This window comes from Streptomyces sp. NPDC037389, from assembly GCF_040636475.1.
In the GTDB taxonomy this organism is placed as follows: Bacteria; Actinomycetota; Actinomycetes; order Streptomycetales; family Streptomycetaceae; genus Streptomyces; species Streptomyces hesseae.
This window is the reverse complement of sequence record NZ_JBEZUS010000002.1, coordinates 573,053-630,723: the sequence shown is the minus strand read 5'-3', so window position 1 is coordinate 630,723 and position 57,671 is coordinate 573,053. Positions and strand designations below refer to the sequence as shown.

At 72.3% G+C, this 57,671-nt stretch carries 46 protein-coding genes and 1 pseudogene (1 of these 47 cut by a window edge); 35 read left to right on the top strand and 12 right to left on the bottom strand.

Annotated elements, in window-relative coordinates:
• A protein-coding gene (locus AB0E98_RS06385) for a TAXI family TRAP transporter solute-binding subunit (protein ID WP_361699156.1) crosses the window boundary here: on the bottom strand, positions 1–593 show its 5' portion. It extends 406 nt beyond the left edge of the window; 593 of the gene's 999 nt are visible here — the first part of the coding sequence; it begins with the start codon at positions 591–593; the stop codon falls past the left edge of the window.
• 142 nt (positions 594–735) lie between these two features.
• Between AB0E98_RS06385 and miaB the strand changes: the two genes are divergently transcribed.
• The 3 genes from miaB to AB0E98_RS06370 are packed head-to-tail and all read left to right on the top strand — an operon-like array spanning position 736 to position 3,471.
• Positions 736–2,232, top strand: a complete 1,497-nt coding sequence (miaB, locus tag AB0E98_RS06380) for a tRNA (N6-isopentenyl adenosine(37)-C2)-methylthiotransferase MiaB (protein WP_361699154.1) — start codon at positions 736–738, stop codon at positions 2,230–2,232.
• A 22-nt stretch (positions 2,233–2,254) separates the two neighbouring features.
• Positions 2,255–2,737 (top strand): hypothetical protein, encoded by a 483-nt coding sequence (locus AB0E98_RS06375; RefSeq protein WP_361699152.1) that lies wholly within the window; start codon positions 2,255–2,257, stop codon positions 2,735–2,737.
• A 23-nt stretch (positions 2,738–2,760) separates the two neighbouring features.
• A complete protein-coding gene (locus tag AB0E98_RS06370) occupies positions 2,761–3,471 on the top strand; it encodes a class III extradiol dioxygenase subunit B-like domain-containing protein (RefSeq protein ID WP_361699150.1) in 711 nt (236 codons plus the stop codon).
• Positions 3,472–3,674: 203 nt separating this feature from the next.
• On the opposite strand, the gene AB0E98_RS06365 is transcribed toward AB0E98_RS06370, so the two are convergent.
• Both AB0E98_RS06365 and AB0E98_RS06360 read right to left on the bottom strand, forming a co-directional pair.
• Positions 3,675–3,932, bottom strand: a complete 258-nt coding sequence (locus AB0E98_RS06365) for an antitoxin (RefSeq protein ID WP_361699148.1) — start codon at positions 3,930–3,932, stop codon at positions 3,675–3,677.
• 31 nt (positions 3,933–3,963) lie between these two features.
• Positions 3,964–4,215 (bottom strand): hypothetical protein, encoded by a 252-nt coding sequence (locus tag AB0E98_RS06360; RefSeq protein ID WP_311611003.1) that lies wholly within the window; start codon positions 4,213–4,215, stop codon positions 3,964–3,966.
• A 183-nt stretch (positions 4,216–4,398) separates the two neighbouring features.
• Between AB0E98_RS06360 and miaA the strand changes: the two genes are divergently transcribed.
• The 6 genes from miaA to hflX all read left to right on the top strand — a co-directional run bounded on the left by miaA (position 4,399) and on the right by hflX (position 12,485).
• Positions 4,399–5,337, top strand: coding sequence for a tRNA (adenosine(37)-N6)-dimethylallyltransferase MiaA (gene miaA, locus AB0E98_RS06355; protein ID WP_361699146.1), 939 nt, complete (start codon positions 4,399–4,401; stop codon positions 5,335–5,337).
• Positions 5,338–5,414: 77 nt separating this feature from the next.
• A complete protein-coding gene (locus tag AB0E98_RS06350) occupies positions 5,415–5,921 on the top strand; it encodes a hypothetical protein (RefSeq protein ID WP_361699144.1) in 507 nt (168 codons plus the stop codon).
• Between the two features lie 53 nt (positions 5,922–5,974).
• A complete protein-coding gene (gene dapF, locus AB0E98_RS06345; protein WP_361699142.1) occupies positions 5,975–6,862 on the top strand; it encodes a diaminopimelate epimerase in 888 nt (295 codons plus the stop codon).
• A 200-nt stretch (positions 6,863–7,062) separates the two neighbouring features.
• On the top strand, positions 7,063–9,201 hold the full coding sequence (locus AB0E98_RS06340) for an HD domain-containing protein (protein WP_361699140.1): 2,139 nt from the start codon (positions 7,063–7,065) through the stop codon (positions 9,199–9,201).
• Positions 9,202–9,359: 158 nt separating this feature from the next.
• A complete protein-coding gene (locus AB0E98_RS06335; protein WP_361699138.1) occupies positions 9,360–10,844 on the top strand; it encodes a M1 family metallopeptidase in 1,485 nt (494 codons plus the stop codon).
• Between the two features lie 147 nt (positions 10,845–10,991).
• The gene (gene hflX, locus AB0E98_RS06330; RefSeq protein ID WP_361699136.1) at positions 10,992–12,485 is read left to right on the top strand and encodes a GTPase HflX; all 1,494 of its coding nucleotides are present in this window, start codon (positions 10,992–10,994) and stop codon (positions 12,483–12,485) included.
• A 106-nt stretch (positions 12,486–12,591) separates the two neighbouring features.
• Here the strand turns inward: hflX and AB0E98_RS06325 are convergent, their stop codons facing one another.
• A complete protein-coding gene (locus AB0E98_RS06325; RefSeq protein WP_361699134.1) occupies positions 12,592–13,794 on the bottom strand; it encodes a hypothetical protein in 1,203 nt (400 codons plus the stop codon).
• Between the two features lie 262 nt (positions 13,795–14,056).
• Here AB0E98_RS06325 and AB0E98_RS06320 point away from each other — a divergent pair, with 262 nt between their 5' ends.
• From AB0E98_RS06320 to AB0E98_RS06305, 4 genes are all read left to right on the top strand, one after another.
• Positions 14,057–15,532 (top strand): aminotransferase class III-fold pyridoxal phosphate-dependent enzyme, encoded by a 1,476-nt coding sequence (locus tag AB0E98_RS06320; RefSeq protein ID WP_361699132.1) that lies wholly within the window; start codon positions 14,057–14,059, stop codon positions 15,530–15,532.
• A 77-nt stretch (positions 15,533–15,609) separates the two neighbouring features.
• A complete protein-coding gene (locus AB0E98_RS06315; protein WP_361699130.1) occupies positions 15,610–17,568 on the top strand; it encodes an IucA/IucC family protein in 1,959 nt (652 codons plus the stop codon).
• 7 nt (positions 17,569–17,575) lie between these two features.
• Positions 17,576–18,313 (top strand): GNAT family N-acetyltransferase, encoded by a 738-nt coding sequence (locus AB0E98_RS06310; RefSeq protein WP_361699128.1) that lies wholly within the window; start codon positions 17,576–17,578, stop codon positions 18,311–18,313.
• Positions 18,314–18,430: 117 nt separating this feature from the next.
• A complete protein-coding gene (locus tag AB0E98_RS06305; protein ID WP_361699126.1) occupies positions 18,431–20,410 on the top strand; it encodes an ATP-dependent DNA helicase in 1,980 nt (659 codons plus the stop codon).
• 208 nt (positions 20,411–20,618) lie between these two features.
• On the opposite strand, the gene lexA is transcribed toward AB0E98_RS06305, so the two are convergent.
• Positions 20,619–21,404 (bottom strand): transcriptional repressor LexA, encoded by a 786-nt coding sequence (gene lexA / locus AB0E98_RS06300; protein WP_361699124.1) that lies wholly within the window; start codon positions 21,402–21,404, stop codon positions 20,619–20,621.
• 579 nt (positions 21,405–21,983) lie between these two features.
• Between lexA and nrdR the strand changes: the two are divergent.
• The 4 genes and pseudogenes from nrdR to AB0E98_RS06280 all read left to right on the top strand — a co-directional run.
• Positions 21,984–22,421 (top strand): annotated as a pseudogene (nrdR, locus tag AB0E98_RS06295) (transcriptional regulator NrdR); the annotation flags it as partial.
• A 213-nt stretch (positions 22,422–22,634) separates the two neighbouring features.
• On the top strand, positions 22,635–25,511 hold the full coding sequence (locus AB0E98_RS06290) for a vitamin B12-dependent ribonucleotide reductase (protein WP_361699122.1): 2,877 nt from the start codon (positions 22,635–22,637) through the stop codon (positions 25,509–25,511).
• Positions 25,512–25,638: 127 nt separating this feature from the next.
• Complete coding sequence (locus tag AB0E98_RS06285) at positions 25,639–26,469, top strand: arylamine N-acetyltransferase (protein ID WP_361699120.1); 831 nt, start codon at positions 25,639–25,641, stop codon at positions 26,467–26,469.
• Between the two features lie 33 nt (positions 26,470–26,502).
• Positions 26,503–27,108, top strand: coding sequence for a YdbC family protein (locus tag AB0E98_RS06280; RefSeq protein WP_361699118.1), 606 nt, complete (start codon positions 26,503–26,505; stop codon positions 27,106–27,108).
• 42 nt (positions 27,109–27,150) lie between these two features.
• Here AB0E98_RS06280 and AB0E98_RS06275 read toward each other — a convergent pair whose 3' ends face one another.
• Positions 27,151–27,777, bottom strand: a complete 627-nt coding sequence (locus AB0E98_RS06275; protein ID WP_361699116.1) for a TetR/AcrR family transcriptional regulator — start codon at positions 27,775–27,777, stop codon at positions 27,151–27,153.
• Positions 27,778–27,917: 140 nt separating this feature from the next.
• Here AB0E98_RS06275 and AB0E98_RS06270 point away from each other — a divergent pair, with 140 nt between their 5' ends.
• The 4 genes from AB0E98_RS06270 (at position 27,918) to AB0E98_RS06255 (ending at position 30,908) form a co-directional block, all read left to right on the top strand.
• Entirely contained in the window at positions 27,918–28,577 is a 660-nt protein-coding gene (locus AB0E98_RS06270) for a histidine phosphatase family protein (protein ID WP_361699114.1), read from the top strand.
• A gap of 11 nt (positions 28,578–28,588) precedes the next feature.
• A complete protein-coding gene (locus tag AB0E98_RS06265) occupies positions 28,589–29,482 on the top strand; it encodes an ADP-ribosylglycohydrolase family protein (RefSeq protein ID WP_361699112.1) in 894 nt (297 codons plus the stop codon).
• A gap of 65 nt (positions 29,483–29,547) precedes the next feature.
• Complete coding sequence (locus AB0E98_RS06260) at positions 29,548–30,249, top strand: ribonuclease HII (RefSeq protein WP_361699110.1); 702 nt, start codon at positions 29,548–29,550, stop codon at positions 30,247–30,249.
• Between the two features lie 65 nt (positions 30,250–30,314).
• Complete coding sequence (locus AB0E98_RS06255; protein ID WP_361699108.1) at positions 30,315–30,908, top strand: hypothetical protein; 594 nt, start codon at positions 30,315–30,317, stop codon at positions 30,906–30,908.
• Positions 30,909–30,968: 60 nt separating this feature from the next.
• Here AB0E98_RS06255 and AB0E98_RS06250 read toward each other — a convergent pair whose 3' ends face one another.
• Both AB0E98_RS06250 and AB0E98_RS06245 read right to left on the bottom strand, forming a co-directional pair.
• The gene (locus AB0E98_RS06250) at positions 30,969–31,556 is read right to left on the bottom strand and encodes a hypothetical protein (RefSeq protein ID WP_361699106.1); all 588 of its coding nucleotides are present in this window, start codon (positions 31,554–31,556) and stop codon (positions 30,969–30,971) included.
• A gap of 230 nt (positions 31,557–31,786) precedes the next feature.
• Positions 31,787–33,949, bottom strand: a complete 2,163-nt coding sequence (locus AB0E98_RS06245) for a RecQ family ATP-dependent DNA helicase (RefSeq protein WP_361699104.1) — start codon at positions 33,947–33,949, stop codon at positions 31,787–31,789.
• 158 nt (positions 33,950–34,107) lie between these two features.
• On the opposite strand from AB0E98_RS06245, the gene AB0E98_RS06240 reads away from it, so the two are divergent.
• The 7 genes from AB0E98_RS06240 (at position 34,108) to AB0E98_RS06210 (ending at position 44,968) form a co-directional block, all read left to right on the top strand.
• Positions 34,108–35,805 carry a DUF4192 domain-containing protein gene (locus AB0E98_RS06240; protein WP_361699102.1) on the top strand — a complete coding sequence of 566 codons (1,698 nt, stop codon included), beginning with the start codon at positions 34,108–34,110 and terminating at the stop codon, positions 35,803–35,805.
• Positions 35,806–36,005: 200 nt separating this feature from the next.
• Positions 36,006–38,018: a glycogen debranching N-terminal domain-containing protein gene (locus tag AB0E98_RS06235; RefSeq protein WP_361699100.1), complete on the top strand. Its 2,013-nt coding sequence runs from the start codon at positions 36,006–36,008 to the stop codon at positions 38,016–38,018.
• Between the two features lie 88 nt (positions 38,019–38,106).
• Positions 38,107–38,865 carry an NUDIX hydrolase gene (locus AB0E98_RS06230; RefSeq protein WP_361699098.1) on the top strand — a complete coding sequence of 253 codons (759 nt, stop codon included), beginning with the start codon at positions 38,107–38,109 and terminating at the stop codon, positions 38,863–38,865.
• A gap of 153 nt (positions 38,866–39,018) precedes the next feature.
• On the top strand, positions 39,019–40,803 hold the full coding sequence (locus tag AB0E98_RS06225) for an ATP-binding cassette domain-containing protein (protein ID WP_361699096.1): 1,785 nt from the start codon (positions 39,019–39,021) through the stop codon (positions 40,801–40,803).
• A 175-nt stretch (positions 40,804–40,978) separates the two neighbouring features.
• On the top strand, positions 40,979–41,917 hold the full coding sequence (locus AB0E98_RS06220; protein WP_361699094.1) for an FCD domain-containing protein: 939 nt from the start codon (positions 40,979–40,981) through the stop codon (positions 41,915–41,917).
• Between the two features lie 379 nt (positions 41,918–42,296).
• Complete coding sequence (locus tag AB0E98_RS06215) at positions 42,297–43,844, top strand: RNA polymerase sigma factor (RefSeq protein ID WP_361699092.1); 1,548 nt, start codon at positions 42,297–42,299, stop codon at positions 43,842–43,844.
• 143 nt (positions 43,845–43,987) lie between these two features.
• A complete protein-coding gene (locus AB0E98_RS06210; RefSeq protein WP_361699090.1) occupies positions 43,988–44,968 on the top strand; it encodes a serine protease in 981 nt (326 codons plus the stop codon).
• Positions 44,969–45,119: 151 nt separating this feature from the next.
• On the opposite strand, the gene AB0E98_RS06205 is transcribed toward AB0E98_RS06210, so the two are convergent.
• A complete protein-coding gene (locus AB0E98_RS06205) occupies positions 45,120–45,350 on the bottom strand; it encodes a hypothetical protein (RefSeq protein ID WP_361699088.1) in 231 nt (76 codons plus the stop codon).
• A 430-nt stretch (positions 45,351–45,780) separates the two neighbouring features.
• On the opposite strand from AB0E98_RS06205, the gene AB0E98_RS06200 reads away from it, so the two are divergent.
• From AB0E98_RS06200 to AB0E98_RS06190, 3 genes are all read left to right on the top strand, one after another.
• Positions 45,781–47,901, top strand: a complete 2,121-nt coding sequence (locus AB0E98_RS06200) for a DNA topoisomerase IV subunit B (protein ID WP_361699086.1) — start codon at positions 45,781–45,783, stop codon at positions 47,899–47,901.
• 139 nt (positions 47,902–48,040) lie between these two features.
• Complete coding sequence (locus tag AB0E98_RS06195) at positions 48,041–49,204, top strand: histidine kinase (protein WP_361699084.1); 1,164 nt, start codon at positions 48,041–48,043, stop codon at positions 49,202–49,204.
• Entirely contained in the window at positions 49,204–49,956 is a 753-nt protein-coding gene (locus AB0E98_RS06190) for a response regulator transcription factor (RefSeq protein ID WP_361699082.1), read from the top strand. Before AB0E98_RS06195 ends, AB0E98_RS06190 begins: the two co-directional genes overlap by 1 nt.
• Positions 49,957–49,989: 33 nt before the next feature.
• On the opposite strand, the gene AB0E98_RS06185 is transcribed toward AB0E98_RS06190, so the two are convergent.
• Both AB0E98_RS06185 and AB0E98_RS06180 read right to left on the bottom strand, forming a co-directional pair.
• Positions 49,990–50,667, bottom strand: coding sequence for a response regulator (locus AB0E98_RS06185; RefSeq protein WP_361699081.1), 678 nt, complete (start codon positions 50,665–50,667; stop codon positions 49,990–49,992).
• Positions 50,664–52,289, bottom strand: coding sequence for a sensor histidine kinase (locus tag AB0E98_RS06180; RefSeq protein ID WP_361699079.1), 1,626 nt, complete (start codon positions 52,287–52,289; stop codon positions 50,664–50,666). Before AB0E98_RS06180 ends, AB0E98_RS06185 begins: the two co-directional genes overlap by 4 nt.
• Positions 52,290–52,532: 243 nt before the next feature.
• On the opposite strand from AB0E98_RS06180, the gene AB0E98_RS06175 reads away from it, so the two are divergent.
• Genes AB0E98_RS06175 through AB0E98_RS06165 form a run of 3 tightly spaced genes read left to right on the top strand, consistent with a single transcriptional unit; the run spans position 52,533 to position 55,358 of the window.
• Positions 52,533–53,402, top strand: coding sequence for an ABC transporter ATP-binding protein (locus AB0E98_RS06175; RefSeq protein ID WP_361699077.1), 870 nt, complete (start codon positions 52,533–52,535; stop codon positions 53,400–53,402).
• Entirely contained in the window at positions 53,392–54,258 is an 867-nt protein-coding gene (locus AB0E98_RS06170) for an ABC transporter permease (RefSeq protein WP_361699075.1), read from the top strand. Before AB0E98_RS06175 ends, AB0E98_RS06170 begins: the two co-directional genes overlap by 11 nt.
• Positions 54,259–54,314: 56 nt before the next feature.
• Positions 54,315–55,358 carry an ABC transporter substrate-binding protein gene (locus AB0E98_RS06165; protein ID WP_361699073.1) on the top strand — a complete coding sequence of 348 codons (1,044 nt, stop codon included), beginning with the start codon at positions 54,315–54,317 and terminating at the stop codon, positions 55,356–55,358.
• On the opposite strand, the gene AB0E98_RS06160 is transcribed toward AB0E98_RS06165, so the two are convergent.
• Positions 55,342–56,280, bottom strand: coding sequence for a sucrase ferredoxin (locus tag AB0E98_RS06160; RefSeq protein WP_361699071.1), 939 nt, complete (start codon positions 56,278–56,280; stop codon positions 55,342–55,344). The genes AB0E98_RS06165 and AB0E98_RS06160 overlap by 17 nt on opposite strands.
• A 162-nt stretch (positions 56,281–56,442) precedes the next feature.
• On the opposite strand from AB0E98_RS06160, the gene AB0E98_RS06155 reads away from it, so the two are divergent.
• Positions 56,443–57,528 carry a GTP-binding protein gene (locus AB0E98_RS06155; protein ID WP_361699069.1) on the top strand — a complete coding sequence of 362 codons (1,086 nt, stop codon included), beginning with the start codon at positions 56,443–56,445 and terminating at the stop codon, positions 57,526–57,528.
• Positions 57,529–57,671 lie beyond the last annotated feature (143 nt).

Sequence of the window (57,671 nt, the reverse complement as noted above, 5' to 3'; positions counted from 1 at the left end):
AGCTCGCCGTTCTCCAGCAGCCCCGGCATCTGGTCGATGCCCACCCGCCGCGGTGTGATGTCCTTCTCGAAGTCGAGTCGGGCGGCCTGGAGCAGCCGCCGGGTGATCAGCTGCACCCCCGACCCGTCCGCGCCCACCCCCACCCGCAGCCCCGCCAGATCCCGGGTGGACTGCACCGGGGAGTCCTTGCGCACCACCAGCTGCATGTAGTCGTCGTAGAGCCGCGCGCACGCCCGCAGCCGTCCGGCGCCCGGCTGTTTGCGGTCCCGGTAGGTGGCCACCGCGTCGGCCGTGGCGAAGGTGAAGTCGGCCTCGCCGCTCGTGAGCTGCCGCAGATTGTCGAGGGAGCCCTGACTGGGCCGCAGCCGTACCCTCAGGGCCGGCACCTCCCGGGCAAGGTTCTCCTTGAGGACCTTGCCGTACCTCTCGTACACCCCGGTCGCCACCCCCGTCGCGACCCTGATCTCCCCGGTCGGCGCCGGGCCGCGGTCGGGCGGCCACAACGACCACAGCAGCAGGGCGAGCACGGCGGTCGCCACCGCGCCCGCCCGCGCGGCGCGGCGCCCGCCCGGGCGCGCGAATCGGGGAAGCACGGTCGGATCCTGCCAGTCCGCCGCCCCGCCGACCAGGCCTCGGCGAGAGGCGTCGCGGGGCGGTGATCACGGCGCGGGAGACGGGTGCCGGGGAATCGCGGGGGCGGGCTGTCCGAGCGACCACGTACCCTGGTCGATTGAGATGAGTGCGAAGACATACGAGGTGCGCACCTACGGGTGCCAGATGAACGTCCATGACTCCGAGCGGCTGTCCGGCCTGCTGGAGGACGCGGGCTATGTCCGCGCGCCCGAAGGCACCGCCGAGGGCGATGCCGACGTCGTCGTCTTCAACACCTGCGCGGTGCGGGAGAACGCCGACAACAAGCTGTACGGCAATCTCGGCCGCCTGGCCCCGATGAAGACGAAGCGGCCCGGCATGCAGATCGCCGTCGGCGGCTGCCTCGCCCAGAAGGACCGCGACACTATCGTCAAGCGGGCCCCCTGGGTCGATGTCGTCTTCGGCACCCACAACATCGGCAAGCTGCCGGTGCTGCTGGAGCGCGCCCGCGTCCAGGAGGAGGCGCAGGTCGAGATCGCCGAGTCGCTGGAGGCGTTCCCCTCCACGCTGCCGACGCGCCGCGAGAGCGCCTACGCGGCCTGGGTCTCCATCTCCGTCGGCTGCAACAACACCTGCACCTTCTGCATCGTCCCCGCGCTGCGCGGCAAGGAGAAGGACCGCCGCCCGGGCGACATCCTCGCCGAGGTCGAGGCGCTCGTCGCCGAGGGCGTCAGCGAGATCACCCTCCTCGGCCAGAACGTCAACGCCTACGGCTCCGACATGGGCGACCGCGAGGCGTTCTCCAAGCTGCTGCGCGCGTGCGGCCAGATCGAGGGCCTGGAGCGCGTCCGCTTCACCTCGCCCCACCCGCGCGACTTCACCGACGACGTGATCGCCGCTATGGCCGAGACGCCGAACGTGATGCACCAGCTGCACATGCCGCTCCAGTCCGGCTCGGACACGGTCCTCAAGGCGATGCGCCGCTCGTACCGCCAGGATCGCTTCCTGGGCATCATCGAGAAGGTGCGCGCCGCCATGCCGGACGCCGCCATCTCCACCGACATCATCGTGGGCTTCCCCGGCGAGACCGAGGAGGACTTCGAGCAGACCATGCACGTGGTCCGCGAGGCCCGCTTCGCGAACGCCTTCACCTTCCAGTACTCCAAGCGCCCCGGCACCCCGGCGGCGACCATGGACGGGCAGATCCCCAAGGAGGTCGTGCAGGCGCGCTACGAGCGTCTGGTCGCCCTCCAGGAGGAGATCTCCTGGGAGGAGAACAAGAAGCAGGTCGGCCGGGTCCTGGAGGTCATGGTCGCCGAGGGCGAGGGCCGCAAGGACGACGCCACCCGGCGCCTCTCCGGCCGCGCCCCCGACAACCGCCTGGTGCACTTCACCAAGCCGGACGAGGACGTGCGCCCGGGCGACGTGGTCACCGTCGAGATCACCTACGCCGCCCCGCACCACCTGCTGGCCGAGGGCCCGTCGAAGGCCGTCCGCCGCACGCGCGCGGGCGACGCCTGGGAGAAGCGCAACGCCGCTCCGGCGGAGAAGCCCAAGGGCGTGATGCTGGGCCTCCCGCGCATCGGCGCTCCCACGCCGACTCCGGCGCCCGCGGCGGGGCCGGGCTGCGGCTGCGACTGAGCGGCCACAGGGGGGGGGCGATATGACGACCTGGGGGCTCGTCATCGAGACGACGACGGGGTCGGCGGAGCGCAAGCACTGGACGGCCGCCGTCGTCGCCCACGTCGAGGGCACGCGCGAGGAGGCTCTGCGAGAGCTCGAGGCGCGTGCCCGGCGCTATGTGCCGCAGCATCCCTTCAGCCCCAGGCGCACCCGCCTGCTGCGGACCGCGGACGGGTTCGCGCAGGTGGTGGACGGGGTGTGGGACACCTTCATCACCCGCTTCAGCGTGGCGGAGCTGCTGTACGACAGCGATCCGCGACCGCCCGAGCCGGACGATCCGGAACCCCCGCTGAACGCCTATGGGGACAGGCGGCCGGAGGACCGGCACGCCGAGCCGTTCCCGCCGCCGGAGCCCAAGCCCCCGCGGCCCGTGCCCGAGCCGGTGCCCGAGCCCTGGGACCCGGCGGAGAAATGGCTGCGCGACGGTTCGGGAAACGGGCCCGGGAAGCCTGACAACCACTGATCGCGAATTGCTAGGGTGCGGCCATGCTCGTCGCCGCCGCAGTATGCCCCTGCCCGCCCCTGCTGGTCCCCGACGTGGCCGCCGGGGCCGCGCCCGAGCTGGACGGCCTGCGGGCCGCCTGCCTGGACGCGGTGGCCGTGCTGGCGGCCGCCCGGCCCGACCGGCTCGTCGTCGTGGGCCCCGCCCCGCACGACGGTGACGGCACCTACCCACAGGGTTCCCCCGGGTCCTTCCACGGCCTGGGCGTGGACCTCGACGTACGGCTCGGCGCGGCGGATCCCGCCGGTGAGCGCCGGCTCCCGCAGTCCCTGGCCGTCGCGGCGTGGCTGCTGGAGCGTACGAAGTGGGCCGCAGCGCCGGTCGAGGGCCTGGGCGTCGGAGCTGGGCTGGAGAGCGGGCGGTGCCTGGAGGCCGGCCGGGAACTGGCAGCCGCGGCGGAGCGGACCGCGCTCCTGGTGATGGGCGACGGCAGCGCCTGCCGCACGGTGAAGGCGCCGGGCTATCTGGACGAGCGGGCCGAGCCCTTCGACGCGGAGGCGGCACGGGCCCTGGGAGCCGCCGACACGGCCGCCCTGGCCGCCCTGGACCCCGGGCTGGCCCGCGAGCTCCAGGCGGCCGGACGCGCCCCCTGGCAAGTCCTGGCGGGCGCGGGGGAGGGCGCGGCGCTGAACGGCGCGCTGCTGTACGACGAGGCGCCGTACGGAGTGGGCTACTTCGTGGCCGCCTGGTCGTAATCCCTCCGGTCGGGGCGGCGCCGGCCGCCCAGCCGGGGGCCGCGAGGTCGCGGCGCGCATACGGCGACGGGCGGGGGGCGCGGGGCCCCGGCGGGGGCGCCTGTGGTGGGTGAGTGGGTGTGGGGGGGGCGGGGGGGGCCGCCCTCGGGCTGGGGCGGGGCGCGCGCCCCCCCGGCCGTCGCCGACTGAGGTGATGACGAGGGTCAGGAGGCCTCGGAGCCCTTGCCGCCGGCCGGGCCCCCGGGCTTGCCGTCCTGCTCGGCCAGGCGGCCGAGGGCGTCCTTGGCCTTGCCCGTACCGGTCCGGATCTGGCTGCTGTACTTGCCCTTGGTCTTCTCGTCGACCACCTTGGCGGCCTTCTCGAGCCCCTGCTCGATCTTGCCCCCGTGCTGCTGCGCGAGATCGCCGGCCTTGTCCTTCAGTGGACCGAGCTTGGCCTTGAGATTGTCCATCAGGCCCATGGTGACCGCCCCTCGTCTTTCCTTGCCGAACCTACTTGCGGGCGCCTTCACCGGCCTCGCTGTCGGCTGCCTTCTCCGCCGACTGCTGCTTCGGGATCTCCACTCCCTCGGCCGTCTCGTCCGCGGTCTCCTCGGCCTTGGCCTCGGCCGCCTCCTCCGGCTGCGCCTCGGCCGTCCCGTCGGCGTCCGTGGATTCCGCCGTCGGAGTGGCAGCCGCGGCCTCTTCCGTTGACGCCGAGGACTTCGACGACGACCTGCCGAGAAGCCTTGCAAACACGCCCATATCTACTCCATTACCTTACTGGTGTGAGCGAAATCCCGCGTCGTCAGGGGCGTCCCATGGCGCCGCTCACGCACGCCGGTCCGCGAACCGGCTCTCGGAACCTCGCAACAGGCAACGAACCCGTCTGCGTCGCGTCACGTCGCTCGTTCGTGGGGTGCTCCGGAGGTTTGGGAGACTGAAGCGGTGAGAAACGCAGCTCCCGCACCCCGGGTCATCGCCGTCGTCGGTCCCACGGCGGCAGGCAAGTCCGATCTCGGCGTCGCCCTCGCCCAGCACCTGGGCGGCGAGGTCGTCAACGCCGACTCCATGCAGCTCTACCGCGACATGGACATCGGCACGGCCAAACTGACCATGGAGGAGCGGCAGGGCGTGCCGCACCACCTGCTCGACATCTGGGATGTCAAGGTGGCCGCGAGCGTCGCCGAGTACCAGCGGCTGGCCCGGGCCGAGATCGACCGGCTGCTCGCCGAGGGCCGCACACCGATCCTCGTCGGGGGCTCCGGGCTCTACGTCAAGGGCACCATCGACGCCATGGACTTCCCCGGCACCGACCCGGCCGTACGGGCCCGGCTGGAGGCCGAGCTCGAGGAGCTCGGCCCGGGCGCGCTCCACTCCCGGCTGGCCGCCGCCGACCCGGCCGCCGCCCGCGCGATCCTGCCCGGCAACGGCCGCCGCATCGTGCGCGCCCTGGAGGTCATCGAGCTCACCGGCCGTCCCTTCACGGCGAACCTGCCCGGCGAGGAGCCCGTCTACGACGCCGTGCAGATCGGCGTGGACGTCGAGCGCCCCGAACTGGACGAGCGGATCACCGTCCGGGTGGACCGGATGTGGGAGGCCGGGCTCGTCGACGAGGTGCGCGCCCTGGAGCGCGAGGGACTGCGCGAGGGGCGCACGGCCTCACGCGCACTCGGCTATCAGCAGGTGCTCGCCTTCCTGGCGGGGGAGTGCACCGAGGAGGAGGCCCGCGCCGAGACCGTCCGGGCCACCAAGCGCTTCGCGCGCCGGCAGGACTCGTGGTTCCGGCGGGATTCCCGTGTCCACTGGCTGAGCGGTGCCGCCGACCGGCGGGCGGAACTTCCCGAGCGAGCGCTGGCGTTGGTCGAACGGGCTATTACAGCCTGATCACGTGATGGCATCGGGACGCTCCGCACGCCATGGGGAGCGTGTCCGACGTGCCATCATCAAGCTTCGATCGAGCCGTGGAGTCCGAGTTGGGAGGGCGCGTGGCGATGGAGGCCGGCCCTCGTGACAGACCGCATCAGCCGCAGTCCTGGGAGGACCTCCCGGCGGCGGCCGGGGGAGAGCCGGACGTGCTGACCCCGGACGGCCCCGAGGAGACCGAGGGGACGACGGCGGACGCGACGGCGCCCGCTTCCTTCCGCGAGCTGCGCCCGCCGCGCAGGCTCCGGCTGTGGCAGATCGCGCCCATCGTCGTGCTGGCGGCCGTCGGCTCGCTGATGTTCGCCTTCCCGCTCGCCTTCGAGTTCGGCGACGGCGGGCCCCTCGTCGCCGTCCTCGGCCTGCTCATCAGTTGTTGCGCCGCCGGCTGGGGCGTGATGGCGGCCCGTCGCGTGGGCTACACCTGGCCGGGCCTGCCGCCGCGCGGCTCCGGGCGGCGCCCGGACTGGCGGTACGTGGCCGGGTACACGGCCGTCGTCGCCGTGGTGGTCCTCCTCGCCGTCCTGCGCGTGGCGCGACTGCGCTGACCCGCGCCGGGACCGGCGGAAGGCGCCCGGGCGGGGACCCGTACCATCGAAGCGTGAGCACCGCGCAGATCGCCTTCCTCAAGGGTCACGGCACCGAGAACGACTTCGTGATCATCCCCGACCACGGCGGGCGCCTGGAGCTGTCCCCGGCCGCTGTCGCGCTCCTGTGCGACCGGCGTGCGGGCATAGGCGCGGACGGCGTGCTCCGGGTCGTGCGCTCCGCCGCGCACCCCGAGGCGCGGGCGATGGCCGACGAGGCCGAGTGGTTCATGGACTACCGCAACAGCGACGGCAGCGTCGCCGAGATGTGCGGCAACGGCGTCCGGGTGTTCGCGCGCTACCTCCAGGCGGCGGGCCTCGCCGAGGAGGGCGACCTCGCGATCGCCACCCGCGCCGGCGTCCGTCACGCCCACATCGCCAAGCCGGGCCCCGAGGGCGAGCCCGGCGGGATCACCGTCGCCATGGGCCGGGCCGAGCTCCCCGAGGGCGAGGTCACCGTCACCGTCGGTGAGCGCGACTGGCCCGCGCGCAACGTCAACATGGGCAACCCGCACGCGGTCTCCTTCATCGACGACCTCGCCGACGCCGGGAACCTGTACACCGCCCCCGCCGTCGCCCCCGCCGCCACCTACCCGGACGGCGTCAACGTGGAGTTCGTCGTCGACCGCGGCCCCCGCCACGTCGCCATGCGGGTCCACGAGCGGGGCTCGGGCGAGACGCGCTCGTGCGGCACGGGCGCCTGCGCCGTGATGGTCGCGACGGCCCGCCGCGACGGCGCCGACCCGGCCGTCCTGGGCCACCCCGTCACGTACACCGTGGACGTCCCCGGCGGACGCCTGGTGATCAGCGAGACCCCGGACGGCACCGTCGAGATGACCGGGCCCGCCGTGATCGTCGCGGAGGGCGTCTTCGACGCCTCCCGCTTCGCTGTCACGGTCTGACGCCCGCAGCCACCGTTCTGACGCCCGCAGAGGCGCGCCACCGTTTGCCGCTCGGCCCGTGTCATGCCTCGGCTCCCTCGAATGGGTGATCCGTTTCACTCTGGGCGAGAGCGGGTGAGCGGTGCGTGATGGGCTCGGTAGCATCAAGCACCGGCCTGGAGGCGTGAGCCGACCGCCGGTCGACGCTGCCGGAGGTGCCCATGGGCGCAGAGGTCACGAACACCGGTGCTCCCGGCCGCAGGCGCGGCCGCCGCATCGACCTGAGACGACTGGGGCGCGCAGCGCTCAGCGGCTCCGGCGCCCGCGGCCGCCTCCCCGATGCCATCGACCACGTCGCGAAGGTCCACCGCGCCCACCACCCCGGGGCCGACCTGGACATCCTCCACCGGGCCTATGTCCTCGCCGAGTCCTCCCACCGCGGCCAGACGCGCAAGAGCGGCGAGCCCTACATCACCCACCCCCTCGCCGTCACCCTGATCCTGGCCGAACTGGGCGCCGAGACCACCACCTTGACCGCGTCCCTCCTCCACGACACGGTCGAGGACACCGAGGTGACCCTCGATCAGGTGGGGGAGGCCTTCGGCGAGGAGGTGCGCTTCCTGGTCGACGGCGTCACCAAGCTGGAGAAGGTCGACTACGGCGCCGCCGCCGAGCCCGAGACCTTCCGCAAGATGCTCGTGGCCACCGGGAACGACGTCCGGGTCATGTCCATCAAGCTCGCCGACCGCCTGCACAACATGCGCACCCTCGGCGTCATGCGCCCCGAAAAGCAGGCGCGCATCGCCAAGGTCACCCGCGACGTACTGATCCCCCTCGCCGAGCGGCTGGGCGTCCAGGCCCTCAAGACCGAGCTGGAGGACCTGGTCTTCGCCATCCTCCACCCCGACGAGTACGCCCGCACCCGTGACCTCGTCCTCGCCCACGCCGATCGCCCCGACCCCCTGGAGGCCACCGCGACGCGGGTGCGCGCCGTCCTGCGCGAGGCGGGCATCGCCGCGGAAGTCCACGTCCGCCGCCGCCATTTCGTCTCCGTGCACCGGGTGCGGATCAAGCGCGGCGAGCTCACCGGCTCCGACCTGGGCCGGCTGCTCGTCCTGGTCGCCGAGGACGCGGACTGCTACGCGGTCCTCGGCGAGCTGCACACCTGCTTCACACCGTTCATCTCGGAGTTCAAGGACTTCATCGCCGTCCCCAAGTTCAACCTCTACCAGTCGCTGCACACGGCCGTCGCCGGCGAGGACGGTCAGGCGGCCGAAGTCCTCATCCGCACCCACCGGATGCACCGGGTCGCCGAGGCCGGCGTCGTCGCCCTCGGCAACCCCTACGCGGCCCCCGAAGCCCCCGACGCGCCGGACGGCGAGCGCGTCGACCCCACCCGCCCCGGCTGGCTCTCCCGCCTCCTGGAATGGCAGCGCGCCACCCCCGACCCCGACACCTTCTGGACCTCCCTGCGCGACGAGCTCGCCCAGGACCGCGAGGTCACGGTTTTCCGGGCCGACGGCGGCACCATCGGCCTCCCGGCGGGCTCCAGCTGTGTCGACGCGGCCTACGTCCAGTACGGCGACGGGGCCCACCACTGCATCGGCGCCCGGGTCAACGGCCGGCTGGCCACCCTCGGCACGGTGCTGCGCGACGGCGACACCCTCCATCTGCTGATGTCCCCCGACAGCGCCTCCGGCCCCTCGCCCGAGTGGCGCGAGCACGCGCGTACGCCGGCGGCCCGGATCGCCATCGACCGGTGGCTGGCCGCCCACCCGGCCCCCGACCCAGCCGCCGACGGCCCCCCGGCGGCGCCGCCCGCCCCCGGCCCGCCCCGGACCGCCCCCCGGGCCGCCTCCGCCGCGCGCGACCCCGTCGCCGTCGTCACCGGAGCGGCGGGCGAGGGCGGGCGGGCGGCCGTGAGCGTCCGGCTGGCGGGTTGTTGCACCCCCGTACCGCCCGACGAGGTCACCGGTTTCGCGGTGCGCGGCGGCACCGTCACGGTCCACCGTGCCCCGTGCCCCGTCGTGGACCGGATGGTCACCTCGGGACGGCAGCCGGTGGAGGTGCGCTGGCGCAGCCCGGACGGAACGGGCGGCGGGGACTACCGCGTGACCCTGCGGGCGGAGTCGTTCAGCAGACCGCATCTCCTCGCCGACCTGACCGAGGCCATCGCGGCCGAAGGGGTCGCCGTCATCTCCGCCGCCGTCGAGCCGCCGTACGAGCAGCGCGTACGGCACACCTACACGCTCCAGCTGGCCGACGCGGCCCAGCTGCCGGAGCTGATGCGGGCGATGCGCCGGGTCCCGGGGGTCTACGACGTCGAGCGGGCGGGCCGGTCGTTGGCGGCCCCGCTGTAGCCCCCGCTCCCGTCGGCTGTGGCCCCGCTCCCGCCTGCCGGGGAGCGGGCCCGTCGATCGTCCGATACGACACTCGTACCAGCATCCAAGACGCTCGTAAGGGTGGGTCGACGCCGCGCCGCCACCGGCGTGCGGGCACGCGCTGGTAGCGGTGGAGCATGTCGCACTCACCCGCCCCCGGGGAGCGTTCCCCGCAGCGCCGGCGCTTCCCGCGTCGCCGGGCCACCCTCCTCGCGGCCGCGGCGGTCCTGGTCATGGGTGCCGCCGCGCCGCCGACCCCCGAGGCCCGGGGGATCGGCGACCGGCTCTTCCCCCATCTTGGCAACCCCGGCTACGACATCGCGGCCTACGACATCTCGCTCGTCTACCACGCCAACGACCAGCCGCTGGACGCCGTGACCCGGTTCGTCGCCCGGTCCAGTGCGCAGCTGGACGGCTTCAACATGGACTTCACCCACGGCACGATCGCCTCGGTCGAGGTCAACGGCGCACCCGCCCAGTTCGCCCCCGCCGGGGAGGACGTGGTCGTCACCCCGACGGAGCCGGTGCCCTCCGGCAGCTCGTTCACCGTCACCGTCCACCACACCAGCGACCCGCGCGGTGAGGGCGAGGGCGGCTGGGTGCCCACCGCCGACGGCCTCGTCATGGCCAATCAGGCCGACGCCGGCCACCGGGTCTTCCCCGGCAACGACCATCCCTCCGACAAGGCGCTGTTCACCTTCCGGGTGACCGCCCCCAAGGAGCTGACCGTGGTCGCCAACGGGCTGCCCGCCGGGCGCACCACCGAGGGGGCGAACACCACCTGGACCTATCGCACCCTCCACCCCATGGCCACCGAGCTCGCCCAGGTCGCCATCGGCCGCTCCACCGTGCCCCAGCGCGGCGGCCCGCGCGGGCTGAAGCTGCGGGACGTGGTGCCCACCGCCGACCAGAAGGCCCTGGAGAGCTGGATCGCCAAGACGCCCGACCAGATCGCGTGGATGGAGAAGCGGGTCGGGAACTACCCCTTCGAGACCTACGGCGTGCTCATCGCCGATGCCTCGACCGGCTTCGAGCTGGAGACGCAGACCCTCTCCCTCTTCGAGCGCGACGTCTTCACCAAGGCCGGTTTCCCCGACTGGTACGTAGAGTCGATCATGGTTCACGAGCTCGCCCACCAGTGGTTCGGCGACAGCGTGAGCCCCCGCGTCTGGTCCGACCTGTGGCTCAACGAGGGCCATGCCACCTGGTACGAATCGCTGTACGCGGAGGAGCGCAAGGGCCGCAAGCTGGTGGACCGGATGCGCGTCGCCTATCAGCTCTCCGACCAGATGCGGGCCGACGGAGGCCCCCCGGCGGCGATCAAGGCACCCGTGCCGGGCAAGAAGATCAGCATCTTCCGGCCGGTCTGCTACGACGGCAGCGCCCTGGTGCTCTACGCCCTCCGCCAGCGGATCGGGGCGGCGGCCTTCGACCGCTTGGAGCGCGAGTGGGTGCGCCGCTACCACGACTCCACCGCCACCACCGCCGACTTCGTCGCCCTCGCCTCCGAGGTCTCCGGCCAGGACCAGGCCCGCTTCCTCCGTCCCTGGCTGTACGAGCGGACGACCCCGCCCATGCCCGGGCATCCCGACTGGAAGACGACCCCGCCGAAACCCGCGTGACGACCCGGCGGCGGCATGGGAACATCGACGGGTCGGCGAGGCGGCCGCCCCCGGGAATCTCCGGAGCGCGCCGGACGTTGTCGATGCCGTGAGCGCCCGCCGTGAGGGCGGGCACCGCGCACAGTCGTCAATCAAGCAAAGGATCAAATGACCTCCTCTTCTTCCCTTCCCCAGGACCGGCAGAGCCTCCCGGAGAGCCTTCGGGCCGACGCCCTGATGGAAGAGGACGTCGCCTGGAGCCACGAGATCGACGGGGAGCGTGACGGCGAGCAGTACGACCGTTCCGAGCGCGCGGCCCTGCGGCGCGTCGCGGGGCTCTCCACCGAGCTCGAGGACGTCACCGAGGTCGAGTACCGGCAGCTGCGCCTGGAGCGCGTGGTGCTGGTCGGCGTCTGGACGTCCGGCACGGTCCAGGACGCCGACAACTCCCTCGCGGAGCTCGCCGCCCTCGCCGAGACCGCCGGCGCGCAGGTGCTCGACGGCGTGACCCAGCGCCGCGACAAGCCGGACCCGGCGACCTACATCGGCTCGGGCAAGGCCCAGGAGCTGCGGGACATCGTCCTGGAGAGCGGCGCCGACACCGTCGTCTGCGACGGTGAACTCAGCCCCGGCCAGCTCATTCACCTCGAGGACGTCGTCAAGGTCAAGGTCGTCGACCGCACCGCCCTGATCCTCGACATCTTCGCCCAGCACGCCAAGTCCCGCGAGGGCAAGGCCCAGGTCTCCCTGGCCCAGATGCAGTACATGCTGCCGAGGCTGCGCGGCTGGGGCCAGTCGCTGTCCCGGCAGATGGGTGGTGGTGGCTCCGGTTCCTCCGGCGGCGGTATGGCCACCCGTGGTCCCGGTGAGACCAAGATCGAGACGGACCGGCGGCGGATCCGCGAGAAGATGGCGAAGATGCGCCGGGAGATCGCGGAGATGAAGACCGGCCGCGACATCAAGCGCCAGGAGCGCCGACGGAACAAGATCCCGTCGGTGGCCATCGCGGGCTACACCAACGCCGGCAAGTCCTCGCTGCTCAACCGCCTCACCGGTGCGGGCGTCCTGGTGGAGAACGCCCTGTTCGCCACCCTGGACCCGACCGTCCGCCGGGCCGAGACGCCATCGGGCCGGATCTACACCCTCGCCGACACCGTCGGATTCGTCCGGCACCTGCCGCACCACCTCGTCGAGGCGTTCCGCTCCACCATGGAGGAGGTCGGCGACTCCGACCTGATCCTCCACGTGGTGGACGGCTCGCACCCGGCGCCGGAGGAGCAGCTGGCCGCCGTGCGCGAGGTGATCCGGGACGTCGGCGCGGTCGACGTGCCCGAGATCGTGGTGATCAACAAGGCGGACGCGGCCGATCCGCTGATTCTCCAGCGGCTGCTGCGCATAGAGAAGCACTCGATCGCTGTGTCGGCGCGGACCGGCGAGGGCATCGAGGAGCTGCTGGCCCTGATCGACGCCGAGCTGCCGCGCCCCGCCGTGGAGATCGAGGCGCTCGTGCCGTACACCCATGGCTCGCTGATCGCCCGGGTGCACAAGGACGGCGAGGTGATCTCCGAGGAGCACACCCCGGAGGGCACGCTGATCAAGGCCCGGGTCCATGAGGAGCTCGCCGCCGAGCTCCAGCGGTTCGTACCGGCCGCCCGGCCCTGACCCCGGCATGGCGAAGGCCCGCCCCGACCACTAGAACTCAAGTCGGTCGGGGCGGGCCTTCGTCCTGTGCGCGGCGCCGCTTCGCGCTGTGCGGCGCCGCTTCGGGCTACTGCTTGCTCGCGAACTTCTGGCTCAGCGCGTCGTAGACGCCCTTGGCCTCCGGACCCAGGCGCGGACCCGCCAGCCAGGTGCTGTTGGCCGGGCCGATCGAGGTGTTGGAGACCAGCACCGGCTTGCCGTCCGGACCGTTGGCGAACCAGCCACCGCCGGACGAACCGCCCGTCATGGTGCAGCCGATGCGGTACATCGTGGGCTGCGACGACTCGATGGTCAGACGGCCCGGCTTGTCCACGCAGTCGTACATCTTCTGCCCGTCGAAGGGCGGCGCGGCGGGGTAGCCCCAGGCCCCCATGCTGCTGATGGACTTCACCTGCGGGGTGCTGAAGTCGACGGTGAGGGCGTTGCCGACCGTCTCCTCCAGGGACTTCCCGTTGCCGTTCTCGGACTTCACATGGAGCACGGAGAAGTCGTACGGGGCACCCGCGCCACCGGTCTCGGCGCCCTGCGTGATCCACTGCGACGACGTCTGCGCCCAGTCCGCCCACCACAGGCCGTACGGGGCGACGTCCTGCACCGGAGCGCTGTTGACCTGCGCCCCCGGGAGACCGTTGTCGTTGTAGGACGGCACGAAGGCGATGTTCCGGTACCAGCCGCCCTTCTGGCCGGCGTGGACGCAGTGGCCGGCGGTCCACACCAGGTTGGACTTGCCGGGGTGTGCCGGGTCCTTGACGACCGTGCCCGAGCAGACCATGTGGCCCTCGGGGCTGTCGAAGAAGACCTTGCCCACCGGGGCGGCGTTGTTGTGGTACGGCAGACCGACGGCCTTGGCGGTAACCGGACGCGGCTCCGGGTCGGTGACGCCCTGGTCGCTCGCCCCGCTGCCCGGCACGGTGCCGGGGGCGCCCTGGGTGGCCAGCGTCTTGTCGCTGGAGTGGGCGTCCTTCATCGTGTCGGGCTTCCAGTGGCCCTTGATGATGGGGTTGATGAAGTCGCGGGCCTCACGGAGCCACTGGTCCTTGTCCCAGTTCTTCCATGCGCCGTCCTGCCACTTCTTCTTCCACTTGTCCAGGTCCCCCGCGGAGATGCCCTTGGGCAGGCCGGGGAGGTCGTCGCCCTTCTGGCTCGCGGCCGCGCTGGGCTTGGTGTCGCCCCCGGCCTTGTCGTCGGACGGGCCGCACGCGGTGGCCGACAGCGCCAGGGCGGCGGTGAGGGCTGCCGCGGCCAGAACAGGCCGCCTTGTCGATGGCATGGAGTGGGCTCCCCCTGTGATCTGTGCGTATTGGGTGGCTCATGCCCGCTATGCGCGCGACATGGCGTGAACTTGTCATGCACCGCCCCGGTGAGGGGCAGGCCCCCACTATGCCGGTGCCGAGGGAGACGGACACGGGCGGGTCCTCGGTTCCGGAACGAAGGATCTTGCGATCGGACCGTGATCCGCAGCTCGCGGCGTCGTTGGTACGTACGGGGGACGACCGACCATCGTTCAGCGGGCAGGAGGAGGTAACCGAGCCATGGCCCAGACCCGACTACCGCCGCCCGCGACGTCCTTGACGCACCGCCCCGGCCGCGCCGGCACCCTCCGGCGGCAGCCGGCCCGGGAGCCCTCGGCCCGGACGTACGCCCGCTCGCTGCCCGTCGTGCCCGTGCGCGCCCGGGGCCTGACCATCGAGGGCGCCGACGGCCGCCGCTACCTCGACTGCCTCTCGGGCGGTGGCGCCCTCGCGCTCGGCCACAATCACCCGGTCGTCTTGGAGGCCATCCGCGCCGTGCTCGACTCCGGGGCACCGCTTCAGGTCCCGGACCTCGCCACGCCCGTCCAGGAGGCCTTCGCGGACGAGCTGTTCGCGACCCTCCCGCGCGGACTGGCCGACTCGGCCCGCATCCGGTTCTGCGGCCCCGCAGCCACCGACGCGATGGCGGATGCCTACCGGCTCGTCCGCGCCGCGACCGGCCGCGACGGGCTCCTCGCCCTCGCTGACGGCGGGTTGGTGGAGGGTGTGCCGGAGGCCGCCTTGGCGGACGAACCGGACGCACGGGATGTGCTGGACGTACCGGGCCTGTGGGTGGCCCGGCTGACCTTCCCTCAGGCCTTCCCGCAGGGGCACGAGTCCCCGGCCGGGAGTACCAGCGCGACCGGTTGTCCGCTCGGCGACGTCCGTATCGAGAACACCGGCCCGACCGGCCGGCCGATCAGCGACGTTCACCGGGACATCCCGCTCCCCGCCGGGCTCGTCGTCGAGCCCGTCCTGGGTGACGGAGTGGTGCCGCTGCCCGACGACCGGCTGCGACGGCTCCGCGACATCACCGCGGCGCGGGCCGTGCCGCTCATCGCTGACGAGGCGTGGACGGGGGCCGGGCGCACGGGCGCCTTCTGGGCCGTCGAGCACAGTGGCGTCGTCCCCGACGTCATGGTCCTGTCCAGGGCCATCGGCGGCAGCCTCCCGCTCGCCGTCATCGTCCACCGCGACGACCTCGGCGCCCGGCCGCGCCATCGGGACGAGGCCGCCGCCTTCCAGGGCAACCAGCTCGCCATGGCCGCGGGCACGGCCACCCTGCGCCACATCAGGGAGAACGGACTGGACCGCCGTGCGGCCGTCCTCGGCGCCCGGATGCTCGAACGGCTGCGGCGGCTCGCGCGGGAGCACGAGTGCGTCGCGGACGTACGCGGCAAGGGGCTGATGATCGGCATCGAGGTCACCGATCCCGAGGCCGGCTCCGCATCCGTTCCCGGAGCCGGGCCCGTGTCCGGCGCGGACGTTCCGGCCCCAAGCCGTCGTGCGTCCTCCGCCATCGCCCTCGCCGAGGACGTACAGCGGGAATGCCTGCGCCGCGGGCTGATCGTCGGGCTGAGCGACCGCCGCCCCCCGGTGATCCGGCTGCTGCCGCCCCTCACCCTCACCGACGAGCAGGCCGAGGCCGTCCTCGACCGGCTGTCCGACGCCGTCGCCGCGGCCTCCCGCACCGTCCGCCGGCACCCCGCCCCCTAGACCGCCGCACCAGACCGCCGAAGGAGGAAGGCGCCGCAGCCCGGCCGGAACGCCGTGACCTGTACGCCGTACCCCGCATGAACGCGTCCCTCCCCACCGACGCCTCCCCCGTCGGCCAGGCCCGGACCCCCGCACTGCCGCGCCGGCAAGGCAGCGCAGGCGAGCACGACCGTCTCGGCGGGCACGGCGTCCGCGCCGAACTGCCCGCCGCCGGACCGCACGGCGTCGCCGAGCCCCTGGACGACCCCGACCCGCGAGCCGCCGCGGACGCCGCCGCCGTGGAGAACCTGTTGCGCTGCTGGGTACGTGAGAACGGCGTCGAACGCCCCCACGGCGACACCCTCTACCTGCCGCTCAACGCCAGCGGCATCCCGCTGAGCGTGCCGGTGCACTACTGGTCCGCCACCGGCTGGCACCGCTTCGGACGCGTCACACTGACCGGTGGCCCCGACGACGCCCCCGCCTTCGACGCCGTCACCCTGGCCGCCCTCCTCGGCCGGGAGGCCGCCCACCGCGCCGCACAGGCCGGCGGCCGTCCCTCCACCGACGACGGTGGCGAACTGGTCGCCCGTGTCGCCGACTCGGCCCGCCGCACGGCCGTGTTCCTCACCGACCGGCGCGAGCGGCCCGCCGACCCGGACGAGGGCGAGCTCTTCCTCTACGGCGAACAGGCCCTGCTCCTCGGACACCCCCTGCACCCCGCGCCCAAGAGCCGGGAGGGCCTCTCGGACGCCGAGGCCGCCCCCTTCTCACCCGAGCTGCGCGGCCGCTTCCCGCTGCACTGGCTGGCCGTCGACCGTTCCGTGCTCGCCGCCGACTCGGCCTGGACCGAACGCGGCCGCCCCGTCGACGCCAGCGCCCTCACGGCCCGCCTCGCCGGACCGGACCTGGAACGGGAACTGCCGCCCGGGACCGTCCCCCTGCCGGCGCACCCCTGGCAGGCCCGCGACATCCGCCACCGCCCGGAGTTCGCCCGGCTCTTTGACGCCGGGCTGCTGCACGACCTCGGTCCGCAAGGCGAGCGCTGGTTTCCCACGTCCTCGCTCCGGACCGTGCACCGGCCCGGGGCCCCCGCGATGCTCAAGCTCTCCCTCGGCCTGCGCGTCACCAACTCCCGTCGCGAGAACCTCCGCAAGGAACTGCGGCGCGGAGTCGAGGTGCACCGGCTGCTGCGCGGCGGCCTCGCCGAGCGCTGGCGGGCCGCCTGCGTCGGCGGACACGGCTTCGACATCGTCCGGGACCCGGCCTGGATCGGCGTCGACGCCCCGGACGGCACCCCGCTGCGAGGGCTCGACACCGTCATCCGCCACAACCCCTTCGGCCCCGGCGACGACGCCGTGTGCCTCGCCGGGCTCGTCTCGCCCCGGCCGTGGGCGGGCCGACAGGGGGCCACCGGCAGGCCCGCCACTCACTCCCGGCTCGCCGACACCGTCGCCCGGCTCGCCTACCGCACGGGCCGGCCCGCCGGAGCCGTCGCCACGGAATGGTTCCTGCGCTACCTGGAGGCGATCGTCCGGCCCGTCCTCTGGCTCGACGGCGAAGCGGGCATCGCCCTGGAGGCCCATCAGCAGAACACCCTCGTCCTGCTGGACGCCGACGGCTGGCCCGTCGGCGGGCGCTACCGCGACAACCAGGGCTACTACTTCCGCGACTCCCACCGCGACGCGCTCGAACAGAGACTTCCGGGCATCGGGAGGGAGAGCGACACCTTCGTCCCCGACGACGTCGCCGACGAACGGTTCCTCTACTACCTCGCCATCAATAACGTCCTCGGCCTGATCGGCGCGTTCGGCTCCCAGCGCCTCGCCGACGAGCACATCCTGCTCGCCGCGCTCCGCCGCTTCCTCAGGGAGGTCGCGTCCGGAGCCTCCCCGGTCCGTTCCACCCTGCCCCGGCGCCTGCTCGAGGAACCCGTGCTGCGCTGCAAGGCCAACATGCTGACCAGGCTGCGCGGTCTCGACGAGCTCTCCGGACCCGTGGACTCCCAGTCGGTCTATGTCACCATCGCCAACCCCCTGGCCACGGCGGCGGGGTGAGCCACGGATGAACGCCGACGCCTACGACGACTGCGCCGACACCGTCGACCTCCGGCTGACCGACGAACTCATCGAGCTCATCACCGCCGAGCACGCCGTCCACGACCTCACCGAACCCGCCGACGCCCACCACTCGCCGGAGCCGGTCCGGTCCGGACTCCACGGCGGCGCGGGCGACTTCCTGGACGGCCTCGCCGACTGGGGACCGGTGGGCACCGACGCGGGGCCGTTCCAGCTCGTCCCGGTACGGATCGAGCGCGACCTGCGGCTGGTCACCCAGTGGATGAACGATCCCGCTGTCGCGGCGTTCTGGGAGCTGGCCGGGTCCGGCGCCGCCACCGTCGACCACCTCCGGGCCCAGCTCGACGGCGACGGGCGCAGCGTGCCCTGCCTCGGAGTGCTCGCCGGGGTCCCGATGAGCTACTGGGAGGTCTACCGGGCCGATCTCGACCCGATCGCCCGCCACTACCCGGCCCGGCCGCACGACACCGGGATCCACTTCCTCATCGGCAAGGTCGCCGACCGGGGCCGGGGCCTCGGCACGCTGCTCCTGCGGGCCGTCGCCGACCTGGTCCTGGAACACCGTCCTGGCTGCGACCGGGTCGTAGGGGAGCCGGACCTGCGCAACACCCCGTCCACGGCGGCGTTCCTCGGCGCGGGCTTCCGGCTGAGCGGCGAGGTGGAGCTGCCCGGCAAACGCGCGGCACTGATGATCCGCGACAGGGCGCTGCGTGCCGTCCTGTGACGATCACGAGGCGGCGGGGGAGGGTCCGGGCCGGCCCCTTTGTGCGGCCTGGCCCGGAAAGGCCCAGGACGGTCGTCGGGACCCGATGTCAGTGCCGCACCGTAGGCTGAACAGGCTATGACTGCCACCTCCTCGCCCTCCGTCACCGACCTGCTGCACGCCGCTGTCTCCGCCGTCGGGGGCTCCGAGCGGCCCGGCCAGGTCACCATGGCCGAAGCCGTCGCCACGGCCATCGACGACGGTTCCCACCTGCTCGTCCAGGCGGGCACCGGCACCGGTAAGTCGCTCGGCTACCTCGTGCCGGCCCTCGCCCACGGCGAGCGCGTCGTCGTCGCGACCGCCACGCTCGCGCTTCAGCGCCAGCTCGTCGAGCGCGACCTGCCGAGGACGGTCGACGCGCTGCATCCGCAGCTGCGCCGCCGCCCCGAGTTCGCGATGCTCAAGGGCCGCTCCAATTACCTGTGCCTCCACCGGCTCCACGAGGGCGTCCCGCAGGATGAGGAGGAGGGGCTCTTCGACCCCCTGGAGTCGGCCGCGCCCACCAGCAAGCTCGGCAAGGACCTGCTGCGCCTGCGCGACTGGGCGGACGAGACCGAGAGCGGCGACCGGGACGATCTGACGCCCGGCGTCTCCGACCGCGCCTGGGCCCAGGTGTCCGTCACCTCCCGCGAGTGCGTGGGCGCCTCGAAGTGCGCCTACGGCGCCGAGTGCTTCGCCGAGGCGGCCCGGGAGCGGGCCAAGCTCGCTGATGTGGTGGTCACCAATCACGCGCTGCTCGCCATCGACGCGATCGAGGGCGCCCCGGTCCTCCCCGGCCATGAGGTCCTGATCGTGGACGAGGCCCATGAGCTGGTCTCGCGGGTCACCGGCGTCGCGACCGGCGAGCTCACCCCGGGCCAGGTCAACCGGGCCGTCCGCCGGGCCGCCAAGCTCGTCGACGAGAAGGCGGCGGACGCCCTCCAGACCGCAGCGGAGAGCTTCGAGCGGCTGATGGAGCTCGCCCTGCCCGGCCGGCTGGAGGAGGTCCCCGAGGATCTCGGCCACTGCCTGATGGCGCTGCGCGACGCCGCGCGCACGGTGATCTCGGCGATCGGCAACACCCGCGACAAGTCCGTCCAGGACGAGGACGCGGTCCGCAAGCAGGCCCTGGCCTCCGTGGAGAACGTCCACGCGGTCGCGGAGCGCATCGTGGAGGGCTCCGAGTACGACGTCGTCTGGTACGAGCGCCACGACCGCTTCGGCGCCTCGCTGAGGGTGGCGCCGCTGTCGGTGTCGGGGCTGCTGAGGGAGAAGCTCTTCAGCGAGCGGTCCGTGGTGCTGACCTCGGCGACGCTCAAGCTCGGCGGTGACTTCAACGGCGTCGGCGCCTCCCTGGGGCTCGCTCCCGAGGGCGTCGAGGGCGAGGACGTCCCGTCGTGGAAGGGCGTCGACGTCGGCTCGCCGTTCGACTATCCGAAGCAGGGCATCCTCTACGTCGCCCGGCACCTGGCCCAGCCGGGCCGGGAGGGCAATCGGACGGACATGCTCGACGAGCTGGCCGAGCTGGTGGAGGCGGCCGGAGGCCGCACCCTGGGACTGTTCTCCTCGATGCGGGCCGCCCAGGCGGCCGCCGAGGCGCTCCGGGGGCGGGTCGACATGCCGATCCTGCTCCAGGGCGAGGACACGCTGGGCGAGCTCATCAAGAACTTCGCGGCGGACACCCGTACGTGCCTGTTCGGCACGCTGTCGCTGTGGCAGGGCGTGGATGTGCCGGGGCCGAGCTGTCAGCTCGTGGTGATGGACCGCGTGCCCTTCCCTCGCCCGGACGATCCGCTGATGAGCGCCCGGCAGCGGGCCGTGGAGGACGCCGGGGGCAATGGCTTCATGGCCGTGGCGGCGACGCACGCGGCACTGCTGATGGCGCAGGGCGCGGGCCGGCTCGTCCGGGCGTCGGGCGACCGCGGCGTGGTCGCGGTGCTCGACCCCCGGCTGGCGACGGCCCGCTACGGCTCCTTCCTGCGGGCCTCGATGCCGGACTTCTGGTACACCACGGACCGTAATCAGGTGCGCCGCTCCCTGTCCGCCATCGACGCGGCGGCCAAGGCGGAGGGGAAATAGCGGGTACGAAGGAAGCGGTCACGCATTTTTCGCGTGACCGCCGCTTATGAGTGCGTGACTGCCGCTTAAGGCGTGTCGCCGTATGGCCGTATGGCCGTATAAAAGAAAAGACGCGCGAAAGCATCGGCGCGTAAACGTGTATGCGCATAAAGAAGAGCCCCGGAACCGGCGCAGTTGGTCCCGGGGCCCGGTCTTTCGACGGGTGGTGTCAGACCCGCCGCAGTACGGCCACGACCTTGCCCAGAATGGTGGCCTCGTCGCCGGGAATGGGTTGATAGGCGGCATTGTGCGGGAGCAGCCAGACATGGCCGTCCTCGCGCTTGAAACGCTTGACCGTGGCCTCTCCGTCGAGCATCGCGGCCACGATGTCGCCGTTCTCCGCCACGGGCTGGCGGCGGACCGTCACCCAGTCGCCGTCGCAGATGGCGGCCTCGATCATGGAATCGCCGACCACCTTGAGGACGAACAGCTCCCCGTCGCCCACCAGCTGGCGGGGGAGGGGGAAGACGTCCTCGACGGATTCCTCGGCCAGGATCGGGCCACCTGCGGCGATACGGCCCACCAGCGGGACGTACGAGGCGGCGGGCTTGCCGGTGGTGTCGGTCGGCTGCGTGCTCTGCTGGTCCGAGCCGCGTACCTCATAGGCGCGGGGGCGGTGCGGGTCCCGGCGGAGGAAGCCCTTGCGCTCCAGGGCCATCAGCTGGTGGGCGACGGAGGAGGTGCTGGAGAGCCCCACCGCCTGGCCGATCTCGCGCATGGATGGTGGGTATCCGCGGCGCTGGACGGAGTCCCGGATCACCTCGATCACGCGGCGCTGCCGGTCGGTGAGCCCGGAGCTGTCCGCCCGGATACCGGGGGGCCGTCCAGGGAGTGAGCGGGCCGGCTTCTGCCCCTCGGCGTTCATGGCTGCGTCATTCATCGGGTGTGCCTGGTCGAGTCGGTTCTGGGAGCGGTCCTGGGCGGTGATGGTGGCGCTGTCTGCGGTGGTGGTCACGTCGGCCCCTCTCGAGATGTTCTCTCCCTAGCTGGACAACGGTAGTTGCTTTCGAAAGGTTGCGCCAAACACACGTTCGAGTGAAATATCGCGGATTGGCTGACTTGATCAGTCGGTAGGGTGTACGGGCAAAGATCAATTCGCCCCATTACGGTACTCTTCGATGCGCGGTTCGCCCGCTCGCGCCGGAGGTCCGTTCGGGTCGCCCGGCGCTCGCGCGACGACCCGTCCGCCGCCGTCCGAGAGGTGCCGGCGGTGTTCGGCGGCGTCGCCGTGCCACGTCCCCAGTGTGTCATCCGCGACCCTCCCGGCTTGCCTCCGGGCGTCTCGTGCGGGGCCGTGTCCCGTCGTCGCGGCGCGACACGCTAGGGGAGATCCTGGCAGCCGGGCACCAGATCTAGTGGTTTGATGGCGGCAGCTACCCACAAGTTGTGGTCGATGCCCCTCCCTGGTCATTCCGGGTCCCGGTCATCGCCTATGCTGGGGGCTGCTCGGCGAGACCCCCCACGGGGTCGCCGAAGCCGGAGAACGCGTACAGCTTTTTCGAGGTTCCTCGAGGGTGAAGGAGGGTGGAGAGCGATGCACTGCCCCTTCTGCAGGCACCCCGACAGCCGTGTCGTCGACAGCAGGACCACCGATGACGGCTGTTCGATCCGCAGGCGCCGCCAGTGCCCCGACTGCTCCCGCCGGTTCACCACTGTGGAGACCGCGTCACTCATGGTGGTCAAGCGGAGCGGGGTCACCGAGCCGTTCAGCCGGACCAAGGTGATCTCCGGAGTGCGCAAGGCGTGCCAGGGCCGCCCGGTCACGGAGGACGCTCTGGCGAAGCTCGGTCAGCGGGTCGAGGAGGCGGTGCGGGCCACAGGCAGCGCCGAGCTCACCACCCATGACGTCGGGCTCGCCATACTCGGCCCGCTCAAGGACCTCGACCTCGTGGCATACCTGCGCTTCGCGTCCGTGTACCAGGCCTTCGACTCGCTCGAGGACTTCGAGGCCGCCGTCGCGGAGCTTCGCGACGGCGTCGGCCGTGCCGAGAGCGGCGGTGGCTCCACCGCCGACCCGGCGGCCCCCGCCGGTGGCGCCGAGGTACCGGCGCCCGCCGTCGCCGCCGACTGAGCGACGACATACCAAGACCTACCCGGGGCGCTGAGCGCCACCGGGTGACAGAACACATCGCGCCCCGGAAGAAAATCGGCGCATTAGGGCGTTTTGCCCGTAGAGGGAGGCGGCATGACCGAGACGACGAGCGGCTCTGCGCGAGGTTCCCGCTCCAAGGGAAACAAGGGCGGCAAGGGCTTGCGCATCGAACGCGTCCACACCACCCCCGGAGTGCACCCGTACGACGAGGTGGTCTGGGAGCGTCGTGACGTCGTCATGACCAACTGGCGCGACGGCTCGATCAACTTCGAGCAGCGTGGCGTCGAGTTCCCCGACTTCTGGTCGGTGAACGCGGTCAACATCGTCACCAGCAAGTACTTCCGCGGTGCGACGGGCTCCCCCCAGCGCGAGTCCAGCCTGCGCCGGCTCATCGACCGGGTGGTGTCCACCTACCGTAAGGCGGGCGAGGAGCACGGGTACTTCGCCTCTCCGGCGGACGCCGAGATCTTCGAGCACGAGCTGACCTACGCCCTGCTCCACCAGGTCTTCAGCTTCAACTCCCCGGTCTGGTTCAACGTCGGCACCAAGCAGCCGCAGCAGGTCTCCGCCTGCTTCATCCTCTCCGTCGACGACTCCATGGAGTCGATCCTCGACTGGTACAAGGAAGAGGGGATGATCTTCAAGGGCGGCTCCGGCGCCGGCCTGAACCTCTCCCGCATCCGCTCCTCCAAGGAGCTGCTCTCCTCCGGTGGCAACGCCTCCGGCCCCGTCTCCTTTATGCGCGGTGCCGACGCCTCCGCCGGAACGATCAAGTCCGGCGGTGCCACGCGCCGTGCGGCCAAGATGGTCGTGCTCGACGTCGACCACCCGGACATCGAGGCCTTCATCGAGACCAAGGTGAAGGAGGAGGAGAAGATCCGCGCCCTGCGCGACGCGGGCTTCGACATGGACCTGGGCGGCGACGACATCACGTCCGTCCAGTACCAGAACGCCAACAACTCCGTCCGTGTGAACGACGAGTTCATGAAGGCCGTCGAGACCGGTTCGAAGTTCGGTCTGCGCGGCCGGATGACCGGTGAGGTCATCGAGGAGATCGACGCCAAGGGCCTCTTCCGCAAGATGGCCGAGGCCGCCTGGGCCTGCGCCGACCCGGGCATCCAGTACGACGACACGATCAACCACTGGCACACCTCGCCGGAGACGGGCCGGATCACCGCGTCCAACCCGTGCAGCGAGTACATGCACCTGGACAACTCCTCGTGCAACCTCGCCTCGCTCAACCTCATGAAGTTCCTCCGCGACGACGACAAGGGCAACCAGTCGTTCGACGCCGAGCGCTTCGCCAAGGTCGTCGAGCTGGTGATCACGGCGATGGACATCTCCATCTGCTTCGCCGACTTCCCGACCGAGAAGATCGGCGAGACCACCCGCGCCTTCCGCCAGCTGGGCATCGGCTACGCCAACCTGGGCGCCCTGCTGATGGCCACCGGCCACGCCTACGACAGCGACGGTGGCCGCGCCCTGGCCGGCGCGATCACCTCGCTGATGACGGGTACGTCCTACAAGCGTTCCGCCGAGCTGGCCGCGGTCGTCGGCCCGTACGACGGCTACGCCCGCAACGCCGACGCCCACAAGCGCGTCATGAAGCAGCACTCCGACGCCAACGCCGTCGCCCCGCGCATGGACGACCTGGACACCCCGGTCTGGGCCGCCGCGACCGAGGCCTGGCAGGACGTCCTCCGCCTCGGCGAGAAGAACGGCTTCCGCAACGCCCAGGCATCCGTGCTGGCCCCCACCGGCACCATCGGCCTGATGATGGACTGCGACACCACGGGCGTCGAGCCGGACCTGGCCCTGGTCAAGTTCAAGAAGCTCGTCGGCGGCGGCTCGATGCAGATCGTGAACAACACGGTCCCCAAGGCGCTCAAGCGCCTGGGCTACCAGCCGGAGCAGATCGAGGCGATCGTCGCCCACATCGCCGAGCACGGCAATGTGATCGATGCCCCGGGCCTCAAGACCGAGCACTACGAGGTCTTCGACTGCGCCATGGGCGAGCGCGCGATCTCCGCCATGGGCCATGTGCGCATGATGGCCGCCGCGCAGCCGTTCCTCTCCGGCGCGATCTCCAAGACGGTGAACCTGCCGGAGTCGGCCACCGTCGAGGAGGTCGAGGAGGTCTACTTCGAGGGCTGGAAGATGGGCCTGAAGGCCCTCGCGATCTACCGCGACAACTGCAAGGTCGGCCAGCCGCTCTCCGCCAAGAAGAAGGAGGCGGAGAAGAAGGCCGAGGCCCCCGCCCCCGCAGTCGCGGAGAAGGTCGTCGAGTACCGTCCGGTCCGCAAGCGCCTCCCCAAGGGCCGCCCGGGCATCACCACCTCCTTCACGGTGGGTGGCGCCGAGGGCTACATGACCGCCAACTCCTACCCGGACGACGGCCTCGGCGAGGTCTTCCTGAAGATGTCCAAGCAGGGCTCGACCCTCGCGGGCATGATGGACGCCTTCTCGATCGCCGTCTCGGTCGGCCTCCAGTACGGCGTGCCGCTGGAGACCTACGTCTCGAAGTTCACCAACATGCGCTTCGAGCCGGCCGGTATGACGGACGACCCGGACGTGCGGATGGCGCAGTCGATCGTCGACTACATCTTCCGCCGCCTGGCTCTGGACTTCCTGCCCTTCGAGACGCGCTCCGCGCTGGGCATCCACTCCGCCGAGGAGCGTCAGCGCCACCTGGACACCGGTTCGTACGAGCCGGCGGCCGAGGAGGTCGACGTCGAGGGCCTGGCCCAGTCCGCGCCGCGTCAGATCGAGCCGGCCAAGCCGGAGGTCCAGGCACGGCCCGCCGCGGCCGTCCCGGCGCCGAAGCAGGCCCACAACTCCACCGAGCTGGTGGAGATGCAGCTCGGCCTGAATGCCGACGCGCCGCTGTGCTTCTCCTGCGGCACGAAGATGCGCCGCGCGGGCAGCTGCTACCTCTGCGAGGGCTGCGGCTCGACCAGCGGTTGCAGCTGATCGCCTTGTGACGATGGCCCTGTGACGATGGGGGAACCGGCTCGTGCCGGTTCCCCCATCGGCTTTTCCGTGACTCGTGCGCACGGGTGAATACTGGTGGGGCGATCACGTGAAAGGCGGTCCGGGGATGGGGCATTCCATATGGGGCGGCGGCGAGCTGGAGCTCGACGCCTATCTGGCGCGCATCGGGTTCGAGGGGCCAGTCCGGCCGGATCCGGAGACGCTGCGGGCGGTGCACCGACGTCATGTCGCGGCGTTCACATTCGAGAACCTCGAAGTGATGCTCGGCCGCCCCGTCCTGCTCGATGTGAAGGCGCTCCAGGACAAGATGGTGGCGAAGCGGCGCGGCGGTTACTGCTACGAGCAGAACCTGCTCCTGGCCGCCGCCCTGGAGCGCATGGGCTTCGCGGTCTCCGGGATCGGCGCGCGGGTGCGCATGGGCAGCGGGAGCGTGCGCCCGACGACGCACATGGCGCTCAAGGTCGAGGCCGGTGGCGAGGAGTGGCTGTGCGACGTCGGCTTCGGCGGCGAAGGGCTGCTGGAACCGCTGCCCTTGCGCGACGGGACACCGGTGGAACAAGGGGAATGGACGTTTGAACTCGGGCGTGAGCAGAAGGACATACGCGTCCTGCGCTCGCTCCATCCGGACGGCTGGTTCGACCTGTACGCCTTCGGCCCTGAGGAACGTCACCCGGTCGACTACACAGTGATGAACCACTACATCTCGACGCACCCGCGCTCGCCCTTCGTCTCGCGGCTCGTGGTCCAGCGGTCGGAGCCGGGCCTACGGCGCACGCTCGTGGGTTCGATGCTGGCGAACGCGCGTCCTGATGGATCGGGGGATGAACGTGAAGTCGGTGCCGAGGAGTTGACCACGGTGCTGAAGAACGAGTTCCGGATCGAACTGGACGCCGAGGACGCCGCGACCCTCACCCGCGTGTACCGCGCCGCTACGTGACGCGCGCCACTGCGGTCGCCGTACGATGGGTCGGTGCTGGTCAAGTGGATTCGCTGCACCGTGGTGGACCGCCGGGGGTTCGAGCGGGGGCAGCGGAAATGGGCGGGGCTGCTCGGTGAACCGGGATTCCGGGGGCAGGGGGGTGGCTGGAGCCGGGCGCGTCCCGGTGTGGTGCACCTCTTCGGCTTCTGGGAGAGCCGGTCGTTCTACGACTCCTTCATGGCGCGGTCCCACGACAGGCTGGCGGCGGCGCAGGCCGGCACGTTCAGGAACGTCCAGGTGCGGCTCTTCGAGCACCGCTTCGATGTGAAGGTGGGATTCCGGCCGCAGTTCGGGGACGCGGACGTGATGCGTTTCGCGCACTGCCGGGTCCATGAGGACCGGGTGGAGCACTTCACGCTGATGCAGGAGAAGGTCTGGAACCCGGCGATGGCCGGGTCGCCCGGGATGCTGCGGGGGGTCTTCGGCGAGGCGCCCGGCCCGGAGTTCCTGGTCTTGTCGATGTGGAACTCCGGGGCGGAGCACGGGAAGTACCGCGAGGACCGGGTGGAGCGGCTCGCGCTGCGGGCGCAGACCGAGGCCGACGTCGCGGCGATCACTGGTGACGTCGTGCAGATAGAGCAGGCGTGGACGGTGTGACGGCGCGGCCTGCCTGCCTGCGGTCGGGCGCGCCCGGCCGTGTCAGCCCGCCGTCGTGACGTGGGCGCCCGCGGCGACCGCCGCGAGCGTGGCCTCGGCGGCCTCGTCCGCGACGGCGGCGTCGACGGGCTCGCGGGTGATGAACAGTCTGAGGAACAGCGGGGCGGACACGGCCCGGACGACGGCGCCCGCGTCGGTGCCGGTGGGCGCCTCGCCCCGCTCGACGGCCCGGGCGATCAGCGGCCCGCAGCGCGCGAGGCGCTCGCGGTGGAAACCTCGCAGGGCCTCCGCCGCGCGCTCGGACTGGAACGCGGCGGCGATCAAGGCGGTCGGGGCGGCGGCGGTCCCCGGGTCGGTGAAGGCGTCGACGATTCCGTGGGCGAGTGCCTGGAGATCGCCTCTGAGGGTGCCGGTGTCGGGCGGCGTCCAGGTGTCCTCTCCCGCGAGGTCGAGAGCCTCCGCCACGAGTCCGTCGACGCCGCCCCAGCGGCGGTAGAGCGTGGTCTTGTGCACGCCGGAGCGCTCGGCGACGTAGTCGACGGTCAGACCCGGGTAGCCGTGCTCGACGAGCCCGGCGAGAACGGCGTCGCGCACGGCGGCGCGGGTGCGGGCGGTGCGTCCGCCGGGCCGGACGGTGCCGGGCTCCGAGGACGAGGACTTCGCGGCCAAGTGCAACTCCCATTGCGTTAGTCGGACGGGGTGTGCCATGCTGAGGGTAACGCGACTTGGGTTGCGTTTGATGTTGTGTGGAGTCCCATCGCCTGGGGGAGCGTGAGGCATGGTCCGGTTGTTGGCTCTAGGGTGGCGGCATGTCACGCCCCCGACGCATCGTCCTCCTCCGGCACGGAGAGTCGGAGGGCAACGTCGACGACACGGTCTACGAGCGGGAGCCCGACCACGCCCTCAGCCTGACGGCGAAGGGCCGCAAACAGGCCGAGCGGGCCGGGGAGCCGCTCCGGGAGCTCTTCGGCGACGAGCGGATCTCCGCGTACGTCTCGCCCTACCGCCGCGCACACCAGACCTTCCACGCCCTGAAGCTCGACCCCGCCCGCGTCCGCGTGCGCGAGGAGCCGCGCCTGCGCGAGCAGGACTGGGGGAACTGGCAGGAGCGGGAGGATGTACGCCGTCAGAAGGCCTACCGCGACGCCTACGGGCACTTCTTCTACCGCTTCGCCCAGGGCGAGTCCGGGGCCGACGTCTACGACCGGGTCGGTGCCTTCCTGGAGAGCCTGTGGCGCAGCTTCGAGGACCCCGGCCACCCGCCCAACGTCCTGCTCGTCACCCATGGCCTGACCATGCGGCTGTTCTGCATGAGATGGCTGCACTGGACCGTCGCCGAGTTCGAGTGCCTGTCCAACCCCGGCAACGCCGAGACCCGCATACTGCTGCTCGGCTCCGACGGCCGCTATCACCTGGACCGGCCGTTCGAGCGCTGGTGTACCCCCGAGTCGTACGGCTTCACCGACTAGAGTTCGTAACGATGACAGCTGACCGATTCCACCGGGCCCTGGGGAGTCTCCAGGGGCTGGCCGTGGGTGATGCCCTCGGCTCCCAGTTCTTCGTCCCCGCCCACTATCCGTCCCTCAAGCGCCGCGAGCTCCCGCCCGGGCCCTGGAGCTGGACCGACGACACCGAGATGGCCTGCTCCGTGCTGGCGGTCCTGGCCGAGCACGGCCGTATCGACCAGGACGCCCTCGCGCGCTCCTTCGCCGGTCACCACGACTTCGACCGCGGCTACGGTCCCGCGGTCAACAGGATGCTGCGCCTGGTCAGGGAGGGCGGCGACTGGCGCGAGCTGGCCGCCGCGCTGTTCAAGGGGCAGGGATCCTGGGGCAACGGCGCCGCCATGCGCATCGCGCCGCTGGGCGCCTGGTACGCCGACGACCCCGAGCAGGCCACGCACCAGGCCGAGATCTCGGCGTACACCACCCACCAGCACCGCGAGGCCGTGGCCGGCGCCATGGCCGTGGCCGCCGCGGCGGCCATCGCCGCGGGCCCGGCCGGCGCCCCCGGCCCGGAGGCCCTGCTGGACGGTGTGATCGCGCTCGTGCCGCGCAGCGCGGTCCAGCAGGGGCTGCGCCGCGCCCGCGACATGCTCGACTACGCCGACACGAACACCGTCGCCGCCGTCCTGGGCTGTGGCCGGCGGACCAGCGCCCACGACACCGTGCCCTTCGCCCTGTGGGCCGCGGCCCGCCATCTCGACTCGTTCGAGGAGGCGTTCTGGACGACCGCCCGGGCCGGCGGCGACGTGGACACCACGTCCGCGATCGCCGGAGGAGTGGTCGCCGCGGCGGAACGAGGTGCTCCGCCGGCAGCCTGGCTGGAGTCCACGGAGGCCCTCCCCGGCTGGCTTCCGGCCGCTTCGCGCTGAGCGGACGGAAGGAGCGGGGGCGGGGCGGGACAGGCAGGCCTCAAAGGCGTAACCTTGCAGGCGTCATGCCCTACCAACCGCCTACCCACAGCGTCGAGCGCTCCCTCCGAGCGACGACCGGAGCAAAGATCGTCGCCGGTGTGGACGAGGTCGGCCGGGGCGCCTGGGCCGGCCCCGTCACCGTGTGCGCGGCCGTCACCGGCCTCCGCCGTCCGCCCGAGGGGCTCACGGACTCCAAGCTGCTGACGCTCAAGCGGCGCACCGCGCTCGCCCAGGAGCTGGAGACCTGGGTCACCGCGTACGCGCTCGGCCACTCCTCCCCACAGGAGATCGACGAGCTGGGCATGACGGCGGCCCTCCGGCTGGCGGCCACCCGGGCACTGGACGCGCTGCCCGTACGGCCCGACGCGGTGATCCTCGACGGCAAGCACGACTACCTCGGGGCGCCCTGGAAGGTCCGTACGGTCATCAAGGGCGACCAGTCCTGTGTGGTCGTGTCCGCCGCCTCCGTGATCGCCAAGGTGCGGCGGGACGCCATGATGGCCGAACTGGGCGAGGAGCACGCCGACTTCTGCTTCCGCGACAACGCGGGCTACCCGTCGCCCGTGCACCGCGCCGCCCTGGAGGAGTTGGGCCCCACCCCGCACCACCGGCTGTCGTGGGCCTATCTGGACGCGCTGCCCCGCTGGCAGCACCTCAAGCGAGTTCGTATCAGCCCCGACGACATGGCCTTGGAGGCCGGTGGTCAGCTCGGCTTCGATTTCTGATCCGGACGGGCGCACAGCGCCACCCGCCGATGCGACTCGCACCGGCGTTTGATAAACATCAACTCATGCCTCTCATCCCCGAGGAGCCTCAGATTCACGAGAGTGTCCCGGGTCCCCGCGCGGTACCGGCCCCCGGCCGGACCGCGGCGACCCCCCGCCCTGTCCCTGGTCCCCGACCGGCCCCCATACGGCCCGGCGGCACCGGACCGCACCGCACCCCCGTCCCGGCCCAGCGCGCCCCGCGCGAAGCGGCCGCGGGAGCGTCGGCGGCCACCCCGCAGATCCAGCTGATCCCGGCAGTCGCCGAGGGCGCCCTGGACGCCGCGGACGAGGCCGTCGACGTTCTGCTCGACAGCGGCCGGGCCCCCGGCGAGGTGCTGGTCCTCACCACCGGTGACCCGCACCCCTGGTCCGCGCACGAGCTGTCCTTCGGCGAGGCGTCCTACTGGGCGCAGCACGACGCCGGGGACGACGTCTTCTACGCCAACGCCGACGCCCAGCGGGTCACGCCCCGCCCGGTCGTCGTCGTGGCCGTCAACGGTGGGTCGGACGCCGCGGTGGCCGACGCGCTGCCCGCGGCCATGGCCCGCGCCGGCGCGCTGCTGATCGTCTGCGGTGACCCGCAGCGGGTCAACAGCCTTCTCTCCGCCGACGCCTGACGGACGCGTACAGCGGCCGACCGCCCGTAAGAGGGCCGTCGGCCGCCGAGGCGTATCGCCTCACCGGGCCACCGTACGGCGGTGCGCCTCGGGCGCTCCGCCGCCGGAGCTGAGCGGCGCTACCGGATAGACGGCGGAGCAGGGCCGACGGCCGCTGCGCCCTTCGCCGAGGATCTGCCACCCGGTGCCGGTGAGCGTGATGTACGCGCCGCAGCGCAGGCCGTGCAGCGCGCAGGCGTCGCGCAGGGCCCACATCCACGCGCCGTCCTCCTCCGTCCAATGGGACACGCCCTCACGGCAGTAGAGCAGCACGGCCGTGCGGACGGGGGCGCGTCTGCGCAGATCATGAGGGATCACCCGGCGCAGTTGGGTGAGGAGCGCGTTGCGCAGCTCCCAGCCGTCGGCCGGGCCCGCGCGCCCGGCGTGCCGGACGAAGGAGGCGCTGGCCACGAGCCGTTCGTCCGGCTGGAAGACGGCGACGACCGCCGTGGACGGCGTCGGCGAGTGCCGGGCGTGGAGCCCGCTGACCACCTCGCGCGGATTGCGCAGCAGGGGGACTCCCGAGGCGATCCAGTCCGAGGGTTCGAGCAGCCTGCCCGGGCGGGGAACGGAGTCGGCGGACGAGGGTGGAGCGAAGCCGAAGGCCATGATTCTCCCTTCGTCTGCACGCCCACGATCCGGGGCGGGAGCTCAGGCAGGGCGTACACCGCGGCCTACGGCGCGACAGCGGTCCCGGCGGCCTGTGCGACGGGCGGGGGCGGGGGACTCGTCCAATTCTCGCGGCGCCACCCGCTGTGCGGCAACGATCAATTGCCGCCAGTGACCGGTATCCGCTGTTCCGGGGCCCGGAGTTCCGGGCCGCCCGGTCGTCTCGTGCGTCACCCCTGAACGGCAAGGACCAGAGGGAACACCTCCTTCGCCCCGGAGCGCCGCAGCAGCCGCGCCGCGACGGCGAGGGTCCAGCCGGTGTCGGTCATGTCGTCGACGAGAAGGACCGGACCGCCGGCCGACGCCAGGGCCTCCGCGAGGGCTGACGGCACGGTCAGCGCCCCGTCCAGCGCTCGCAGTCGCTGGGCACTGTTGGTGCGCGGCACTCGGGTGTCCGTGTCCACGTCCTCGTACTCGATCGAGCCGAGGAGGGGCATCCGGCCAATGGCGGCGATGCGCTCGCCGAGCGAACGGATCAACAGCGGCCGGGTCCGGGAGGCGACGGTGACGACGCCCACCGGGCGGGCCGGGGCGTCCGGGGCGCCGGACGCCCAACCGCCCGCTCCCCGGGCCCAGTCGGCCAGTACGGTCACCACCGCGTCCGCCACGTCGTCCGGAACGGGGGCGTCCGGGGCCTGCGGCGCGAGGAGGGGACGCAGCCGGTTGCCCCAGCCGATGTCGGAGAGCCGCCCGAGCGCCCGGCCGGGCGAGGCCTGCTCGCCCACGGGGATCCGTCCCTTGAGGTCCACACCGACCGCGGCCATCCCCGTCGGCCACATCCGGCGCGGCTCCACCTCCACCCCCGGTCGACCCAGCTCGCCCCGGGAGGCGTCCAGGGCCGCGCCGGAGACGCCGGCGGAGAACCGGGACCCGGCACAGTTGTCGCACCGCCCGCAGGGCCCGGCTGCCTCGTCGTCCAACTGCCGCCGAAGGAACTCCATCCGGCACCCGGTCGCCGCCGCGTACTCCCGCATCGCGCGCTGCTCCGCCTCGCGCTGCCGCGCGACCCAGGCGTACCGCTCGCCGTCGTACGCCCAGGGCGCGCCGGTCGCGGTCCAGCCGCCGCGCACCCGGTGCACGGCGCCGTCCACGTCGAGGACCTTCAGCATGGTCTCCAGACGGGAGCGCCGGAGGTCCACCAGCGGTTCGAGGGCGGGCAGCGAGAGCGGCCGGTCCGCGGCGGCCAGCACGTCCAGCGTGCGACGCACCTGCTCCTCCGGCGGGAAGGCCAGCGACGCGAAGTACTTCCAGATCGCCTCGTCCTCGCGCCCGGGCAGCAGCAGCACCTCGGCGTGCTCGACGCCGCGCCCGGCCCGGCCCACCTGCTGGTAGTAGGCGATGGGGGAGGAGGGGGAGCCGAGGTGGACCACGAAGCCGAGGTCGGGCTTGTCGAAGCCCATGCCCAGCGCGGAGGTGGCCACCAGCGCCTTGACGCGGTTCGCCAGCAGGTCCTCCTCGGCCTGCTGACGGTCGGCGTTCTCGGTCTTGCCCGTGTACGAGGTGACGGTGTGCCCGCGTCGGCGCAGGAACGTCGCGACCTCCTCGGCGGCGGCGACCGTGAGCGTGTAGACGATGCCCGAACCGGGGAGGTCGTCGAGGTGATCGGCGAGCCAGGCCAGGCGGTGGGCGGCGTCCGGGAGCTCCAGGACGCCGAGGCTCAGGCTCTCCCGGTCCAGCGGACCGCGCAGCACCAGCGCCTCCGCCCCTTCTCCCGTCCCCAGCTGCTCGGCGACGTCGGCGGTGACGCGGGCGTTCGCCGTGGCGGTCGTCGCGAGCACCGGCACCCCGGGCGGCAGGTCGGCGAGCATGGTCCGCAGCCGACGGTAGTCGGGCCGGAAGTCATGGCCCCAGTCGGAGATGCAGTGCGCCTCGTCGACGACGAGCAGACCGGTGGCGGCGGCGAGCTTGGGCAGCACGTTGTCACGGAAGTCGGGGTTGTTGAGCCGCTCGGGGCTCACCAGCAGCACGTCCACCTCGCCCGCCGCGACCTCGGCCTGGACGGTCTCCCACTCCTCGGTGTTGGAGGAGTTGATCGTGCGCGCCTGGATGCCCGCCCGCGCGGCCGCCTCGACCTGGTTGCGCATCAGGGCGAGCAGCGGGGAGACGATCACGGTCGGGCCGCTGCCCCGCGCCCGCAGCAGGGCGGTCGCGACGAAGTACACCGCGGACTTGCCCCACCCGGTGCGCTGGACGACCAGCGCGCGGCGGCGGTCGGCGACGAGGGCCTCGATCGCGCGCCACTGGTCCTCGCGCAGTCTCGCCGTGCCCGTGGCGTCTCCGACGAGACGGGCGAGGACGGTGTCCGCCGAGGTGCGGAGGGCTTCGTTGGTCATGCCCCCATGCAACACGAGGACACTGACAACGCGCGAACCCGGTGGCCGGACCTGTGGAAAACTCGCGCGGGCGGTTCTCCACAGAAGTAGTACGACAATACTTCTGGAGTTATCCACAGGGCTGGCGGGCTCGGACGGCCCCGCGGGACTCTCGGGCCATGACCCACCACAACGAGCCCTCCCGCCCCTCCACCGACTCCTCCGCCGCCCGGGACACCCCGCCGGACGCGCAGATCACGCTGCGCAGCCCGGCCGAACTCGCCGACGCCCTCCCCTATTTGCTGGGCTTCCACCCGAACGACAGCGTGGTGATGCTGGCCCTCCACGGCGAGCGCGGCCGCTTCGGCGGGCGGCTCAGGCTCGGCATCCCGGGCCCGGAGGAGTGGCCCGACGTCAGCCAGCAGCTCGCGGAGACCCTGATCTCGGGCTGCGACAAGCGGGGCGCCCGGCCAGACGGCATCGTCCTGTTCCTGTGCCAGGACCCCGCCGGCGGAGAGACCGGCCACCAGGTGATGGAGCGGCTCCGCCCGCTGGCCCAGAGCCTCCGCCTGGCCTGCGGAGAGCTGGATGTGCCCGTCTACGAGGCGCTGTGCCTCTCCGACGGCCGCTACTGGTCCTACTGCTGCCCCGACGAACGCTGCTGCCCGACGGACGGCGCGCCACTGACCCCTCCCGGCACCTCGGTCATGGCCGCGGCCGCCGCCTACGCGGGGATCCAGGTGCGCGGAACGCTGCGCGAGATGGAGGCCCGGTACGCCCCGCTCACCGGAGGGCGGGCGCTGGAGCAGCAGTCCGCGCTGGACGCGGCCGCCGCCGATCTCGTCCCACGCATCCTGACCGGCACCGCCGGCTGGACCGTACGGCAGGAGACGCTGGACCTGGTGAGCCTGGTCGTGGGCCGGTTCCACACCGCCCGGCCCGTCGTCGGCCGGGCGGAAGCCGACGCCCGTGACGACGACCTCTTGGCCGCCGACGAGGCGGCGGCCGTCATCCTCGGTCTTCAGGACCGCACCACACGCGACCACGCCGCGGAATGGATGGAGGGGCCCCGGGCCCCGGCGGTGCTGCGTTTGTGGCGGGCTCTCGCCCGGCGGTGCGTTCCTCCCTATACGGAGCACGCGGCCGCTCCTCTCGCCCTGGCGGGCTGGGTCGCCTGGTCGATCGGCGACCACCCGGAGGCCCGGGTCGCGCTGAGCCGGGCCCTGAGCGCCGACCCGGAATACCTCTTCGCCCAGCTTCTCCACCGCGCGTGCAACGACGGCATGGACCCCGAACACCTCCGCCGCTGTCTGCGCCGCGAACGCGCCGACCGCGCGGTGCACGCGGCGGCCCACGTCGAAGCGACCCGCGCGGCGGCAGCGGACGCCAAGAGCCGGCAGTCCGGGGCGACGTCAGGGCCCGGGGCGGTGTCCAAGGCGGACCTGTTGGCCATGACGAGCCCGGTGCCGGGGACGGAGAAGGCGGGGGCGAGGGACATTGCGGCGTCGGCGACGACGGGCAGGGAGGCCGCGGAGATTACAGGGGCGGCAGGAACGACAGAAGTGATGGAGGCGACGAGGGCGAGGGAGGCAGCGGACCGCGCGGAAGAACGGCGACGCCGTGACCGGTCTGCGACCGTCGGCGCGGGGACGGCCGACGTGGGCCCGGCTGGCATGGGCCCGGCTGGCGTGGGCCCGGCCGGCGTGGGATCTGCCGGCCCTGGCGGCACGAGCGGGCCAACCGGATCGGGCGGTAGCGGTACGAGTGGGCCGGGCTCTCCGGCCGGGCCCGTGGGACCCGCGGGAGCCGGTGGGCCGGCGGGACGGGCGCGTACGCGGCGACGCGGCGGGCCGCGGGGCGCGCGGAGCCGGTCATGACCCCGGTTGCGGAGGGCCACCGTGACCTCGGCGGGCCCGGCGCCGTTCACCTGAGTGGCCGTAATCGTCGTAGACGATCGTCGTCGGCCATCCGGCGGCCCGGTCAGGACCGCCGGGACCCGGACCGCGAGCACCCAGGGAGCGCAGACACCGTGCAAGGCATCGCCCCCAAGGGTCCTTCGACCCATACGCCCCACCTGGTGCAGCGTCCGCCCGAGCAGCGGCGCGGCGGCAGTGCGCGCGCCCAGGGGCCGCAGCCCGTGCACGAGTCGCTGATCTGCGTCGCCCTTCCTGCGCTCGCGATCTCCCGCGCGCACGGGCAGCTCACCGGGCACGGCCTCGACGGGTTCTACCGGAGCGGCCGCAGGCTCCTGGGCACGTGCCGGGTACGGGTCGCGGGGGTCGAGCCATTGCCCGTGCAGGGGCGGATGGTCAGCGCGGACCGCGCCCGCTTCGTCGGCACGGTGCGCACCCCCGCCGACGCCGGGCCGGACCCGGCCGTCACCGTCGAGCGGCTGCGCGACGCCGAAGGCGTGGAGCGGATCGTCGTCCGCAGTTCGGCGGCACAGGAGCTGACGCTGCCCGTGGAAGTGGCCCTGGGGACCGACCTCGCCGAGCTGGCCGCGATCGCCGCCGGGGCCGCCGGACCCGAGCTCCCCGCCGACGTGCACGCCTCCGGGCTGCGCTGGTCGGCACCCGGGACACACGCGGTGGTCACCGCCGACCCGGCCCCGGACGATGTCCTCGCCTCAGCCGGACTGCTGTGCTGGGAGATGCGGCTGCCGCCCGGGGGCAGCCGGAGCATCGAGCTCCGGGTCCGCCCCGAGCTGCCCAGCAGACCGCACGCACCCGAGTCGGCGGTGCTCGGCCGTGGCGGGGCGGCGCCGCCCTGGGGAGAGGCGGAGGCCGCCGGGGACGATCCACGGGTCGCGGCACTGCTGGCGACGGCCCTCGGCGACCTCCGCGCACTCCTCGTGCGTGACCCCGTCCACCCAGGTGATGCCCACCTTGCCGCCGGCATTCCCTGGCGGTGCGGCCAGCTCGCCCCCGCCGAGGCCCTGTGGGCGGCCCGGATGACCCTGCCCCTGGGCGTCCGGCTGGCCGCCGGCACGTTGCGCACCCTGGCGCGTACACAGATCGTCGGCCCGGGGCCGGACTCAGGCAGGATCCCCGGGGCGCTACGGCACTCGGGCGCCCACCTGCCTCCCGGTTGCACCGGTGTCGAGGCGACCCTGCTGTTCCCCGTCGTCCTCGCCGAGGCCCGGCGCTGGGGGCTCCCCGAGCAGGAGGCCGAGGCCCTGCTGCCCGCGGCCGAGCGGTGCCTGGAGTGGCTGCGGGCCGCCACCGGGGACCGGGTGTACCTCGCGGACCCGGCACCGGGCGGCCCGTACCGCTGCGAGGTCCAGGCGCACGCCCACCGGGCCGCGTCCCTCGGGGCGGATCTACTGGAGGTCTACGGCCGGCCCGGCGCGGAGGGCCTGCGCGAGTGGGCGGCGGCGCTGCGCCGCCGCTTCCGGGAGGACTTCTGGTCCGACGACCGCGGTGGCGGGCGGCCCGTGGCCGCGCGCACGGCCGACGGTCGGCTGATACCTCACCTGGGGTGCGCGGCGGCCCACCTGCTGGACACGGGGCTGCTCGGTTCGGGGGAGTACGGCCCGGGGCTGCTCGACCGGGTGCAGACCGAGCAGCTCGCGCGGCTGCTCGGTGGTCCCGCCCTCGACTCGGGCTGGGGGCTGCGCAGCCTGGGGGCGAAGGAGCCCGGGCACAACCCCTTCGGGCACCGTGGGGGAGCCGTGCGGGTCCATGAGACGGCGGTCGCCGTGGCCGGGCTGATGACGGCCGGGTACGAGAAGGAGGCCGCCGGGCTGCTCCGGGGGGTCCTGGACGCCTCGGAGTCCTTCGACCACCGCTTGCCGGAGATGTACGCGGGGGACCAGCGGACCACGGGCGGTGTGCCGCTGCCGCATCCGGCGGCCTGTCGCCCCGCCGCCGTCGCCGCCGCGGGCGCGGTCCAGCTGCTGACGGCGGCGGCCGGGGTGCGCCCCGACGTCCCGGCGGGCGGTGTGACGGTCCGGCCGCCGCGCTCGGTGCCGCTCGGCGAGCTGCGGTTCACCGGGTTGCGCGTCGCCGAGCGGCCGTTCTCCGTACGGATCAGCAGACTCGGGCTCGGCATGGTCGAGGAAGCCGCGGCCGGCCTGCAACTGGGGGTGTGAGCGGATGGGTGCCGGGTTCATGGCCGAGCCGCTCATGGGGAGAGCGCAAGAGCCTGTTTATCGTCAGGCAGACGACTATGATCACGGCATGCCCTACGACCCGTCGGCCTTCCCGCCCTTCGCAGTCACCGTCGACCTGGTCGTGCTCACCGTGCGGCGCCACGCGCTGTGCGCGCTGGCCGTCCGCCGCGGCGAGCCCCCTTTCCAGGGCCGGTGGGCCCTGCCGGGCGGATTCGTGCGGGCCGACGAGGACCTGGCGACGGCGGCCGCCCGGGAGCTGGCCGAGGAGACCGGGCTACAGGCCCACGACCCGGTGGCGCCCGCGAACGCCAATGCCGCGCACCTCGAACAGCTCGCCACGTACGGCGACCCCAAGCGCGACCCGCGGATGAGGGTGGTGAGCGTGGCCCACCTCGCGCTCGCGCCCGATCTGCCGGCCCCGCGCCCCGGCGGCGACGCGCGCAGCGTGCGCTGGGCGCCCGTCGAGGACCTGCTGGACGAGGTCGGGTACGGGCGCGAGGGCGAGCAGGCCGCGCCGCTGGCTTTCGACCACGCCCGCATCCTCGCGGACGGCGTCGAGCGCGCCCGGTCCAAGATCGAGTACTCCTCGCTGGCCACCGCCTTCTGCCCCCAGGAGTTCACGGTCGGCGAGCTCCGCCGGGTCTACGAAGCGGTGTGGGGCGTCGCCCTGGACCCGCGGAACTTCCACCGCAAGGTCACCGGCACCCCGGGATTCCTGGTGCCCACGGGCGGGACGACGACGCGCCAGGGCGGGCGCCCGGCGCAGCTCTTCCGGGCGGGCGGGGCCACGCTGCTCAATCCGCCCATGCTGCGGCCCGAGGCGTAGCTCCGAACCCCTGGGGCGCGAAAGCCGGATGAGGGACTTCGGCGAGGCCGCCGGAGGGAACACGCGGCGGCGCGGGCATCTACATTGCGTAGCAAATAGGACATATCGGGTTACGGTGCTGCGGTATGGTCCCGCCGTCCCGCGAGTGAAGCCATGATCCAGGCCATCGGGCTGACCAGCCTCTCCCGCCGCCACCAGCCCCCCGCCGTCGACGACCTCACCTTCGAGGCCCGCCCCGGGCGCGTCACCGTGCTGCTCGGCGAGCCCGGCGCCGGCAAGACCGCCGCCCTGCGCCTGATGCTGCGACTCGACGCGGGGCGTGGCGTCGCGCTCTTCCGCGGCCGCACCCTGGACCGGATCCCCCACCCCGCCCGCGAGATCGGGGTCCTCCTCGGGGACGTTCCCGGACACCCCGGCCGCACCGCCCGAGGCCATCTGCGCATGCTCAGTGCCGCGGCCGGGGTGCCGGCCGAGCGCGCCGACGACGTCCTTGAGGTCGTCGGCCTCAGCGGCCTCGCCGACCAGCGCCTCGGCGACTTCTCACTCGGAATGGACCGCCGCCTCGGCCTCGCCTCCGCGCTCCTCGGCGACCCCCACACCCTCGTCCTCGACGAACCGGCCGGAGGGCTCTCCCCCCGCGAGACCGCATGGCTCCACGGGCTCCTGCGCGGCTACGCGGCCCAGGGTGGAGCGGTCCTGGTCACCTCGCGCGACCCCGCCGAGGCCGCCCGGATCGCCGACCAGGTCGTCACCATCGACGAAGGACGCCTCGTCGCCGACCAAGAGGGGACCGCATTCTCCGGCACCCGGCTGCGCCCCCACGTCGTCGTCCAGTCGCCCCTGGCGAACCGCCTCGCCCATGTCCTGGCCGAGGAGGCGGACTCGGCGGACGAGCGGACGAGCGGCCCTCCCGTCGAGGTCGTGCGCGAAGGGGGCAGCCGGCTCCTCGTCTACGGCAGCAGCTGCGCCGTCATCGGCGAGACCGCCTACCGCCACGGCATCCTCGTGCACCGCCTCGCGGAGGAGACCATGGACACCGGCCCCGTCGCACCGCTGCGGCGCGCCGACGGCCGCGGCGCCGACGGCACGGCCGGCGAGGACGGCGCGACGGACGGACCCGCCGTGCCGGAGGCCGCGGCCCGTTCCGGTCTGCGGCACCGGCTCCCGGCCCCGAGCCCGGCGTGGCCCCTGCGATACGAACTGCGCCGCGCCACCGGCGTACGCACCGGCTGGGGCGTGGCGGGCGGGGCGCTCGTCCTCTCCGTGCTCGCCTCCATCCTGCTCGCGCGCGCCGGAGCCGCCCCGACGCCGCGGCTGCTCGCCGGCTGGCCGCTCTGGCTGCCCCTGCCGCCTGCCGCCTTCGCGGCCGGCCTCCTGGGCTCGCTCTCCTTCGGCCAGGAGTTCCGCTACCCCGCGCTCGCCCCGGACCAGGGCACCGTGCCACGCAGGCTGGGACTGCTCGGCGCCAAGCTCGCGGTCTCGGCGGGGATCGCCCTGCTCCTCGCGCTGACCGCGCTCGGTCTCGACGCCGCCGCCCTGCGGACCCTCTTCGGCCCGGCCGTCCCCGTCCTCCCCGGCGGCTGGGCTGTCGCGCTCGTGGGCTGGACCTGCCTCGTCCTGGGGTGCGCCTGGGCGGGACTGCTCGCGGCCGGGCTGTTCCGGTCCACCGCGCTCGGGCTGGTGGCGGTCCTCGCCGTGCCCACGCTGGTGGTGCCCGTACTCGGCGGCGCGCTCTCCCGGCCCGAGGCCCGGTCGCTGATCGGCCTGCCGGAGCGGCTGCGCTCGGCGGCCCTGGTGCGCTGGCCGTCCGGCGTCGACCAGGGCATCGAGGCGGCGCTGCGCCTGATGTCCCAGCCGATCGGATGGGCGCTCGCGCTGTCGCTGGCGGGACTGCTCGGCGCGTATGTGCTGACCGTGATCCGCGGGCGGCCCAGGTGAACGCTGTGCTAATGCGCCTCGCCGGTCCCCAGCGAACGCAGAGTGACAATCAGCCCGGAGGGGCTGCGGAGAACCCGGCGGAGCTGTCACTCTCCGCAGTTGGCCAGCCCAGGAGGGTGCCCGATTCTGGCTATTTGAGCGTCAATTGCGAGGTAATGGGCGATCACCCTTTCGTGTGCTTTTCACCAAAGACCTCAAGGGCCTTCGAGGTGTCGCCGACAAAGGAAGCGTGAGTACCCTTGCGCACACCATGATGACCGCGGCTCGCCCCGCCGACTCCGGCCTCGCAGGCCCGGGCGAGCTTGACCGCTACTCCTACGCGGACGCCCCCGGGGCCGACCGCGGAGCCCCGCCAGCCTGGGACGGCGACGGGGAGCTGAGCCGCGCGGGCCGCCGCGCCGCAGGCAGCCGTGGCCGAGGACTGCACGGCCAGCTCGTGCAGCAGCTGGGCCAGATGATCGTCTCCGGCGACCTGGGCGCCGACCGCCCGCTGGTCCCGGAGGAGATCGGGCAGCGCTTCGAGGTCTCCCGCACCGTCGTCCGCGAATCCCTGCGCGTCCTCGAGGCCAAGGGCCTGGTCAGCGCCCGCCCCAACGTGGGCACCCGGGTCCGGCCCGTCAGCGACTGGAACCTCCTCGACCCCGACATCATCGAATGGCGCGCCTTCGGGCCGCAGCGTGACGACCAGCGCCGTGAGCTGTGCGAGCTGCGCTGGACGATCGAGCCGCTGGCCGCCCGGCTCGCCGCCGGTCACGGCCGCGAGGACATCCAGCAGCGCCTCGCCGACATGGCCGAGATCATGGGCCACGCCCTCGCCCAGGGTGACTCCCTCACCTTCGGCCGCGCCGACGCCGAGTTCCACTCCCTGCTCCTCCAGGTCGCGGGCAACCGCATGCTGGAGCACCTCTCGGGGATCGTCTCCGCCGCCCTCCACGTCTCCGGTGCCTCCACCGGCGGCTGCGACCGTCCCACCGAGGCGGGCGTCGGGCAGCACCTGCGGATCGTCGACGCCGTCGCCGCCGGGGACGCCGCGGGGGCCGAGGCGGCCATGCGCCAGCTGCTCGTCACCCACCCCGAGGTCGAGCGAGTGGTGCCCGCCCCGCGCGAGCACTGAGCGCGGGACGGACCCCGCGGACGGGGCGGCGCGTGCGGGGCCGCTCGGCCGGCGCGTGCGTACGGGATCGTACGGACGCACCGGGCGAGCCGTTCCGCACGGCCGTCGACGGCGGCAGAGTTCGCGATCTGTCCACTTCAGGGGCCTTTCACCCTGTTTTGGGGTGTGACTCGGGCCACGAGGATTGGGCGTAACGCTCCTTGTGACAGCGCGATGACTAAAGAGGTGGTGACTGCGGAGGGAATACGCGCCTCGATGGAGGTGCTGACTTCTCCGCACTACCGCCCACGCGCCGTCGGTTCATCCTTGCCGACGGTCGTCGGCCCGGTCCAGAGCGGACGGGGCCGGAAGCCGTTTCCATCGTTCCGAGAGGTTGTTCGTGTCGGCCAGCACATCCCGTACGCTCCCGCCGGAGATCGCCGAATCCGAGTCTCTGATGGCGCTCATCGAGCAGGGAAAGGCCGAGGGGCAGATCGCCGGCGACGACGTGCGTCGGGCCTTCGAGGCTGACCAGATTCCGCCAACCCAGTGGAAGAACGTTCTGCGCAGCCTCAACCAGGTCCTCGATGAGGAGGGTGTGACGCTGATGGTCAGTGCCGCAGAGGCGCCCAAGCGCACCCGCAAGAGCGTCGCAGCGAAGAGCCCGGCGAAGCGCACCGCCACCAAGGCCGTCTCCTCCAAGACGGTCACGGCGCGGCAGTCCTCCGTCTCGACGTCGTCCGCCCAGGGCGCGTACGGCGACGATACGGACGAGGCCGTGGCGCCCGCCAAGAAGACCGCCGCCAAGAAGGCGACGGCCAAGAAGACGGTGGCCAAGAAGACCGCCGCCAAGAAGACGACGGCCAAGAAGACGGCCGCCAAGAAGGACTCCGACGAGCTCCTCGACGAGGATCTCCTCGAGGAGACCCCCACCCCGGGCAAGGGCGAAGAAGAGGAAGAGAGCGGCGAGAACAAGGGCTTCGTCCTGTCCGACGAGGACGAGGATGACGCCCCGGCGCAGCAGGTCGCGGTGGCCGGTGCCACCGCCGACCCGGTGAAGGACTACCTGAAGCAGATCGGCAAGGTCCCCCTGCTCAACGCCGAGCAGGAGGTCGAGCTCGCCAAGCGCATCGAGGCCGGTCTCTTCGCCGAGGACAAGCTGGCGAACGCCGACAAGCTGGCCCCGAAGCTCAAGCGCGAGCTGGAGATCATCGCCGAGGACGGCCGGCGTGCCAAGAACCACCTCCTGGAGGCCAACCTCCGTCTGGTGGTCTCCCTGGCCAAGCGCTACACCGGCCGCGGCATGCTCTTCCTGGACCTGATCCAGGAGGGCAACCTCGGTCTGATCCGCGCGGTGGAGAAGTTCGACTACACCAAGGGCTACAAGTTCTCCACGTACGCGACCTGGTGGATCCGCCAGGCCATCACGCGCGCGATGGCCGACCAGGCCCGCACCATCCGTATCCCGGTGCACATGGTCGAGGTCATCAACAAGCTCGCGCGTGTCCAGCGCCAGATGCTCCAGGACCTGGGCCGTGAGCCCACCCCGGAGGAGCTGGCCAAGGAACTCGACATGACCCCCGAGAAGGTCATCGAGGTCCAGAAGTACGGCCGTGAGCCGATCTCCCTCCACACCCCTCTGGGTGAGGACGGCGACAGTGAGTTCGGTGACCTCATCGAGGACTCCGAGGCGGTCGTGCCGGCCGACGCGGTCAGCTTCACCCTCCTCCAGGAGCAGCTGCACTCCGTCCTGGACACCCTCAGCGAGCGCGAGGCCGGCGTGGTCTCGATGCGCTTCGGTCTCACCGACGGCCAGCCGAAGACGCTCGACGAGATCGGCAAGGTCTACGGGGTGACGCGTGAGCGCATCCGTCAGATCGAGTCCAAGACGATGTCGAAGCTGCGTCATCCGTCGCGTTCGCAGGTGCTGCGCGACTACCTCGACTAGTCCTGACAGAGCGATAGATCGATCGCCGTGGGGCCCGGTTCCTCTTCCGAGGGGCCGGGCCCCGCTGTTCTCCGGGATGCGGTGACCGGCGTGCGGGGTGACGCTGGGTAGGCAAAGGATTTCGCTCCGTCAGGAGGCTGTGTATGCGCGCCCTGAGGTACCCGCTGATCGGAACGGCCGTGCTGCTGCTGGTGGCCCCCGTCCCGGTGCGGGCGGGAAGCCGCGGGATCGTCGGTGGGCAGGCCGTGAAGGTCGCGGACGTGCCCTGGATGGTGGCTCTGGCGAGCCGTGAGCGGTTCGGCCCCGTCCGGTCGGGCCAGTTCTGCGGCGGCGCCCTGGTGAGCCGTACGACGGTCGTGACGGCGGCCCACTGTCTCAGCCGTGAAGTCCTCGGCGTCGAGATGTCCGAGGCGAAGGACCTGCGGGTGATCGTGGGGCGTGACGACCTGCGCGGCGGGGCGGGGAAGGAGATCGCGCTCAAGGACGCTTGGGTCAACCCCGCCTTCAACCCCGAGACCAACGGCGGGGACGTCGCCGTCCTCACCCTGGCCGAACCGGTCGCCGACAAGACCCCGATCGCCATGGCGAAGGAGGGGGACGCGGCCTACAAGCCCGGCACGGAGGCGGGCGTCTACGGCTGGGGCGACATGTTCGGCAACGGCGCCTACTCGCCCACGCTGCGGGGCGCGCTGGTGTACGTCATGGAGGACGGGATGTGCCGGCAGGCCTACCCGGGCGGCCCCGAAGGGGTTTACCAGCCGTCGACCATGCTCTGCGCGGGGCTGCAGCGCGGCGGGCGGGACGCCTGCCAGGGCGACAGCGGAGGCCCGCTGGTGGCGCGGGGACGCCTCGTGGGGCTGGTGTCCTGGGGGAGCGGCTGCGCCCAGGCGGGCCGTCCAGGGGTCTATACGCGCGTCTCCGCCGTCGCCGCGCTGATCTGGGCACACAGTGTCGACCCGGCTCCGGGAGCCGCTCCACCGGCCGCTCCGCCACCCGCGCAGCCTCCCGTGGCACCGCCCGTCCGGCCACCGGCTCCGTCGGCCGCTCCCTCCGCGTCCCCGCAGGTGGCGCCGCCCGCTCCGGGGTCGGGGAAGCGGCCGGGCCGGAGGCCGCGATGGGCCTGAGGCCGGGGTCGCCGCCGAGCGGCGGGAGCCGGAAGAGGGTACGAGAGCGGGCGGCCTCCCCGGTGGGGCGGCCGCCCGCGGCTGCCCGGCTCTGGCTGGCCGGACCTCGCTCGTCGTCGGATGCGATGTGTCAGCGCTGCACCGCGCGGACTCAGCGGTCCTCGTCGGACGGGGACGCCGGCACGGCGGTGAGCCGCTCCGTCTCGTCCTGTATTTCCGCGGCGATCTTCTTGAGTTCTGGCTCGAACTTGCGGCCGTGGTGGGCGCAGAAGAGCAGTTCACCGCCGCTCATGAGAACGACGCGCAGGTAAGCCTGAGCGCCGCACCGGTCGCAGCGGTCAGCGGCCGTCAGCGGGCTCGCGGGGGTCAGAACAGTAGTCACGTCGCCTCTTCTCTAGCTCGACGAGCTGTCGTACCAGGGTCAACATCCAACCAGGCCGAAAACGTTCCCGCTCGTGGCTTTTCCTCGAAACTTCCTTTCGAGGGGCCGGATCTTGACGTTTGGCGGCGAATGAGCCGTATTGCGTGGGCTTACGGTTTCACGTCGCTGGGGGTTGTCGTCCTCCCGGCCGGCTTGCCGGGTTGTTCTTGAGGACGTGCCCGGAGCCTAAATGGTTCATGCCTCGAAGGGAACGTGATGTGCATGTCACTCCATCGAGGTATCGAACAGGTGATCGAAACTCGATTAGCATGGTTGTTCTCAAGGGTGGCGGCACAAAGGCTCTACCTGGCCTCGGTACCCTCTGAACGGCAACTGAGCCACCCATGTGCCCCACTCGGGCCAGACAGAAATTCAGCGAGGAGCGAACCGCGTGACCGCCGAGACGTCCGTGCCGTCCACTGCGTTGCTGACCGGGGCAGACCGGGACGGATCCAACTACACCGCTCGGCACCTGCTCGTCCTCGAGGGCCTGGAGGCCGTCCGCAAGCGGCCGGGCATGTACATCGGCTCGACGGACAGCCGCGGCCTGATGCACTGCCTCTGGGAGATCATCGACAACTCCGTCGACGAGGCCCTCGGCGGGTTCTGTGACCACATCGAGGTGATCCTCCACGACGACGGGTCGGTGGAGGTGCGGGACAACGGCCGCGGCATCCCCGTGGACGTCGAGCCCAAGACCGGGCTGTCCGGTGTCGAGGTCGTGATGACCAAGCTGCACGCGGGCGGCAAGTTCGGCGGCGGCTCGTACGCGGCCTCCGGCGGTCTGCACGGTGTCGGCGCCTCCGTCGTCAACGCGCTCTCCGCGCGGCTGGACGTCGAGGTCGACCGGAACAGCAGGACCCACTCGATCAGCTTCCGCCGGGGCGTCCCCGGCATCTTCACGGAGTCGGGCCCGGATGCCCCCTTCGACCCCTCCGGCGGGCTGCTCAAGGGCAAGAAGGTCGCCAAGGCCCGCACCGGCACCCGCGTCCGCTACTGGGCGGACCGCCAGATCTTCCTCAAGGACGCCAAGCTCTCCCTGGACAACCTCTACGGGCGCGCCCGGCAGACGGCCTTCCTGGTGCCCGGGCTGACGATCGTCGTCCGCGACGAGCGGGCCCTGGACGGCGGGGAGATCACCGAGGAGACGTTCCGCTACGACGGCGGCATCAGCGAGTTCTGCGAGTTCCTCGCGCAGGACAAGGCCGTCTGCGACGTGCTGCGGCTGTCCGGGCAGGGCACCTTCAAGGAGACCGTGCCGGTCCTCGACGACCGGGGCCACATGACCCCCACCGAGGTCACCCGCGAGCTCGGCGTGGACATCGCCCTGCGCTGGGGCACCGGCTACGACGCCACGGTGAAGTCCTTCGTCAACATCATCGCCACCCCCAAGGGCGGTACGCACGTCACCGGGTTCGAGCGGTCGATCGCCAAGACGGTCAACGAGGCGCTCCGCTCGGCCAAGATGCTGCGGGTCGCCGAGGACGACGTCGTCAAGGACGACGCCATGGAGGGGCTCACGGCGGTCGTCACCGTCCGGCTGGCGGAGCCGCAGTTCGAGGGGCAGACCAAGGAGGTGCTGGGCACCTCGGCCGCCAACCGGATCGTCGCCAACGTGGTCGCCAAGGAGCTCAAGGCGTTCCTGACCTCCACCAAGCGCGACGCCAAGCAGCAGGCCCGGGCCGTTCTGGAGAAGGTCGTCGCGGCGGCCCGCACCCGTATCGCCGCCCGCCAGCACAAGGAGGCCCAGCGGCGGAAGACGGCGCTGGAGTCCTCCTCCCTGCCGGCCAAGCTGGCCGACTGCCGCAGCGACGATGTCGAGCGCAGCGAGCTGTTCATCGTCGAGGGCGACTCGGCCCTCGGTACGGCCAAGCTGGCGCGGAACTCGGAGTTCCAGGCGCTGCTGCCGATCCGCGGCAAGATCCTCAACGTCCAGAAGTCCTCGGTCTCGGACATGCTGAAGAACGCCGAGTGCGGCGCGATCATCCAGGTGATAGGAGCCGGGTCCGGCCGCACTTTCGACATCGACGCCGCACGGTACGGGAAGGTGATCTTCCTCGCCGACGCCGATGTGGACGGCGCGCACATCCGCTGTCTGCTGCTGACGCTGTTCCAGCGCTACATGCGGCCGATGGTGGAGGAGGGCCGGGTCTTCTCGGCGGTGCCCCCGCTGCACCGGGTGGAGCTGACGCACCCCAAGAAGGGGCAGGACAAGTACATCTACACCTACTCCGACAGCGAGCTTCGGCAGACGCTCATGGAGCTGGAGCGCAAGGGCACCCGCTACAAGGAGAGCATCCAGCGCTACAAGGGTCTGGGTGAGATGGACGCCGACCAGCTCGCCGAGACCACGATGGACCCCCGTCACCGCACCCTGCGCCGGATCAACATCAGCGACCTGGAGGCCGCCGAGCGCGCCTTCGACCTGCTGATGGGCAATGAGGTCGCGCCGCGCAAGGAGTTCATCACCAACTCCGCCGCCACGCTGGACCGCTCGCGCATCGACGCCTGACGGCCCGGCGGGCGACACATACGCGGGCGCCACGCCCGACGTCCACCCCCGGGTGGAGAGGACATCTCCACCCGGGATCCACCCGGGACCCACCCGTGCTCCGATACGCGCCGGGAGCCGGCTCCGTAGCGTGGGTCGCGTGACGATCGAGAACTGGACCGAATGGCCCGCCCGTGAGGCGCTCGCCGGGGTGGGAGTGCCCCGGCGGCGCCGGGTGATGACGTGGGTGGTGCGCGTCGTCCTGGTGGGTGCCTTCCTGTGGGAGGTGCTCCGTGAGGACGTCTTCCACGGCTGGGGGTACGCGGCGCTCGCGGCCGGCTTCCTGCTCTGCGCCGCCGCCGTGCGGGGGTGCTATCTGACGACGCTCACCATGCGGCTGTGGCCCTCCGTCGCGCTGCTGGGCGTGCCGGCGCTGGTGGGGGTGGCCGCCCAGGCGGCCGGGTCGCACGCCGCGGCGACGGGGCTGTGGTGCGTCAGCGCCGCCATCGCCGTGGAGCGGCTCCCCCTGGGAGCCGGGGTGGCCTTCGCCGGCGTGTGCCTGGGGACGTACGCGCTGGTCACCCACGACCGGTCGGTGACGATCGCGGTGACGGTCATGGGCGTGCTGCTGATCGGGTACTCACTGCGGCTTGACGAGGAGGCCCGGGGCGCCGGGTTCCGGTTGCTGGCCCAGGAGCGGGCCGCCCGGCGGGCCGAGGCGGAGTCGGCGGCGCTGGCGGAGCGCGCCCGTATCGCCCGGGAGATACACGATGTGCTGGCACACAGTCTCTCCGCTCAGCTGGTGCATCTGGAGGCGGCCCGGCTGCTGATCGAGGGCGGCGCGGACCGCCGGCAAATCCTGGAACGGGTGTCGGCGGCCCGGGGCATGGCGCGCCAGGGCCTGGCCGAGACACGGCAGGCGCTGTCCGCCCTGCGGGGGGAGCTCACACCGGTGGAGGAGTTCCTGCGGGAGGTCGCGGCGGTCGAGGGGGCGCGGCTGGAGATGGCGGGGGAGCCGCGCGGGCTGCCCGCGGAGGCGGGGCTGGCCGTGCGGAGGGTCGCGCAGGAGGCGCTCACCAATGTGCGCAAGCACGCTCCAGGCGCTCGGGTGGAGATGCGGTTCACCTATCTGGAGCGAGAGGTGGAGCTCTGGGTGAAGGACAGCGGAGCGGGGGGCACGGTCGAGGGGCTGGCGGCCACCGGCGCCGGGTACGGTCTGCTCGGGATGAGGGAGCGCGCCGAACTGCTCGGCGGCACGCTGGAGGCCGGGCCGGCCGGATCGGACCAGGAGGGCTTTGTGGTGTGTCTGAGGGTGCCCGCGTGATGGGCGGTACGAGCGGCGGAGCGAGCGGGCCGGGGGGCGTCGCCGGGGAGGGGAGCGGGGGGCGACGGGCCGCGCGGGTGGTGGTCGCCGACGACCAGACCGTGGTACGCGAGGGGATCGTGATACTGCTGGGGCTGCTACCGGGGATCGAGGTCGTGGGCGCGGCGGCGGACGGGCTGGAAGCGGTGCGGCTGGTGGCCGAGCACGCGCCCGATGTGGTGCTGATGGATCTGCGGATGCCGCGGTGCGACGGCGTGGAGGCCACCCGGCGGATCCGTGCCGAGTACCCGGCCACCCAGGTCGTGATCCTGACGACCTACGCCGACGACGACTCGCTCTTTCCCGCGTTGCGGGCCGGCGCGCGCGGCTATCTCACCAAGGACGCCGGCGGGGAGGAGATCGTACGGGCCGTCGAGCATGTGATGTCGGGGGAGGCGGGGCTGTCCCCGAAGGTGCAACTGCGGCTGCTGGAGCGCCTTTCCACGGGCGCGGTCCAGCGTCCGCCGGCGGCGCCGGGGCCTCCGCGCGAGCTTCCGGACGGGCTGACGGCGCGTGAGGCGGAAGTCCTCTCACTCGTCGCCGAGGGCCTGTCCAACGGTGAGATCGCCCGCCGTCTCCAGGTCAGCACCGCGACGGTGAAGACCCATATCAACAACCTCTTCGCCAAGACCGGGGTGCGCGACCGGGCCCAGGCCGTGCGCTACGCCTTCCGGCACGGCATCGCGAGGCCACCGGAGGCCTCCATGTCCTGACGAACCGATGGAGCCTGACGAGCCGACGGGGTGTCACCGCCCTGACCAGGCATAGCGATGCTCGGGGCGGCCCGTCTCGCCGTACTTGAGCGTCAGGCTGAGCCTGCCCGACTCCTCCAGCCGCTTGAGATACCGCTGGGCGGTCGACCGGCTCAGCCCCGAGCGCTCCGCCACCTCGTGTGCCGACAGCGGCTGCGAGGCGTCCGAGAGCACCCGGCGGATCAGGTCGGCCGTCGGCGCCGAGTGCCCCTTGGGCAGGGGCGCGGTGACGGCGGCGGTGCGCAGGGTGCCGAAGATCCGGTCGACCTGGTCCTGCTCCGCCTCCTCGGCGCCCGCCAGGGTCCGCCGCAGCCGCGCGTACGCCTCCAGCTTCACCCGCAGCCCAGGAAAGGTGAACGGCTTCACCAGATACTGAAGCGCGCCGTAGCGCATGGCCGTCTGCACGGTCGCTACATCACGGGCCGCGGTCACCATGATGACGTCCGTGTGGTGGCCGAGTTCCCGGATGCGGCGGATCAGCGACAGCCCGCTCTCGTCCGGCAGATAGTGGTCGAGGAGTACCAGGTCGATGCCCCCGCGCTCCAGGAGCGCCAGTGCCTGCGCGGCGTTGTGGGCCGTGGCCCGCACCCGGAAACCCGGCACCCGCATGACATACGCGGCGTTGATCTCGGCGACGCGGAAGTCGTCGTCCACGACCAGGACCTCGATCATCTGCTCACTCCTTCGAGGGATCGCGTGCCCGACGCCAAGGGGTGGAGGGCGTCCGGCAGCTCCACGGTGAACGCCGCGCCGCCGCCGTCCCGTTCACCCGCGCGGGCGGAGCCGCCGTACCGTTCGGCGAGGCGTCGTACGAGCGAGAGGCCCAGTCCCCGGGGACGGTTCGGCGCGGCCTTCTTGGTGGACCAGCCGTCGGCGAAGACCAGTTCGCGGGCCTCCTCCGGGACGCCGGGGCCGTTGTCGGAGACGGTGACCACGGCCGTCGTGCCCTCCGCACGGATCCCGACCTCCACAAAGGCGTCCGGCCGGTAGTTCCCGGCGGCGTCGAGGGCGTTGTCCACGAGATTGCCGAGCACGGTGACGAGGTCCCCCGGCTCCACCACCCGGCCCGGCAGATCCGACTCCTCGCTCACCCGCAGCGCCACCCCGCGCTCCGCGGCGACCGCGCTCTTGCCCACCAACAGGGCGCTGACCAGCGGTTCGTGGACCCGCTCGGTGACCTGTTCGGCGGTGGCCCGGTGTGCTCCGGTCACCTCGGCCACGAAGTCGACCGCCTCCTGGTACATCTCCAGTTCCAGCAGCCCGACGAGGGTGTGCAGCCGGTTGGCGTGCTCGTGGTCCTGGGCGCGCAGCGCCTCCGTCAGCCCCCGGGTGCCGTCCAGTTCGCGGCCCAGCTGTTCGAGCTCCGTGCGGTCGCGGAGCGTGGCCACGGTTCCGCCGTCGGCGGTGTCCATCCGGTTGACGACTAGGACCCGGCCGTCCCGGACGGTGAGCAGGTCCGTGCCGGTCACCCGGCCGGCCAGCACATCGGTGGTCCGGCCGGGCGGGAGGACGGCGTCCAGTGGCCGGCCGAGGACGTCCGGGCCGAAGCCCAGCAGCCGCCGCGCCTCGTCGTTGACGAGCCGGACCCTGCCCTTCCGGTCGAGGGCCACCACCCCCTCACGGATGCCGTGGAGGATGGCCTCGCGCTCGTCGAGGAGGGCGGCGATCTCCGACAGCGCGATGCCGCGGGTGCGTTTGCGCAGCCGCCACGAGACGGCCAGGGCCGCCAGAGCGCCGACCGCGAGCGCTGCTCCCGCGTTGGTGAGGATGCCGGGCAGGGCGTGCAGCAGGACGTCGCGCACGTCGTCGTAGGCGATGCCGACCGAGACGGCGCCCACGATCGCGCCCTCCGGCCCGCGCAGCGGCACCTTGCCGCGCGCCGAGCGGCCCAGGGTGCCGTTCTCGATGCCGGTCCACTCGCGTCCGGCCAGGGCCGGGCCCGGATCGGTGCTGACATGCCGGCCGATCTCGGCGGGCGTGGTGTGGGAGTAGCGGATGCCCCGGGTGTCGACGACCACGACGTAACTGGCGTCCGTCGCCAGGCGGATGCGCTCGGCGGCGGTCTGCACCGGTCCGTCGGGGTTCGGCGGCCCGGCCAGGATGTCATGGGCGAGCCCGGGCTGGGCGGCGGCCGCCTCGGCGATGGCCAGCGCCCGGCGTTCGGCCTGCTCGTCCAGCTGGGCGCCCAGGGGCGCGAGGAAGAGACCGGCGGTCAGCGCCGTGACGCCGGTGGTGATCAGTAGCTGGACGGACAGGGCCTGGGCGAAGACACGCCGGGGCAACCGGGGGCGCATGGAGAGAGCCTTTCGCTTCCGGGCCAAGGGTGTGTACCGAACGTAGCCGGACGATGGCCTCTTGTGTCACCCCCGTGTCACTTTCGTTGTTCTATCGCGAGCAAAACGAGCAGAACAGGCTTCATACGCTGAAGTCGCACAGCGCACACAAGACTGCCGCTGTGGCGCAGGCCACTCCTAGCCTCCAGCACCGGTCGTCCCGCACGGGCGGCGGGGCCGGACACCCAGGAGCGGAGGCGCCCTATGAACAGCGGCAACCCAGGGGAGAACCCCGGCGGCACACCACGGCCGGCCGTGGCGCCGGCGATCGAGCTGCGCGGTGCGACCAAGGTGTTCCGCACCCCCTCGGGGGCGGACCACACGGCCGTGCGCGATCTCGACCTCACCGTCGCGCAGGGGGAGTTCGTGGCGGTCGTCGGCCCGACCGGATGCGGCAAGTCCACCACGCTGACGCTGGTGAGCGGCCTGGAGGAGCCCACCGAGGGCGAGGTGCTGGTGGGCGGCGAGCCCGTGACCGGCATCCGGCCCGAGGTCGGCTTCGTCTTCCAGCAGGACGCGGTCTTCCCCTGGCGGACCGTGCTGTCGAACGTGATGGCCGGCCCACGTTTCCGGGGAGTGCCGAAGGCGGAGGCGCGCGAACGGGCCCGTGACTGGCTGGGCCGGGTGGGGCTCGCGGCCTTCGAGGACCGCTATCCGCACCAGCTCTCCGGCGGCCAGCGCAAGCGCGTGGCGCTCGCCCAGACCTTCGTGGGCGATCCGGCGATCCTGCTGATGGACGAGCCGTTCTCGGCGCTGGACGTACAGACCCGGGCGCTGATGTCCGACGAGCTCCTGGAGCTGTGGGGCGGTTCACGCCCCGACGGCCGGGCGGCCTCCGTCGTCTTCGTCACCCACGACCTGGAGGAGGCCATCGCGCTCGCCGACAAGGTCGTCGTGATGACGGCCGGGCCGGCCACCGTCAAGGAGATCTTCCCGATCGACCTGCCCCGCCCCCGAAGGGTCGAAGCCGTGCGCCTGGAGCCCCGGTTCATCGAGATCTACCGGGAGATCTGGTCCTCCCTCGGCGAGGAAGTCCGTATCACCCGGGAAAGGGGTGCCGCTCATGTCGCCTGAGTCCATCTCCGCCGCCGTCGTCGCACAAAAGCGCCCCCAGGGGCGCACGGAAGCGCGGGCACGGGCGGCGCGCAACCACAAGCTGCGGGTCCTCGCAGCGCGCGTCCTGCTCCTCGCCCTCCTCCTGGGCGTCTGGGAGGTGCTGGCCCGTACCGAGGTCATCGACGCCTTCAACTTCTCGATGCCGTCGAGGATCTGGGACCAGACCGTCGAGTGGACTCTCCACGGCACCCCGCAGGGCTCGCTCGGCGAGCAGATCGCCTACACGCTCTACGAGGCGCTGCTCGGCTGGGTCGTGGGAGTGACGGCCGGTGTGGTCCTCGGCATCGTCCTCGGCCGGGTCCGCTTCCTCGCCGACGTTCTCGGCCCGTTCATCAAGGTGCTCAACGCGCTGCCCAGGATCGTCCTCGTGCCGATCTTCGTGATCTGGTTCGGCCTGGGGATCGCCTCCAAAGTCGCCTCGGCCGTGGTGCTGGTCTTCTTCCCCGTCTTCTTCAACGCCTTCCAGGGCGCCCGCGAGGTGGACCGCAACCTGGTCGCCAACGCCCGCATCCTGGGCGCGAGCGACCGCCGGGTGACCCTCCAGGTCGTCATCCCCGCCGCCACCTCGTGGATCTTCACCAGTCTCCACGTCAGCTTCGGTTTCGCGCTGATCGGCGCGATCGTCGGCGAGTACCTCGGCGCGTCCAAGGGCATCGGCCTGCTCGTCGCCGCCTCCCAGGGCACCTTCAACACGGCCGGGGTGTTCGCGGCGATGGCCATCCTCGCCGTCGTCGCGCTCCTCGCCGAGGGCCTGCTGACGTTCGCGGAGAAGCGGCTCTTCCGCTGGAAGCCCGCCGCGTCCGGCGAGCGCTGACCCCCACCGCGCACCATCCGCCCCACCCCCCTCGACCCGACCGTAAGGAACGGAAAATGCGTACGTCCGCCAAACTCTCCGCACTGGTCGTCGCCGGAGCGATGTGCCTGTCCCTCTCCGGCTGCGCCGACGAGTCGTCGGCCGACACCTCGGGCAGCGACTCCCTCAAGGGGGACGTCGTAAAGATCATGGTCGGTGGCCTGGACAAGGTCATCTACCTGCCGGCGGTGCTCACCCAGCGCCTCGGCTACTTCCAGCAGGAGGGCGTGACGGTCAAGCTCCTGAGCGAGCCCGCCGGCGTCCAGGCCACGACCTCCCTGCTCTCCGGTGACGTCCAGGGCGTCGTGGGCTTCTACGACCACACCCTCGACCTCCAGGTCAAGGGCAAGAAGGTGGAGTCGGTGGTGCAACTCGCCCAGACGCCGGGCGAGGTGGAGGTCGTCTCCACCAAGGCGGCGGGCGACATCGTCTCCCCCAAGGACTTCAAGGGGAAGAAGCTGGGCGTGACCGGACTCGGCTCGTCCACCGACTTCCTCACCAAGTACCTGGCGGTGAAGAACGGCGTGGACGTCAGCGATGTGACGCCCGTGGCGGTCGGCGCCGGCCAGACCTTCCTCTCCGCCCTGGAGAAGGGCGCCATCGACGGCGGCATGACCACCGACCCGACCGTCGCCCAGGTCCTGGACAAGAACCTCGGCAAGGTCCTCGTCGACATGCGCACCCCGGAGGGTTCGAAGGCGGCCCTCGGCGGGCTCTACCCCGCGTCGAGCCTCTACATGAGCAGCGACTGGGTGAACAGCAACAAGGAGACCGTCCAGAAGCTCGCCAACGCCATGGTGAAGACCCTCAAGTGGATGTCCGAGCACACGCCCGAGGAGATCGCGGCGCAGATGCCCGCCGACTACGCCAAGGGCGGCAAGGACCTGTACGTGAAGTCGATCCGCAGCACCCTGCCGATGTTCACCAAGGACGGCGTGATGCCCGCCGACGGGCCGAAGACCGTCCTCCAGGTGCTCAAGTCCTTCAACCCGAACCTCAAGAACGCCTCCGTGGACCTGGAGAAGACCTACACCACGGAGTTCGTCAAGAAGGCCGGCTGAGCCCGGCCGGCCGGGCGGCGGCCAGCGGGACGACGGCGACGACGTCCATCCGGGCCGGTGTGCCCAGTGCCCGGCCGCAGCTCTCGGGGCGGGGCGGCTCCGCCGCGCCCTGCCCGACCTCGACCCGCCAGGCGCGGCCGTCCGTGTGCGCGACGGTCACGGACCAGCGGGGCGCGGCCCCCTCGGTCCCGGTGACGTCCAGGGCGTCCGCGCCCTCCTCGCCGGTCAGCGCGCGGACGGCCAGCTCGGCGGCCTGCCCGGGGCGTTCCCAGGCGGAGCGGCCCCGGCAGTGCGCGGTGATGATCCGGCCGTCGCGCGCCGCCTCCAGCGCCTCCTTGACGGCGTGTGCGGTGGCCCGCCCGTAGGCGTAGCCGTAGGGCAGGACGAACAGGGTGGGGGAGAAGCGGTGGCCGCCGATGTGGGTGACCTCCCAGACCTCCGTGCCTCCCGCGGCGGCCAGCTCGGCGGCGAGCGGACGGCCCAGCAGGGCGCAGCAGCGGTCACGCTTGCCGTTGGTGCACACCAGGGCGAGGGGATCCCCGTCGTACGGCTCCCACAGCCCGCCGTGCTCGCCCGCGCCGAGCGCCGCGAGGTCCAGCTCCATCAGCGCGGCCGGGTCGGCGAGGGCGGTCGTACGGATCCAGGAGCGGCCGGGCGCGGTGTGGGCCACGAAGATCCGCTGGAGGGACGGCTCGTGGCAGTCCGCGTGCCGCCCCGGGCGGCGGATCAGGGCGATCCGCACACCTGTGCCCTCGGCCGCCTCGTCGAGGGCACGGCCGACGGCGGGGTCGAGGTGGCTGGAGGTGAGGGCGTTCGCACCCCACGGGCCGGGCTGCTCGATCAGCAGCCAGGTCCGCGCCGGTGCGGCGGTACCGGCCAGCGGCTCGGTCAGCTGTCGGGAGGCGGTCGCGCACGTGCTCACGTAGGTGAGCCTAACCTGACCGGGGTCGGTCCTGCGCGCCGAGCCGGTCCGCTCGTAGGACGAGCCGACGATATGCGGACGATCGTCCGGACCCTCCTATCCTGGGTCGGGCGGTGGATCCCGGTCCGTCCGCCGCAGTGGACCGACGATGGAGGCTCTTCCTTGGCCAAGCGACAGATTCCGGTCATCGTGCTGGCGGGATTCCTCGGATCGGGCAAGACGACCCTGCTCAACCACCTCCTGCGGCGCAGTGGAGGCACCCGGATCGGGGCGGTCGTCAATGACTTCGGCAAGATCGAGATCGATGCGATGAGCGTCGCCGGCCAGGTGGACTCCATGGTCTCCCTCGGCAACGGCTGCCTGTGCTGCGCGGTGGACACCAGCGAGCTGGACGGCTTCCTGGACCGGCTGGCCCGCCCGGCGGCCCGCATCGACGTGATCGTCATCGAGGCGAGCGGGCTGGCCGAGCCCCAGGAGATCATCCGGATGATCCTGGCCAGCGACAACGACAGCGTCGTCTACGGCGGGCTGGTCGAGGTGGTCGACGCGGCGGAGTTCGCGGCGACGCGCGAACGCCACCCGGAGCTCGACCGGCATGTGGGCATCGCCGATCTCGTGGTCCTCAACAAGGCCGACCGGATCGGGGACGAGGCCCGCGAGAGCCTGCTGGAGACGCTCACCGGGCTGGCCCCGGGCACTCCCGTCGTCCCGGTCTCCCACGGGCGGATCGACCCGGAGATGCTCTTCGACCGCAAGCCCCGCGAGGACCACCTGGAGGCCGTGCGCCAGCTCTCCTTCGAGGACCTCCTCCTCACGGACGGCGACGGGCACGACGACCAGCACGACCACGAGCACGGTGACCACTGCGGGGAGCGGTGCGGCCACGGCGGCCATCTCCACTCCGGCTACGAGAGCGTCGAATTCCGCTCCGACGCCCCGATGAACCCCCGGCGGCTCATGGACTTCCTCGACAGCAGGCCCGAGGGCCTCTACCGCGTGAAGGGCTTCGTCCACTTCGGTGTGACGGGCCATCGCGACAAGTTCACCCTGCACGCGGTGGGCGACTTCCTGCGCTTCTACCGGTCGCCCTGGGCGCGCTCCGAGGAGCGCGTCACGCAGCTGGTGATGATCGGCAGGGGCATCGACGCCGGTGCCCTGAAGGAGGGCCTCGAAGCCTGCCGGGACACGGCGCCGGAGGCCGCCGAGGAGCACAGCATGTGGGGCGTCCTGCGCTACGCACAGGCCTGACGCGAGTACGGGTCCACGGGCTTGAGGCGCGTACGGGCCTGACGCCCGTACGCGCCGGGGGGGGGGGGGGGGCCGGCGTGCGCGGTCGTCGAGCCCCGCGGCTCCTCCCATCTCAACCACACCAACCCCCCCCCCCGCCGCCG

What these genes read in the sequence shown, in the direction of transcription:
- AB0E98_RS06210 (WP_361699090.1), top strand. Translation starts at nt 43,988, where the DNA reads ATGCGCGCCCTGAGGTACCCGCTGATCGGAACGGCCGTGCTGCTGCTG.
- AB0E98_RS06335 (WP_361699138.1), top strand. Translation starts at nt 9,360, where the DNA reads ATGTCGCACTCACCCGCCCCCGGGGAGCGTTCCCCGCAGCGCCGGCGC.
- AB0E98_RS06310 (WP_361699128.1), top strand. Translation starts at nt 17,576, where the DNA reads ATGAACGCCGACGCCTACGACGACTGCGCCGACACCGTCGACCTCCGG.
- AB0E98_RS06165 (WP_361699073.1), top strand. Translation starts at nt 54,315, where the DNA reads ATGCGTACGTCCGCCAAACTCTCCGCACTGGTCGTCGCCGGAGCGATG.
- AB0E98_RS06230 (WP_361699098.1), top strand. Translation starts at nt 38,107, where the DNA reads ATGCCCTACGACCCGTCGGCCTTCCCGCCCTTCGCAGTCACCGTCGAC.
- AB0E98_RS06265 (WP_361699112.1), top strand. Translation starts at nt 28,589, where the DNA reads ATGACAGCTGACCGATTCCACCGGGCCCTGGGGAGTCTCCAGGGGCTG.
- AB0E98_RS06290 (WP_361699122.1), top strand. Translation starts at nt 22,635, where the DNA reads ATGACCGAGACGACGAGCGGCTCTGCGCGAGGTTCCCGCTCCAAGGGA.
- AB0E98_RS06180 (WP_361699079.1), bottom strand. Translation starts at nt 52,289, where the DNA reads ATGCGCCCCCGGTTGCCCCGGCGTGTCTTCGCCCAGGCCCTGTCCGTC.
- AB0E98_RS06240 (WP_361699102.1), top strand. Translation starts at nt 34,108, where the DNA reads ATGACCCACCACAACGAGCCCTCCCGCCCCTCCACCGACTCCTCCGCC.
- AB0E98_RS06365 (WP_361699148.1), bottom strand. Translation starts at nt 3,932, where the DNA reads ATGGGCCTGATGGACAATCTCAAGGCCAAGCTCGGTCCACTGAAGGAC.
- AB0E98_RS06375 (WP_361699152.1), top strand. Translation starts at nt 2,255, where the DNA reads ATGACGACCTGGGGGCTCGTCATCGAGACGACGACGGGGTCGGCGGAG.
- AB0E98_RS06185 (WP_361699081.1), bottom strand. Translation starts at nt 50,667, where the DNA reads ATGATCGAGGTCCTGGTCGTGGACGACGACTTCCGCGTCGCCGAGATC.
- AB0E98_RS06225 (WP_361699096.1), top strand. Translation starts at nt 39,019, where the DNA reads ATGATCCAGGCCATCGGGCTGACCAGCCTCTCCCGCCGCCACCAGCCC.
- AB0E98_RS06305 (WP_361699126.1), top strand. Translation starts at nt 18,431, where the DNA reads ATGACTGCCACCTCCTCGCCCTCCGTCACCGACCTGCTGCACGCCGCT.
- AB0E98_RS06340 (WP_361699140.1), top strand. Translation starts at nt 7,063, where the DNA reads ATGGGCGCAGAGGTCACGAACACCGGTGCTCCCGGCCGCAGGCGCGGC.
- AB0E98_RS06320 (WP_361699132.1), top strand. Translation starts at nt 14,057, where the DNA reads ATGGCCCAGACCCGACTACCGCCGCCCGCGACGTCCTTGACGCACCGC.
- AB0E98_RS06360 (WP_311611003.1), bottom strand. Translation starts at nt 4,215, where the DNA reads ATGGGCGTGTTTGCAAGGCTTCTCGGCAGGTCGTCGTCGAAGTCCTCG.
- miaB (WP_361699154.1), top strand. Translation starts at nt 736, where the DNA reads ATGAGTGCGAAGACATACGAGGTGCGCACCTACGGGTGCCAGATGAAC.
- AB0E98_RS06170 (WP_361699075.1), top strand. Translation starts at nt 53,392, where the DNA reads ATGTCGCCTGAGTCCATCTCCGCCGCCGTCGTCGCACAAAAGCGCCCC.
- hflX (WP_361699136.1), top strand. Translation starts at nt 10,992, where the DNA reads ATGACCTCCTCTTCTTCCCTTCCCCAGGACCGGCAGAGCCTCCCGGAG.
- AB0E98_RS06315 (WP_361699130.1), top strand. Translation starts at nt 15,610, where the DNA reads ATGAACGCGTCCCTCCCCACCGACGCCTCCCCCGTCGGCCAGGCCCGG.
- AB0E98_RS06260 (WP_361699110.1), top strand. Translation starts at nt 29,548, where the DNA reads ATGCCCTACCAACCGCCTACCCACAGCGTCGAGCGCTCCCTCCGAGCG.
- AB0E98_RS06175 (WP_361699077.1), top strand. Translation starts at nt 52,533, where the DNA reads ATGAACAGCGGCAACCCAGGGGAGAACCCCGGCGGCACACCACGGCCG.
- AB0E98_RS06190 (WP_361699082.1), top strand. Translation starts at nt 49,204, where the DNA reads ATGGGCGGTACGAGCGGCGGAGCGAGCGGGCCGGGGGGCGTCGCCGGG.
- AB0E98_RS06370 (WP_361699150.1), top strand. Translation starts at nt 2,761, where the DNA reads ATGCTCGTCGCCGCCGCAGTATGCCCCTGCCCGCCCCTGCTGGTCCCC.
- AB0E98_RS06250 (WP_361699106.1), bottom strand. Translation starts at nt 31,556, where the DNA reads ATGGCCTTCGGCTTCGCTCCACCCTCGTCCGCCGACTCCGTTCCCCGC.
- AB0E98_RS06245 (WP_361699104.1), bottom strand. Translation starts at nt 33,949, where the DNA reads ATGACCAACGAAGCCCTCCGCACCTCGGCGGACACCGTCCTCGCCCGT.
- AB0E98_RS06325 (WP_361699134.1), bottom strand. Translation starts at nt 13,794, where the DNA reads ATGCCATCGACAAGGCGGCCTGTTCTGGCCGCGGCAGCCCTCACCGCC.
- AB0E98_RS06285 (WP_361699120.1), top strand. Translation starts at nt 25,639, where the DNA reads ATGGGGCATTCCATATGGGGCGGCGGCGAGCTGGAGCTCGACGCCTAT.
- AB0E98_RS06270 (WP_361699114.1), top strand. Translation starts at nt 27,918, where the DNA reads ATGTCACGCCCCCGACGCATCGTCCTCCTCCGGCACGGAGAGTCGGAG.
- AB0E98_RS06255 (WP_361699108.1), top strand. Translation starts at nt 30,315, where the DNA reads ATGCCTCTCATCCCCGAGGAGCCTCAGATTCACGAGAGTGTCCCGGGT.